We start from the raw sequence: 57,134 nt of genomic DNA, 5'->3' as shown, positions 1-57,134 counted from the left end.
GGCCGCCGAGGGCCTGGCCAAGCCTCCAAAATCGCGAAAGATCGGGCGCAGCGAGAAATAGCAAATTGCCACCCGCGCCCCGACACTGGCCAGCGCGGCGCCTGTCAGCTCCAGGTTCAACCCAAAGATCAAGATCGGGTCCAGAACCGCGTTCACCACGCCGCCCCACAGCGTGGCCATCATCGACGCGCGCGCCGCGCCATGCGCCCGCAGGATCGCACCGCCAATCATGCCCGCAATCAGCAATGGCAGGCTGGGCACAATGATTCGCATGTAATGCACCGAAAGATCCAGCGTTTCGCCACTTGCGCCTACAAGTTCGGCAATGGGGCGCAGAAAGATCCACATAATCGCCGCAAACACCGCGCCAAGACCAACACCATAAAGCAATGCCGTGGCCGCGCGCCGCTTGGCCTGATCCACGTCACCGGCGCCCAGGGCCTTGGCCACCAAAGCACCCGCCGCAATCGCCATACCGATGCCGAAGGAACTGGTAAAAAAAAGGATCGCACCCGAGTATCCGACGGCGGCCGCAAGCTCGGCCTTGCCCAGCATCGAGATGAAGATCATGTCGATGAAATCAACGGCAAAAATCGCCATCAACCCAATCGAGGCCGTCAGCGACATCACTGTCACATGGCGCAACAAGCTGCCTTCCAGAAACTTCGCCTGTTCGTTTGCCATCCGCGCCCCCAATTGCCCCGTCAGCATGTCCAAGAGCGCTCCAAAAGGCCAGAAAAAAGGCCCCCGAGGTTCGGGGGCCTTTGTCGTTTAGTGCTCGGTTGGGGCTTTGGTGTCGTCCGCCGGATCAACGCTGTCGATCACGCCGGACACGCCATCTTCGACCGACAGGCCCAGCTCTTCCCCCAGCTTCTTCAACGCAGGCATTTGCACGGCCATGCCCATGATCGAATCCAGCGCCTGGTTCACCACCGGCTTGTCGCCACCTGCCTGCACCCCGGCCCCGCTGCCCGAGCCGCTCAGGCCCGAGACCTGGTGGATCTTGATCGAGTCGATCTTTTCGGCTGGCTTCACCATCTCGGCGACAATGCCCGGCATCGCCTCCAATCGTGCCAGCGCCACCTTCATCTCGACGATCTGCTGCGACAGCGCGTTTTCCGCCTCGACAATCGCCTCACGACCCTTTGCTTCGGCCAGCATGTCGTTCTTCTTGGCCTCGGCCCGGATGTTCAGCGCGTCGGCCTCGGCCTGCGCCTCCTCGCGGCGGGCTTCGGCGCGGTCGGCGGCAGCGTCCTTTTCGGCCTGCGCGGCCAGTCGGATACGGGTGGCTTCACGTTCGGCCTCGCGCGCCGCTTCGATCAGCGCAATCTGCTTGGCCCGTTCGGCTTCGGCCACCGAGCGTGCGGTTTCCACCGCCTCGGTTGCCTTGGTGGCCTCTGCCCGCGCGATGTCTGCGGATGCGCGCGCGCGGCTTTCCTCCTCGGATTTCTGGGCGATGATCACCTGACGCTCCTGCTCGGCAACTTTCAAATCGCGATCCTTGGCGATCTCGGCAGACCGAATGCTTTCCTCGCGGACGATCCGGGCGCGCTGGGTCGCTTGCTCGGCTTCTTCGCGACGCTTGGCAATCTCGGCCTCCTGCGCAGCGCGCAGGGTCTCAACCTCCTGCACCTGGGCAATCTTTGCCTCTTCCTCGTCGCGCTGAATGCTCAGCTTCAGGCGTTCCGCCTCCATCGCGGCGCGGCGCACCGATACTTCGGCATCCGCATCAATCTGCGCGCGCTCTTTCTTCGAAGTCGCAATCACCTCGGCCAGCTTGCGCATCCCGACGGCGTTAAAGGCGTTGTTCTCGTCAAGCGCTTCAAACGGGGTCTGGTCCAGCGCGGTCAGCGAGACCGATTCCAGCTCCAACCCATTTTTCAGCAGGTCCTCGGACACCGTGTTCTGCACCTCTTGTACAAAGTCCGAGCGGTTTTCATGCAGTTCGTCCATCGTCATCTGCGCGGCAACGGCGCGCAGGCCATCCACCAGCTTGCCTTCGATCATCTCGCGCAGTTGATCGACATAGAACGTCCGGTCGCCCAGCGTCTGAGCGGCACGTGCGATGCCTTCTTCGGTGGCGTTGACCGAGACATAGAATTCCACGCCCACATCCACGCGCATCCGGTCTTTGGTGATCAGCGCGCCATCGGCATCGCGCTGCACCTCGAGACGCAGGGTTTTCATGTTCACCGGGCTGACCTCATGCAGCAACGGCACAATGATCGACCCGCCATCCATGATGACGCGTTTGCCACCGGCGCCGGTTTTCACCAGGCTCACCTCGCGGGTGGCGCGGCGGTATAGTCGGCCCAGAACCAGACCAATAAAGACGAGAAACGCGATTACAGCGCACACAATTATTACAAGCATTGTCAAAGACATGGCTTCTCCTTTTAAAGTGTAGGTTTCGGGTTAGTCAGAAAGTGCGACAAGCAGGAAGCGCCCGTCGCTGCGGCGACGCAGGACCAGCACGTCGGTGCCCTGCGCAATGGTATCCTCGGGCTTCAGGGGTTCGGCCCGCAGGTAGTGCATGTTGCCGTGCCGATCGATCACGCGTACCTCGGCGGGGCTGCCGGTTTTGGCGTTGCCTTGCGTGATCACACCCCGCTGGCGGCCCAGCTGATGCTGGGTCTGTGCGGTGGTTTCGGTTTTGGGCAGCAGCCGGGCAAAGAGCCCACCAAAGGATCGGGCAAACCACAGGCCCGCGGCCCCTGCCGGGAATACGGCAAGACCGGCGGGCAACGCCGCGCCAAAGGCCGCATTTATGGCTGATTGCAACGCCAGGCCTGACACGCCAAATCCCAGCAAAACGGCCGCCAGCCAGATCATGGCGGGCATCTTCCCTAATCCCATTACCGAAGCCATTCCGGCCGGTTCTGGTGTTTCGGGAATCTCGGCCTCAAACTCGGCCAGTTCCAGATCGGCGATATCAGCGCCGTCCAGCGAGATGTCAAAATCACCCAGATCGGGTGCATCGACATCCAGTTCCAAATCTACGTCACCCTCGCCGCCCAGCAAGGTAAGCCCAAGCAACGAAAGTAAAATTTCCAAGGCCAACAGGCCAAACAACAATCCAAGCGCAACCAAGAACGGCGCCTGCGTGGCGTCGAGCATAAGGTCGGTCATCCCTCCCCCTTCTATTTTTGTATACTGCGGTATACCAAATATAGGAGCTCACGCGCATGTTACAATAGGCTGAAGGAAAAATTCGTCCTACAACCTATGCGTGGTGCGCTTGCTCCAAGTCAGGAGAGTTTGGGCTTCACCTGCAACAACGGCATGACATCGGCCATTTCGGGGCCCCGCTGGCGGCCGGTGACGGCTTTGCGCAGGGGCATGAACAGGCCCTTGCCCTTGCGGCCAGTGGCTTCTTTCACCGCGCTTGTCCAGGTTGACCACGTATCTGTCGCATAAGGCGGTTCTCCAAGCATATCAAAGGCTTGTTGAACAAAGTTCACGTCATCATCTTCCACTAGAGGCGTCGCACCATCGCGGAACAGGGCCCACCATTCAGCCATGTCGCCCTTGGTTGTGATGTTGTCGCGCACCACCGTCCAGAACCCCTCGGCCAGCCCGGCCGGCACGCCCAGTTCGGCCACCTGATCGGCGACATAGGACAGCGGCTGACCTTGCAGGTAATTGGCTGTCAGCGGGAACAGGTCCTGCGCGTCGAACTTGGTTGGGGCGGCCCCGAAGTGATTGATATCAAAGCCTTCAACCAGCTCATCCATCGAGGCGCGCAGTTCCACCGGCTGGCTAGACCCCAGCCGCGCCAGCAGGCTGAGCAGCGCCATCGGCTCTACCCCTTGTTCGCGCAGATCGCGCAGGCTGAGGGTGCCCAGACGTTTCGACAGCGCCTCGCCCTGCGGGCCGGTCAGCAGGGAATGGTGAGCGAATTCAGGGACTTGCCCACCAATGGCCTGAATCATCTGGATCTGTGTGGCGGTGTTGGTCACATGGTCCGAGCCGCGCACCACATGGGTCACGCCCATATCGGTGTCGTCCACAACCGAGGCCAACGTGTACAAAACCTGCCCGTCGCCGCGGATCAGCACCGGGTCGGACACGCTGGCGGCGTCAATCGAAATATCGCCCAGCACACCATCGGTCCATTCAATGCGCTGATGATCCAGCAAAAACCGCCAATGGCCGTTGCGGTCGGCGCGCAGGGATGCTTTGTCGTCCTCGGACAGGTTCAGCGCGGCACGGTCATAGACCGGCGGCTTGCCCATGTTCAGCTGCTTTTTGCGCTTCAGGTCAAGCTCGGTCGGTGTCTCAAAACATTCATAGAACCGATTGATTTCACGTAGTTTATCCGCGGTTTCGGCATAGCGATCCAGGCGCGCCGACTGACGCTCTTCGCGGTCCCACGTGATGCCCAGCCATTCCAGATCTTCGCGAATGCCGTCCACATATTCCTGCTTGGACCGCTCTGGGTCGGTGTCATCGAGACGCAGGATAAACGTACCGCCCGCTTTGCGGGTGATCAGGTAGTTGAACAGCGCCGTGCGCAGGTTGCCAATATGCAGGTAACCGGTGGGCGACGGGGCGAAACGGGTGACAGTCATGAATCGAGCCTTATTCGAGATCGGCCCCTCATAGACAAATGGCAACAAAAGGCCAATGGGCAATGCTCACGCGGCTTTGAGGCATCCGTTAGAAATTTGCAGCTATTGTTTAAACTATCGAGGTTCCCACACGGAGAAGTTTAATGTCTTTGCCCCTATCCCGCCGCGCGGTTCTGGCCGCCGGTGCCGCCGCGCCATTTGCGCTGAGTGCAACTCAAGGTCAGGCCGCCGCCCCGATGCTGGGCGCGGGTCAGCCCCTTTTCAATCGCTTCAAACTGGGCGGGTTCGAGGTGACCACTCTGCTGGCTGCCAGCAGCACAGCCAAAGACGCGCAGAACTACTTTGGCATGGATGTGGATGCGGCCGAATTCAAGGCGGTTTCGGATGCCAATTTCCTGCCGGTTGACACGCTGCAGTTTTTCTTCACGCCCACCATCGTGAACACCGGGAACGAACTTGTCCTTTTTGACACCGGGTTAGACGCCGACGCGATTGTCGCGGCGGTGACGGCGGCAGGGTATGCGCCCGAGCAGGTCGACAAGGTGGTGATCACCCACATGCATGGCGACCATGTGGGTGGGCTGTCCGGCGATTCGGGTGAGACCTTTGCCAATGCCGCGATCTATACCGGTGCGACCGAGTTTGATTTCTGGGCCGGGGCGGAAAACGGGACGTTTGACGGCAAGGTCAAGCCGCTGGCCGAGAAGACAACTATGCTGTCGGACGGAGGCGCCGTCGCCAGCGGGATCACCGCAATGGATGCGTCCGGTCACACGCCAGGGCATATGACCTATATGTTGGAAAGCGAGGGCAAGGCGCTGATGATCGGCGGGGACTTCACCAACCATTATGTCTGGTCGCTGGCCTATCCGGATTGGGAGATGCGGTTCGATATGGACAAACCGGCGGCGGCTGCGACACGGCGGCGGATTTTGGGGATGTTGGCGGCGGATAAACTGCCGTTTATCGGCTATCACATGCCGTTCCCCGGCCTGGGCTATGTGGAGACGCGCGAAGACGGGTTCCGTTACGTGCCGGCGTCTTACCAGATGATGCTGGGCTGACTGTCAAAAGGCGCGCCTTGCGGCGCAAGACATATCTCGGGGGTGGGGCTTGCGCCCCGCCCCCCTCGGGTGGGCGCATGTGGTCAGGTTGGGTGGATCGTCCAGCGGGTGGCGAGATCGGCAAGGCCGGCGCGGATCAACTCGCGCAGCACGTCGGCATCCACATCGTCCAGCGTGTTGATATAGAGGCAGGATTTCCCGATCTTGTGTTTGCCGAGGCGGGTCAGGATATCACCGAAATCGGCATAGCCGGGCATGATGTAGATCGACAGGTTGCTTTTGCGCGGTGAAAAACCCGTGGCAAGGAAATCACCCTGGCGCCCGCTGTCATAGACATAATGGTATCGTCCGTAACCGACGATGGACGGCCCCCACATGACCGGCGTGAACCCGGTTTCTTCGCGAAATATCTGGTCTAGCGTGAGCCCGTCGGCGCGGCGTCGGGGGTGATCGACGGCATTCAGGAAATCGGCCGGGAGGACCGGCGTGGGCATGGTTTTGTTGGTGGTCATGGGCGCGGCCTCCTGCGTGGGCAGGCTGCCACGCCCGTGGATTCGGTGCAATCAGGTGTAGCTGACCACCTCGATTTCGATGCCGTCATGGTCGTCGAAATAGAAGCGCCGGCCGGGTTCGTAATCGGCATGCATATGCGGGGTGAAACCGGCGGCTTTGACCCGCGCCTCGACCGCGTCGAGGTCATCGACCACCACGCCGATATGGTTCAGCCCGCCGACCTTGGCATAGCTGCCATGGGCGGTTTCGGTGCCGCCTTTGGAATAGACGGCCACATAGCTGTGATCGCCGCCCACGTGGTAGGTGACGCCGTTGTCCTTGGCCTCGCCCTGCCAGCGGGTTTTCCAGCCAAAGATGTCGTGCAGCATTTGTGCGGTGCGGGCCGGATCGGACACGGTGACATTGACGTGTTCCACGAAAGGTTCGGACATAGGGATTCTCCTTCGAATGTTTGATTCGAGGGCACCCTACTTCCTCAAGTTCACTTGAGGACAACCGGCTTTTTCAGATTTCGTCGCGCCAGCGGTTCACGATCGGATAGCGCCGGTCCAGCCAGAAGGCGCGGCGGGTCAGCCGCGCGCCGGGGGCGGATTGGAAGCGTTTATATTCGCTGATGTAAATCAGGTGTTCGACACGCTTAACCGTCGCCCGTTCGAACCCGTCTGCCACAAGGTCGGCCACCGATTTTTCGTCATCTACAAGCCCGGTCAGGATGGCATCCAGCACGTCATAAGGTGGCAGGCTGTCTTCGTCTTTCTGATCGGCGCGCAGTTCGGCCGAGGGCGGTTTGTCGATGATATTGGCGGGGATCACCGCGCCCGCCGGGCCCATCATCCAGTCGCGGTGATTGGCGTTGCGCCAGCGGCAGGTTTCAAACACGCGGGTTTTGTACATGTCCTTGATCGGGTTATAGCCGCCCGACATGTCGCCATAGATGGTGGCGTAGCCCACCGCGACCTCGGACTTGTTGCCGGTGGTCAGCAGCATCTCGCCAAACTTGTTCGACATTGCCATCAACAGCAGGCCGCGCAGGCGGGACTGAATGTTTTCCTCGGTTGTGTCGGGTTTCAGGCCATCAAAGAACGGCGCCAGCGTTTCGGTGACCGCGGCGCGCGACGGGCCGATGGGCACGTAATCATAGGTACAGCCCAGCGCGTCGGCCACGGCCTGGGCATCGTCCAGCGACGCCTGGCTGGTATATTCCGACGGCAGCATCACGCAGCGTACGTTTTGCGGGCCAATCGCATCGGCGGCAATCGTGGCAACGATGGCGGAATCGATGCCGCCGGACAGTCCCAGCAACACCTTCGAGAATCCCGATTTGCGCAGATAATCGCGCAAGGCCATGACCATGGTGGCATAGTCTTGCTCCCACGCGTCCGGGTGGTCTGCGATCGGGCCTGCAATGGCGCGCCAGCCATCATCGGTATCCTCGAAATCCAAATGGGTGATCGCGGGTTCAAACACGGGCAGTTTCAATGCCAGCGCCCCGCCCGGGTTCAACGCGAAGGTGCCGCCGTCGAACACCTGGTCGTCCTGCCCGCCCAGCATGTTCAGATACACAAGCGGCAACCCGGTTTCGACCACACGGGCGACCATGTGATTCATCCGCACGTCGAACTTCTCGCGGTAATAGGGCGATCCGTTGGGCACTAGAATGATCTGCGACCCGGTTTCTGCCAGCGTTTCACACACGGCCTCGGCGTGCCAGGCATCCTCGCAGATGGCAATGCCCAGGCGCACGGGGCCAATGGAAACAGGGCCTTGCGGGTTGGCCGCCGTATAAAGGCGCACTTCGTCAAACACGGTTTCATTGGGCAGTTTCTGCTTCAAAACCCGCGCTGTGATCTTGCCACCCTGCAACACGTAATAGGCGTTGAACAGGTCATTGCCGTCCCAATACGGCCCACCGATGCCCAATGCCGGACCGTCGGCACATTCCGCGGCAAGGGCTTCGATACGGGCCATGGCATCCGCCACGAAGGCCGGCTTCATGATCAGGTCCTGCACCTGGTAACCGGTGGAAAACATCTCGGTCAGGGCCACGAAATCAGCGCCGGCATCACGGCCGACAGTCCAGGCATCGCGCGCTTGATCGATATTGGCGGCAAGGTCCCCGACGACGGGGTTCAGCTGTGCAAGCGTCAGGCGAAAGGTATCGGGCATTGGCCTCACTCGTGTCTTTGCAGTCGTCTTACCAGATCGTGTGGCGAGGGAAAGCCGCTTGTGCGGGAAAAACGTTGTCAGGGTGCGGTCGGGGGGCTAGGCTTCGCTGGCGCTCCGGCGGGGGCATTGTGGGGTGCATGGAAAAGGCAAAGGGGGCTTTCGTGCAACGAATTGGCGCTGTTGTAACCGCGATTGGACTGACCACGGCAAGCATGGCCGTGGCGCAGGATTCGACGCAGGTGGTCACGAAACAGTATGAAGATGGCGGGATCTACGAAGGCACGTTTGTCGATGGCAAGCAAAGCGGCCGCGGGACCTACCGTTTGCCGTCGGGATACGAGTATTCCGGCGAATGGGTCGATGGCGAGATTCGCGGCACCGGCGTTGCGCGCTTCCCCAACGGGTCGGTCTACGAAGGTAACTTTGCCGCGGGCAAGCCCGAGGGTTTCGGCAAGATCACCTTCGCCGATGGCGGCACGTACGAGGGGGACTGGGTCGACGGCAAGATCACCGGCCAGGGGGTTGCGATCTATGCCAATGGCGTGAAGTACGAGGGCGGCTTTGCCGACGCGCTGCATGAAGGACAGGGCGTCATGACCAGCCCCAACGGCTATGTCTATAACGGCGCATGGGCCAAGGGCGTCAAGGAAGGCGCAGGCCGCATCACCTATCCCGACGGTGCCGTATACGAGGGTGCAATGCGCGGTGGCCTGCGTGAAGGTCAGGGCGTGCTGACCATGCCCGACGGCCTGATTTACGACGGCGCGTGGAAAGACGGCCAGATCAACGGGTTGGGCAGGCTGACCCAAGCCAATGGCGATGTTTACGAGGGGCTGCTGGTCAACGGCGAACGCCACGGCGCGGGCAAGGTGACCTATGCCAATGGCGATGTCTACGAAGGCGCGTTTCAGAACGACCGACGTCAGGGGACGGGCACGTTCACCGGCACCGATGGCTATCGATACGAAGGCAACTGGGTCGCGGGCCGGATCGAAGGCGACGGCAGCGTCACCTATCCCGATGGGTCGGTCTACCAAGGGCAGTTCCGCGACGGGCTGGCCGATGGCACCGGCAAGATCACCTATCCCGACGGCTCGACCTATGAAGGCGCGTGGGCCGGTGGCGTGATCGAGGGCGCAGGCGTGGCCACCTATGCCAACGGGCTGGTCTATACCGGCAGCTTCAAGAACGCCAAGAACCATGGTCAAGGCACCATGACTTACACGGATGGCTATTCCTACACCGGAAACTGGGAAAACGGCCTGCGTGACGGGCAAGGCATTGCCACCTATGCCGATGGCTCGGTCTACGAGGGCGCGTTCGTCGCTGGCCAGCGTGAAGGAGAGGGCAAGATCGTGATGGCCGACGGGTTCAGCTATGAAGGCGGCTGGAAAGCGGGCGAGATCGACGGCACCGGCACCGCCACCTACGCCAATGGCGATGTCTACGAAGGCACCTTTGTGGCCGGTAAACGCCAGGGCCAGGGCACCATGCGCTATGCCTCGGGCGAAGAGGAAACCGGCACCTGGTCCAACAACGCCCTGACTTCGGGGAACTGATCGCCCGCGCAACCGCATACCGCCTGAGCGTCCCCGGCCACGGGGGCGCGAGGTGATCTCTTGGCCCGGAACGGGCCGCATTTGGATCAAAGCCCCCTTCCCTTTTCCGCCAACCCCGGTATAGTCGCGCCCATGACACGGGACACACATATCGCCAACCGTCAGGCCCCCGGCCTGCGCGCCCCCCGTGGCCTACTGCGTCTTAGCCTGCGCTGAGCGTGCTTCGGCGCGGCCGCTCATGCGATACCAGCGCCGGACAGCCCCACACCAAAGCTAAGACCAGGAAATCCTGACATGACCACCAGCTCGCAAAACCGCGTTCTGATTTTTGACACCACCCTGCGCGACGGCGAACAAAGCCCCGGCGCCACCATGAGCCACGAGGAAAAGCTCGAGATCGCCGAGATGCTCGACGACATGGGGGTCGATATTATCGAAGCGGGCTTTCCCATCGCCTCGGAAGGTGATTTTGAAGCCGTCTCGCAAATCGCGCAGCGTTCCAAAAACGCGGTGATCTGCGGCCTTGCCCGCGCCAACTTCAAGGATATCGACCGCTGCGCCGAGGCCGTGCGCCAATCGGCCCGTCCGCGCATCCACACCTTTATCGGCACCTCGCCCCTGCACCGCGCTATTCCGAACCTGACCATGGACGAAATGGCCGACCTGATCCACGACACGGTGACCCATGCCCGCAACCTTGTGGACAATGTACAATGGTCGCCTATGGACGCCACCCGGACCGAGTTCGACTATCTGTGCCGGGTGATCGAGATCGCCATCAAGGCCGGCGCCACCACCATCAATATCCCCGACACCGTGGGCTATACCGCCCCGCGCGAAAGCGCCGACCTGATCAAACGCCTGATCGACACCATCCCCGGCGCCGACGATGTGGTGTTCGCCACCCATTGTCACAACGATCTGGGCATGGCCACCGCCAACAGCCTGGCCGCGGTTGACGCCGGCGCCCGTCAGATCGAATGCACGATCAACGGTCTGGGTGAGCGCGCGGGCAATACCGCGCTGGAAGAGGTTGTGATGGCCATGAAGGTGCGCCACGACATCATGCCCTATGACACCGGTATCGACACCACCAAGATCATGGCGATCAGCCGCCGGGTGGCGACGGTTTCGGGCTTTCAGGTGCAGTACAACAAGGCCATCGTCGGCAAGAACGCCTTTGCCCATGAAAGCGGCATCCACCAGGACGGCATGCTGAAAAACGCCGAGACGTTCGAGATCATGCGCCCCGAGGATGTGGGCCTGACCGAAAGCTCGCTGCCGTTGGGCAAGCATTCGGGCCGCGCCGCGCTGCGCGCCAAGCTGGCCGATCTGGGGTACGAGCTGGCCGACAATCAGCTGAAAGACGTCTTCGTGCGGTTCAAGGCACTGGCCGACCGCAAGAAAGAAGTGTTTGATGACGATCTGGTCGCCCTGCTGCATGACAGCGCCAGCGACGAGGTGCATGACCACATTCAGGTGAAATCCATGCGCGTGGTCTGCGGCACGGACGGCCCGCAAACCGCCGACCTGACCCTGACCATCGGGGGCGAGGATGTCTCGACCACTGCCGAGGGGGATGGCCCGGTGGATGCCACGTTCAACGCGGTCAAGGCGCTGTTCCCGCATGGCGCGCGGTTGCAGCTGTATCAGGTGCACGCGGTGACCGAGGGCACCGACGCGCAGGCCACCGTCAGCGTCCGGATGGAGGAAGACGGCAAAATCGCCACCGGCCAAAGCTCGGACACGGACACGGTTGTGGCCTCGGCCAAGGCCTATGTAAACGCGCTGAACCGGCTGCTGGTACGGCGCGAAAAATCGCGCCCTGGCGCAGATGTGAAGCAGGTCACATATACCGATCCGGCCTGAGTTTAGAGAATCGGTTTGGGCGCCGCAGCGAACGCCGCGGCGCCCATTTCATTGGTAATGGTAAACGCAGCCCAAACGCGATGTTTGAAAAGTTAAACTTTTCGGCATCAGGGCACCCAATGAGCCGCCGATTCAGTACGAAAAGTGCAAGCCAGCGATTTCACGCCACGGCAAAATTCTGGCCCCTTACCCTTTTGTGCAAGGCATTCTATAAAGCTGGCCACCCGGCGCATCGACCACGTCGGTTGGGACAGCACGCAAATCAAGGGGACCGCGGGGCATGGCAGTTTTTGGAGGGTTGTTTTCGTCTGACATGGCGATTGACCTGGGCACGGCAAACACGCTGGTTTACGTCAAAGGACGCGGCGTGATCCTGAACGAGCCTTCGGTTGTGGCTTTCCACGTCAAGAACGGCCGCAAAGAGGTTCTGGCCGTCGGCGAAGATGCCAAGCTGATGCTGGGCCGGACCCCCGGCAGCATCGAAGCCATCCGCCCCATGCGCGAAGGCGTGATTGCCGATTTCGACGTGGCCGAAGAGATGATCAAGCACTTCATCCGCAAGGTCCACAAGCGCACCACTTTTACCAAGCCCAAGATCATCGTCTGTGTCCCCCATGGCGCTACGCCGGTCGAAAAACGCGCCATCCGTCAGTCGGTTCTGTCGGCCGGCGCGCGCAAAGCGGGCCTGATCGCTGAACCCATCGCCGCCGCCATCGGCGCCGGCATGCCCATCACCGACCCGACCGGCAACATGGTCGTTGATATCGGCGGCGGCACAACCGAGGTTGCGGTTCTGTCGCTGGGCGACATCGTTTACGCCCGTTCGGTCCGCGTCGGTGGCGACCGGATGGACGATGCCGTGATCAACTATCTGCGCCGGCAGCAGAACCTGCTGATCGGCGAAAGCACCGCCGAACGCATCAAGACCTCGATCGGCACCGCGCGCATGCCCGATGATGGCCGTGGCGCCAGCATGCAAATCCGCGGGCGTGACCTGCTGAACGGCGTTCCGAAAGAGATCGAGATCAACCAGGCCCAGGTGGCCGAAGCGCTGGCCGAACCGGTGCAGCAGATCTGCGAAGCGGTTATGGTAGCGCTGGAAGCCACCCCGCCCGACCTGGCCGCCGACATCGTGGACCGGGGCGTGATGCTGACGGGCGGTGGTGCGTTGCTGGGTGATCTGGACCTTGCCCTGCGCGAACAGACCGGGTTGGCCATTTCGGTTGCGGACGAGTCGCTGAACTGCGTGGCACTTGGCACCGGCAAAGCCTTGGAATACGAAAAGCAACTGCAACATGTGATCGACTTCGACAGCTGACCCCTGATCGGCCAGAGGACGCAACTGAATGGCCCGAGACCCGAACCAGAGCACCGAATACGCCCGCCCCGTGCGGCGCATCGTGGTCGCCTTGCTGGTGCTGGTCCTGACCGCGATATTCTTGTTGTGGCGCATCGACAGCCCCCGTGCGGAACGCTATCGGGCGGCGGTAATTGACCGGGTCGTGCCGTCCTTTTCCTGGGCCATGGCGCCGGTCAACGCGGCGGCTGGAATGCTGCAGGATTTTCGATCCTATGCGAATATTTACGAGCAAAACAAAGAGCTTAGGAACGAGTTGCGCCAGATGCGCACATGGAAAGAGGCGGCGGTTCAGCTGGAACAGCAAAACGCCAAGCTGCGCGAGTTGAACAAGGTACGGCTTGACCCGCGTCTGACCTATGTCACCGGTGTGGTTCTGGCCGACAGCGGCTCGCCCTTTTCGCAGTCGGTGCTGTTGAATGTCGGGGCGCATGACGGGATCGTGGACGGCTGGGCGACGACCGATGGTCTGGGCCTTGTCGGGCGGATTTCCGGCGTGGGGCCAGGCTCGTCCCGTGTGATCCTGGTAACCGACAGCAACAGCCGGATCCCCGTTACGATCCAACCGTCAGGGCAGCGCGCGATCCTGACCGGCGATAATTCTTCTGCACCGCCGGTAGAGTTCCTGGAAGATCCCGACGAACCGCGACCGGGTGATCGCGTGGTCTCGTCTGGCGATGGCGGGGTGTTTCCGGCTGGATTGTTGGTAGGGCATCTGGCGCAAGGCACTGATGGGCGGTTGCGTGTACGTTTGTCGGCGGATCTTGGCCGGTTGGAGTTCCTGCGCGTGCTGCGCAGCCACGAGGGGGACGTCATTCGCGACGCGGGTGGTTTGATCGTGCCGCGGCCCCCAACCCCGGCCGAAACGCCAGAGATCGCCGAAACAGCCGAGACCGGTCAATGATCGACCCGGTCCTTACGCGACGGTGGACGTATTGGGCGATTTTCATTGGCCTTGCCGGGGTAATCCTGTTCTTTCGGCTGCTACCGCTTAGCACGTCACCGCGCGTCCTGCCCGGCCCTGACCTGTTGATTTGCCTTGCTTTTGCGTGGATTCAACGGCGGCCGGACTTTGTGCCGCCGGTGTTGTTGGCCGGTATCATGCTGCTGGCGGATGCATTGTTGATGCGCCCGCTGGGGCTGTGGGCCGCGTTGGTGTTGCTGGGGGCCGAGTTCCTGCGCAGCCGGCAGAACCCGTCAACCGAGATGCCCCTGCCGGCAGAATGCGGGTTCGTTGCGGTTGTTGTTCTGGCGATAACCGGGATTTACGCGCTGTTACTTGGTGTCTTGGGCGCGGCGCCTCCGCAATTCACGATGTTGTTGGTGCAGGCCTTTCTGACCGTGGCGGTCTATCCCCTTGTGGTCCTATTCAGCGTTGGCATACTGAAAATCCGCAAACCCACGCAAAGCGAATTGGAGGCCGCCCGGACCGCCCGATGAAACAGTCGCCCAAAAACATCGCCCAAAGCGTGCGCACAATCGGCCGGCGCGGCTTTTTGATTGGGGCGACGCAGGTGGCCTTTGCGGGCGTGTTGGCGGCGCGTATGCGGTATATGCAGGTTGATCAGGCCGACAAATTCCGCCTTCTGGCCGAGGAAAACCGCATTCGCGTGCGGCTGATCGCACCTACCCGTGGCCTGATCTTTGACCGCAACGGGGTGCCTTTGGCGATCAATGAGCAGAATTATCGAATTGTCGTGGTGCGCGAAGACGCAGGCGACGTGGACGAACTGTTGGCGCGTTTGTCCCGCATCGTACCGATGACCATGGAAGATGCCGAGCGTGCCCGGCGCGAGTTGTTCAAACAGCCCGCCCACAAGCCGGTGACGATCCTTGACCGCCTCAGTTGGGAAGATTTCTCGAAGGTTTCGGTGAATTCTCCGTCCTTGCCCGGTGTGACGCCGGATATCGGGCTGTCGCGGTTTTATCCCGCGGGCGAAGATCTGGCCCATGTGGTGGGATATGTGGGGCCCGTGTCGGATTATGACCTGTCGCGGATCAATGACCCTGATCCGGTGCTACAGATCCCGCGCTTTCAGATTGGCAAAACGGGTGTCGAGGCCAAGACCGAGGATTCGTTGCGCGGCTTGGCGGGCAACAAGTTCGAAGAACAGAACGCCTATGGCCGGATCATTCGGGAATTGCGCCGGACGCCGGGCACAAAGGGCGCCGATTTGCAGCTGACGATCGACGAGGGGCTGCAGAACTTCGTTCAGAAACGGCTGGGTGAAGAAAGCGCATCGGCCGTGGTGATAGACCTTGCCGAAGGAGATCTGTTGGGGATCGCGTCGGCCCCGTCGTTTGATCCCAACAAATTCGTGCGCGGTATTTCTGTAGCCGACTACCGGGCGCTGACCGAACATGACCATCGCCCGCTGGCCAGTAAACCGTTTCAGGGGATTTACCCGCCGGGGTCGACCTTCAAAATGGTCACCGCGCTGGCCGCGCTTGAAGAGGGCGTGATAACGCCCGATGAAACCGTCTATTGCCCCGGCCATCTGGAAAGCGGCGGGCGGCGGTTCCATTGCTGGAAACGCGGCGGGCACGGGCATGTCGATCTGAAAACCAGCATCGAGCAAAGCTGCGATGTCTATTATTACGACGTGGCCCAGCGCGTTGGGATCGACAAGATTTCCGAGATGGCGCGCCGTCTGGGCATTGGGGTGTCACATGACCTGCCTTTGTCTGCGGTTGCGCGCGGATTGGCGCCCAACAAAGCGTGGAAGCTGGAGGCGCGCGGGGCGGATTGGCTGATCGGCGACACGTTGAACGCATCGATCGGTCAGGGATTTGTTTTGGCTTCGCCCTTGCAGCTGGCGGTTATGACGGCACGGATTGCCACCGGGCGGGCGGTCTCGCCGCGGTTGGTGCGCACCATTGACGGGGTCGAGGCGCCATCGGGTGGGGGGGAACGGCTGGGTCTGGATCCGCGCCATCTGGCCTATATCCGCGACGGGATGAACGCGGTTTCCAACAACCGTCGCGGCACCGCCTTTCGCAGCAGGATCGTCGCGGAAGGCCTTGAGATGGCGGGGAAAACCGGAACCAGCCAGGTTCGAAACATCACCGCTGCCGAGCGCGCGGCGGGTGTGTTCCGGAACGAGGATCTTCCGTGGGAACGGCGCGACCACGCGCTGTTTGTCTGCTATGCCCCGGTGGAAAACCCGCGCGTGGCAGTGTCCGTTGTGGTCGAACATGGCGGCGGCGGTTCAACGGCCGCGGCCCCCATCGCCCGCGACATCATGCTGCGCGCGCTTTACGGCGATGTCCCGCCGCTGGAGGCTTACCCGCCCGAACAGCGCCGCGCGGCGGATGAGCGGCTGAACGCGCTGCCCCTGCGCGACAGCCGCCCGACATCCGGCCCCACCCGGACCCGCGCATGAGTTACCTTGAACACAACCTGCGCACCGTCCCCACTGGTTGGCGCAAGGTCCTGCACCTGCATTGGGGTTTGATCCTGTTGCTGACGGCGGTGGCCTCGGTCGGGTTCCTGATGCTGTACTCTGTGGCCGGCGGCAGCATGACACCCTGGGCCGGCACCCAGATGAACCGCTTTGCCATGGGGCTGGGTGTAATGCTGTGCGTTGCATTCGTGCCGATCTGGTTCTGGCGCAACATCGCGGCGGTGGCCTATGTGGCCTCGTTGTTGTTGCTGGTGGGTGTTGCCCTGTTCGGGGTCACCAACATGGGCGCAACACGCTGGATTGACCTTGGCTTCATGGAGTTTCAGCCTTCGGAGGCGGCAAAGATCACCGTGGTGATGTTTCTGGCTGCCTATTACGACTGGCTGGATGTTACGCGCGTGTCGCGGCCGCTGTTTGTGGCGATCCCCGTCGTTCTTATCCTGATCCCGGCATTCATGGTGCTGCGCCAGCCTGACCTTGGTACGGCCATCCTGTTGGTGATTGGCGGATCCATTGTGATGTTTGCCGCGGGTGTCCACTGGGCCTATTTCGCGGTGGTCATCGCCTTGGGCATTGGACTTGTCACCGCCGTTTTCGTGGCGCGGGGGACCGATTACCAGTTCCTGCAAGATTACCAGTACCGCCGGATCGACACGTTTCTGGACCCTGCGCAAGACCCGCAGGGCGCGGGCTATCACATCACCCAATCCAAGATTGCCATGGGTTCGGGCGGCTGGTCGGGGCGCGGCTATATGCAGGGCACGCAGAGCCAGCTGAACTTTCTGCCCGAAAAGCAGACCGATTTCATCTTTACCGTGCTGGCCGAAGAGCTTGGGTTTCTTGGCGGCGTGTCGCTGTTGCTGCTGTACGTGCTGGTGGTGGTGTTCTGCATCGCCTCGGCCCTGCAGAACCGCGACCGGTTTTCCTCGTTGCTGATCATCGGGATCGCGGGCACGTTCTTTTTGTTCTTTGCCATCAACATGTCGATGGTCATGGGGCTGGCGCCGGTGGTGGGGGTGCCGCTGCCATTGGTCAGCTATGGCGGGTCGTCGATGTTGGTGCTGCTGGGGGCGTTTGGGCTGGTGCAAAGCGCGCATGTGCACAGACCAAGGAGCCGCCGTTGACCCGGACCGTTTTGTTTGCGGCATCTGATGCCAATTGGGCCGAATATCGCGACGTGCTGCCCGCCGCGATTGCTGACGCCGGTGTAAAGGCCCGCGTGGTGACCGAGGCCGCGCCCGAGGATGTGGATTACATCGTTTATGCCCCCACGGGCGGGATGACCGATTTTGCGCCTTTCACAAACACCCGCGCTGTCTTGAGCCTTTGGGCCGGGGTGGAACGAATTGCTGGGCTGCCAAGCCTGACGCAACCACTGTGCCGCATGGTGGATGCCGGGCTGAGCGAGGGTATGACTGAATGGGTCACCGGGCATGTTTTGCGCCACCACCTGGGGATGGACGCGCATATCCATGGGCTGAAAGGGGAATGGCGGCAAGACCTGCCCCCGCTTGCGCGGCACCGGCGGGTGGGCCTGTTGGGACTTGGCGCCTTGGGCCGCGCGGCTGCCGAGGCGCTGGTACAACTGAAATTTGATCTGTGGGGATGGAGCCGCAGCCCACGCGCGGTGCCGGGCGTGCATTGCGTGTCGGGCGACGCTGGGTTGCAGGCGGTCCTTGAACGCTCTGAGATCGTGGTCACCCTGTTGCCGGCCACGCCCGAAACGCAAAGCCTGTTGAACGCGCAGCGGCTGGCGCAAATGCCGCGCGGCGCGGTGATCATCAACCCCGGGCGCGGCACATTGATTGATGATGACGCCCTGCTGGCCGCGTTGGATAACGGGCAGATCGGCCATGCCACGCTGGATGTCTTTCGTACCGAGCCCCTGCCCGCGGACCATCCTTATTGGGACCATCCGAAGGTGACCGTCACCCCGCACATTGCCGCCGACACGCGGGCCGGCACGGCGTCAGAAGTAATTGCCGAGAATATCCGCCGATCCGAAGCGGGTGAACCGTTGCTGCATCTGGTGGACAAGACGCGCGGCTATTAACGCAAACGCGGCGGCTTGTCGGGGTCGGATCCAGGTGCGACGGGCTCGGCACGCCGGGGCACTTCTGGCTGCGGCAGGTCAAACCGCAATCCCGCGCGGTCCAGATGCGCGACGATTGCGTCATCTGCGGCGAAAAAGGCCACGTCCAGCGCGCCGGCCTCGATCCCTGAAAAGGTCAGCGCCTCGGCCACCGCCCCGGCCAGCGGGTCCTGGGCCCCGGCATCGGCGCCGACAAAGGCCAGAAGGTGCCCTTTGGCGCCGGTGTCATAGGTCGCCGAGACCAGATAGGCACAGATGGCCAGCCCGGTGGCCGCCGCCAGCTTGGCATCCAGCCCGTCCAGCACCGCCTGTGGCAGGCCTTGTGGGGCTGCGAACCCGGTGGGGCGCGCCTCGACCATCGCCGGGCGCTGGGCCAGCGTGTCCACCAGCCAGTCAACCGACGCATCGGGCAACAGGATCGACGATGGCGCCACGCCCAGGTTCACGCCCAGCCCGATCCCCTGCCCGGCAAAGAGATGCGCAATGGCGCGGCCCGACAGGGCCACGTATGGCGCCACGCCCGCCGTGAATTCGACCAGCCGGTCCTGCCGGTCAAAGACCAGCGCGAAAGTGCCGCTTTCCAGATCGAACAGGCGTGGCTGGATCGTGTCGCCCTGGGCCTCGGCCTCGAGCAGCAGGAACAGCTCGCCATCGGCCAGACGTTCGTAGAACCGCATGCGGGCGGCGGCGGTGTCGGGCGCGGCCTCCATACCGGCATGGGCGTGGTCAAGCGGGGTCAGGTCAGTCATTCAGCACCTCGGTCACGCGGGCGCGCAGGGCGGGCAACAGCTCGGCCTCGAACCACGGGTTTTTCTTCAGCCACCCCGTATTCCGCCACGAGGGATGAGGCAAGGGGAAGGCACGCGGCGCATGATCGCGCCATGCGGCGGTGGTGTCGGTGACATTGGTTTTGGCGTTCAGATGGTATTTATGCGCATAGCCTCCCACCAGCAGCGTCAGCGCCACGTCTCCCAGCGCCGGAACAATGCGCGGGTGCCATGTTTTGCGGCAGATGGGCGGCGGCGGCAGGTCGGCGCCCTTGGCGTCATAGCCGGGAAAACAAAAGGCCATGGGCACAATCGCCACCCGCGACTGGTCGTAAAAGGTATCCTCGTCCACGCCCATCCAATCACGCAGCCGGTCGCCGGACGGGTCCGTGAACGGCCGCCCCGACGCATGCACCCGTGCGCCCGGCGCCTGCCCGGCGATGAGGATTCGCGCACCGGGGCGGAACCAGACCACGGGGCGTGGTTCATGGGCGGTATGCGTCGCGGCAAAGCGGTCCGCACACAGGGTACAGGCCCCCAATCCGCGCCTGAGATCGTCGATATCTTCTGCCATGCAAGTGACTTAGCGATATTTCGAGAAAATGCAAAATGACGATTGACTTATTTCGAAAAAATTAGAAATATAGAAACATGAAACAGGAAGACCTCTCTGACGCCTCTTTGGCGCTTGCCGCGTCGCGCTTTGCTGCGCTTGGATCGGAACAACGGCTGGCCGTGCTGCGCATTCTGGTGCGCGCCGGTGACCAGGGCCTGTCCATTGGCGAGCTTGGCAAACGCACCGGCATCACCGGCGCGACCCTGACCCATCACATGAAAGTGCTGGCGCAGGCCGGGCTGGTGGGGCAACGCAAGGAGGGCCGGTCGGTCATCTGCGTTGCGGCCGATTACGACCAGATGGTTGAACTGTCTGATTTCCTTTTGAAAAACTGCTGTGCCGATGCGCCAGCCCCGTCCAAGGATGCTTCCGATGGCTGAAATTTCCTCTCCCCGCCCGTCCCGAATTGCCGAATTGTGGCGTCGCACGGACAAGGCCCTGCTGGCTGTGATCATGATCCCGGTTCTGGTGGCGATCCTTGATCCGGTGGCTCTGTGGCCGACGATCAGCTTTGCGGCCAAAGCCTTTGCCAACACAGCGCCGTTCATCGCCTTTGCGGTGATGGCGGTGGCCTATATGAAAGCCACCGGCGCCGAGAGCCTGCTGGCCCGCGCATTCGAGGGCAACCAAGCGCGGATGATCGTTTTGGCCGCGCTGCTGGGCGGGTTGTCGCCGTTTTGCTCGTGCGAGGTGATCCCGTTCATCGCCGCGATGCTGGCCATGGGTGCGCCGCTGGGGGCGGTGATGGCGTTCTGGCTGGCCTCGCCCCTGATGGACCCGGCGATGTTCACGATCACCGCGGGCGAACTGGGATTTGCCTTTGCGGTTGCCAAGACGGCATCGGCGGTTGGGATCGGGCTGCTGGGTGGTACGGCCACGGCCTTGTTGGCACGCAGCCCGCTTTTTGCCGACCCGCTGAAGGGTGGCGCCAAGACCTCTGGCTGTGGCTGCGGGCCCTCGCCCTTCTCGGGCAAGCCGGTCTGGAAATTCTGGGGCGACAGCGCGCGCAACAAGACCTTCCGCGACACCGCGGTGGAAAACGCGCTGTTCCTGGGCAAATGGCTGCTGTTGGCCTATCTGTTCGAGGCGCTGATGGTGCGCTATGTCCCGGCCGAGATGATCGCCACCGTGCTGGGGGGCAATGGGCTGCAGCCGATCCTTCTGGGTGCGATTGTGGGGGGGCCGGCCTATCTGAACGGTTATGCCGCGGTGCCGCTGGTGTCGACCCTGCTGGATCAAGGCATGAGCCCGGGCGCGGCGATGTCCTTTGTCATCGCGGGCGGCATCAGTTCCATTCCGGCGGCCATCGCGGTCTGGGCCCTGGTGAAGCCCCGCGTTTTTGGCGCATATCTGGGATTTGCCCTGATCGGCGCGGTGTTAGCGGGCATCAGCTGGGCCGCGATCGCTTAAGCACTTTCCCGCAGTTGCTCCTTCCTTTGGTTTCGACTATTTGCAACCGCAACATCGAAGCCATTGGGGGAGCGCGCGCCACATGTACAGGGTCTGGAACTTTATCACCAACTATTCGCTACTGCTGATTGCAGGCGCGTTGATTGCGTTGGTCTGGGCAAATGTGGATGCGCACAGCTACCACGATTTTGTTGAAATGGTGCTGTGGGATCATGCATGGATCGGGCACGCCCACGTGGAAGACGGCCACGTTCACCGTACGCTGACCCTGCATTACCTGATCAACGATGTGCTGATGGCGTTCTTCTTTGCCATTGCGGCGAAAGAGGTGTGGGAGGCCGTGATCCTGAAGAACGGCTCGCTGCGCGGTAAAAAAGCCGCAACGCCCCTGATCGCGACCGCTGGCGGCATGTTCGGCCCGATTGCTGTGTATCTGGGCCTGGCTGCCTTTCTTGGTTCGGACACGTTCACCGCAGTCTCACGCGGTTGGGCCATCCCGACAGCGACGGACATTGCGTTCTCGTACCTCGTGGGCCGTTTCATCTTTGGCGCCGGCCACCCGGCGGTGCGGTTCCTGCTGCTGCTGGCCATTGCCGATGACGCGGCCGGCCTGATCATCCTGGCGATCTTCTATCCTGACCCCAACCTGCCGCTGGCCCCGGAATGGCTGGGCCTGTCTTTTGGTGCGGCTTTGGCGGTTTATGTCCTGTTCAACTGGCTGCCGCGCCGAATGGATCGGGGCGACCAACTGCGCAAACGGTCGACCTGGGTCCGTAAGAACCTGTCGTTCTGGCCCTACCTGATCGCTGCTGCTGCAAGCTGGTACGGCTTTCAGGAGGCCGGTATTCACCCCGCGCTGGGCCTGTTGCCGGTGGTTCCAGCCATCCCGCATGCTGACCGCGCCTTCGGTATCTTCGCCGAGGCCGAAACACACCTGACCGACTTGTTGAACTATATCGAACACAAGCTGGCCGGCTTTGTGCAGATCGTGCTGTTCTTCTTTGGGCTGGCCAATGCCGGGGTCGAGTTCTCGTCGATCGGATCGCCGACTTGGCTGGTTCTGGCGGGCCTGATCATCGGCAAGCCGGTGGGGATCTACCTGTTCGGCGCCTTTGGTGCGCATGTGCTGAAGCTGGGCCTGCCTGCAGGGATGCGTACCGTGGACCTGATCGTGATCGGCTTTGTTGCCGCCATCGGGTTCACCGTGTCGCTGTTCATCGCCGCCGTGGCATTTGACAGTGGCGTGGTTCTGGAAGGCCTCAGTGTTCAGGATGCCGCGAAGATGGGGGCTTTGTTCAGCTTCGCCGCCGCGATCCTGGCGATCATCGCGGGCCGGGTGTTGCGCGTCGAGAAACGCGACACCTGAGGATCGCCTCAAATCCAGTGAAAATGACGTCGGAAAGCCAACAAGATTGGCTTTTCGACACCGTTCCGACATAATGTTCGCAAAATTCCCGGGCAATGTTGTCAAATTGGAAATAATTCCAATTTTAACATGATACCCGAGTAACATGTCGGGGCCGCAGCAGGGCAAATGATCGAGTTCAACCAGGTCAGCAAGTCATTCTGGACGGGAAAGCAGCGCAAGGTAATCCTTGATCGCGCCTCTTTCCGGGTGGAGCTTGGCAATTCGCTGGGCATCCTTGCGCCGAATGGCACGGGCAAAACCACGCTGATCAACATGATGGCCGGGCTGGAAAAACCGGACGAAGGCACGATCACCCGCGGCTGCAAGATCTCGTTCCCACTGGGCTTTATGGGCGGTGTGGTGGCCAAGCATACGGGCACCGAAAACGCCCGCTATATCGCGCGGCTTTATGGGTTGGACCCGGATTATGTCGAGGCGTTCTCGCGCTGGATGTGCGGGTTGGAAGAATATTTTGACATGCCGTTGGGCACCTACAGCGCAGGTATGAAGGCGCGATTCAATTTCTCGCTTATGCTGGCGCTGGACTTTGACATATACCTAATCGATGAGGGCATGCCCTCGACCACGGATGTAGAATTCAACCGCAAGGCAGGCGCGATCCTGCGTGAACGGTTGGAAAAAGCCACTGTCGTGATCGTCTCTCACCAGGCGCAGACGCTGGAGAAGTTCTGTAAATCGGCCGCTGTTCTGAAAGACGGGCGGTTCCATATGTTTGACACGTTGCAAGAGGCCAAGAGGCTGTATGACTACGAAACCCAAAGCTAAAAAGTTTCGCATCCGCCGCAGCAGCCCTGTTGCCGCTGCCGCCCGTCCGGCGGTGGGCGCAACAACGCAACCGCAGCAGCCGGCAGAGACGCCACAACCGACGCAAACAACCCCGCAGCAGGCCCGCCCAGCACAGCCACAGCCGCAACCCGCGCCCCCTGCCCCGCAAACCGCAGATCCCGAGGCCGAGATTGCCGAAATCCGCAAGGAAGGTTTGACCGGGCGGCAATTGCGCATGGCGCGCCGCGTGGCGCAAAAACACGGATTGTCGCCAATTTCGGACTTTGACGCCGTGCGCCAGCTGCGCCAACGCGGCATCGACCCGTTTCAGCGGCTGAACATGCTGGAGCTTGTGGTGAACGAGCAAGGCAAGCCCGACGCCCCCACGGACAATGTGCAACTGCCACAGACCGTCGCAGCCCCCGCACAGAACCTGCCATCGACCCACGTTGCGCCCCCCTCCTCTGCCGCGGATCAGGTGCGCCAAATTCAGGTAGATATCGCGCGCAGGCGCCGCCGCAAAACCGCGCTGATGTTTGCACGATTGCTGGTTTTTGTCTGCCTGCCGTCGGTTTTGACCAGCTACTATTACTATAACATCGCCACGCCGATGTACGCGACGCATTCTGAAATGATCATTCAGACAAACGAAACCGCCGGAGCCGGGGGATTGGGAAACCTGTTTGGAGGCAGTGGGCTGGCAACAAGTCAGGATTCGATTTTGGTTCAGGGTTACTTGCAGTCGCGCGACGCGATGCAAAGACTGGATGCCGATCTGGGCTTCAAAGCACATTTCAGCCAGCCGCAAATTGACTCGTTGCAACGGCTGGAGGAAGGCGCTTCGAACGAGGCCGCCTATCGGGTCTACAAGAAGAAGGTCAAAATCGGCTATGACCCAACCGAAGGCGTGCTGAAGATGGAGGTTATCGCGGCCGATCCAGACATCTCGGCTGCCTTTTCAGACGCTCTGATTTCATACGCCGAGCAACGCGTCGACAGCCAGACCCAGCGCTTGCGCGAGGATCAGATGGCCGGCGCCCTTCAAAGTTTCAACGACGCGGATGCGCGGGTTCAGGAAGCCCAGGCGCGTGTATTGAGCCTGCAAGAACGGATGGGGGTGTTTGACCCGACAACCGAGGTTAGCGCCTTGATGGGGCAAATCAGCACGTTCGAGTTACAACTGCGCGAAAAACGCCTTCAACTGCAGCAATTGCTGGACAACGCACGGCCCAACCAGGCGCGTGTGAACGGCGTCGAAGGCGACATTGCACGCCTTGAAACGTTGATTGAGGAATTGCGGAGCTCGCTGACGCAAAGCTCGCAGGGGACTGACTCTCTGGCTCGGGTTGCTGCAGAATTGCGGATTGCAGAGGCCGATCTGGCCAATCGACAACTGATGCAGCAAGCGGCAACGCAACAGATGGAAACAGCCCGGATTGAAGCCAACCGCCAGTCGCGCTATCTGTCGCGCGGCGTGGATCCCGTGGCCCCGGACGAGGCCACCTATCCACGCGCCTTTGAAAACACGCTTATGGCTTTCTTGATCTTCGGCGGTATCTTCCTGATGATCTCGATGACGGCCTCCATCCTCAGAGAACAGGTATCGGCATAAATGAAATCGGTAGAGATTGGGGCGCTGACCGTTGGCAACGACAAGCCGCTGACGGTGATCGCGGGCCCCTGCCAGCTGGAATCGCTTGACCATGCGCTGATGATCGGCGCCCGGATGAAAGAGGCCTGCGCGGCTGTGGGCGCGCAATATGTGTTCAAAGCGTCCTATGACAAGGCCAACCGCACGTCGCTGTCGGGCAAGCGCGGGTTGGGGATAGAGGCGGGCCTGGACACGCTGGCAGAGATCCGCACGCGCCTGGACGTGCCGGTGCTGACCGACGTGCACGCGCCCGACCAATGCGCCGTTGCAGCGCAGGCCGTGGACATTCTGCAAATCCCCGCCTTCCTGTGCCGCCAGACCGATCTGTTGCTGGCCGCGGGGGAAAGCGGCGCGGCGGTGAACGTGAAAAAGGGTCAGTTCCTGGCGCCCTGGGACATGGTCAACGTGGTGGACAAGGTGGAAAGCACCGGCAACGAACGGATCCTGCTGACCGAACGCGGCGTGTCTTTCGGCTATAATGCCCTGGTGGCGGATATGCGGTCGCTGCCCGAGATGGCCAAGACCGGCTATCCTGTGGTTATGGACGCCACCCATGCGGTGGCCAGCCCCGGCGGATTGGGCGGCAGCTCGGGCGGCCAGCGCGAATTTGCACCTGTTCTGGCCCGCGCGGCGGTGGCTCTGGGGATCGGCGCTGTTTTCCTCGAAACCCACGAAGACCCGGACAACGCCCCATCCGACGGCCCCAACATGATCCGGCTGGACGATATGCCTACGGTTCTGGCCACGCTGATGGCGCTGGACAAGGTCGCCAAAGCAGCCCCGATACGCCTGTAAACGGCCTGCGGAAAAAACTGCACCTTAGGGCGGATTTTTTCGCCCAAGGCTCTTGCAGCGTGCGTCAGTCCGGCGTAGATAACCGCCCACCGTTGGGGTGTAGCCAAGTGGTAAGGCAGCGGTTTTTGGTACCGTGTATCGTAGGTTCGAATCCTACCACCCCAGCCACGCACTTCCTTATTTTCAGCTGACGAGAGACTGCCCGGGTATTATGGCGTGGTTTCCGAGGCTTGCCATACCGGATTTCCGACAGAGACGCGAACGTGAGTTCATATCCGGCCAATTTCAAGCCGTAGTCTCTGTTTGGAATTCCCAGGGTACGAGTTTGCAATACTTGGATCTGACCGGTGCTACTCGTTCCAAGCCGGAGTCAGCGACCAGAGACTGGTTAGCAAGACCGTGTGCCTTAGGTTAAACATGCGCTGCCGGGCAGCGGATGGATGGCAAGCCCCAAGGGGCACGTATGGTTTTGCACGACACAGGGTCGGGCATTTGCCGGTTCTTGCACGTTGTCATTATCGACACCGATCCAAGGCGGATTAGGCGGGTCCCGAACCAACGCAGCGCTTGCAATCCTGATGTATCTGGAACAGGTTACCCGACGATCCAACAGGTTTTGTTCGAGTCTCATCCGTGAAACCCAAACACATAATTGCGGCACTTGCTTTGGTCGGCGTTTTGGCGGCTGCGGTTGCTGTTGTCTGGCCCCGGGCTGCGCAGATTTCGCAGACCGACGCCTATTCCGCCCCGGGCCTCGATCCGCTCACGATCCGGGATGCGCAGGCAGAGTTTTGGAGGCTAACGCCTGCGCTATTGCTGGTGGTGTACGAGGCCTTTGGCGAGACGCAGGAAAACGCGATCTATGACACTTTGGCGAGCGTGACGCATGGCGACGCGTTGGAATACCTCTATCTGGAGCGCGTGGGTGCCATGAAAGGGGGCGGCTTGGAAGAGGCCGATCAAACAATCCACGAGATCAAGCTTCTGAACACACAGGTTGCGCATGAGAACAGCGCACTGATTATCGATGCTTCGTGGCAGGTCATCGGCACCGTGGGCCATTCCGAGCATTTGCATGTGCGGGGAAACACCTACAGCGCCGACCTGACGGTTTCCCCTGTTGAGGGGGCTTGGCGGATCACCGATTTCGAATTGCTTGACGTCAACAGAGACACCGCCGGAGAGACCTTTCCAGCGCCGCAGACAAACTGATGGTTCGGGTTGAAAACCTCACATTTGGTTACGGGGCCGGCGGGTTCCGGTTGCGCGTTCCGGAATTTGTCCTTGATGATGCCGACCGAGTGGCCGTGGTTGGCCCCAGCGGAAGTGGCAAGACAACACTTCTCAACCTTATCGCTGGCATCCTGACGCCCGAAGAAGGTCGTATAGAGGTTGCACAGACCGAGATCTCGGGCCTGGCTGATGCCGAACGCCGCCGTTTTCGGGCCAGCAACATCGGCTTCGTCTTTCAGGATTTTGCGCTGCTTGACTACCTTTCGGCCCGGCAGAACATCTATTACCCGTTTCGGATCACCCCGGCCCTGACCCTCGATGCAGAGGCGCGGGACCGGGCGGAGCGGCTTGCGGTGGCCTGTGGCATCGGCGACAAGCTGGACCGGCATCCTTCGGCGCTTAGCCAGGGTGAACAACAACGCGTTGCGATCTGCCGCGCATTGGTGACCCGGCCCAAACTGATCCTGTCGGACGAGGCAACGGGGAACCTGGATCCGGACAGCAAGGCGCGCATTCTTGATCTGCTGTTCGAACAGGCGGCCGAGGCGGGTGCAGCGGTTCTGGCCGTGACCCATGATCACGAGTTGCTGCCACGATTTGAACGCGTGCTGGACTTCGCGCAGTTTCGCGAGGGGGCGGCGGTATGAGCGCGCTTTTTCTTGCCTTCGCCTACCTGCGGTATCACTGGGCGCGCAGCCTGGTTTTGGTACTGGTGGCGGCGCTGATCCTGTTTGTCCCTGTCGCCACGCAAACCTTGCTGTCGACCAGCGAGCGCGCGCTTGTTGCCCGCGGAGAGGCCACGCCGCTTCTCTTGGGCAGCCGCGGCTCGCAGCTCGATCTGACAATGGCGGCCCTCTATTTCTCGGATGAACGCCCTGACCCCGTGGCGATGCGCGAGGTTGAGGCCGTGTGGGACAGCGGCCTTGGGGTTCCCATTCCGGTTTACACCGCGTTCTCGTCTACCGGTTTTCGGATCGTAGGCACAACGCTGGACTATTTCGACTTTCGCGGCCTCTCTCCGGCAAGCGGTCGCGGATTGTCGATGTTGGGCGATGCGGTGATCGGGGCACAGGTTGCGGAAAGCCTGGGCAAAGGTGTCGGCGACACGCTTGTCTCTGCCCCCGAAAACCTTTTTGACCTCGACGGTGTCTATCCCCTTGAGATGCCGATTGTAGGCGTTCTTGCACCAACAAACACACCAGACGATCAAGCGATTTTCGTGGACATCAAGACGGCTTGGGTCATTCAGGGCATTGGGCATGGACACGAAGACGTTGTCACCGCCGCAGACGTGGCCGCCGGGACGGCCGCATTGGCCAATGCTGCCGTTGTTCAGTACCAGCGGATCACCGAGGACAATATCGAAAGCTTTCACTTCCACGGCAGCCAGGACGACTTCCCGGCTTCGGCGGTCATCGTCGTGCCGAACGACACCCGGTCCAGTACAATCCTGAAAGGCCGATACCTTGATACGGAAGGTCCGACACAATTGATCGAACCCGCAGGCGTCATTCAAGGACTGGTTGACCGCATTTTCCGCATCAAGTCGCTACTGGACGTTGTGACAGCCATCATCGCCATTGCGGCCGTTGCCGCCGTTGGACTGGCGGTGTTTCTCAGCTATCGCCTGCGCGCGCGGGAAATCGCAACTGCCGTGAAACTGGGTGCTCAAAAGGGTATGGTTCTACGTCTATTGGCAGCTGAAACCGTCATGCTATTGTTCGTTGCAGGATGTATTGCAACCATTGGCGCGGTCATCGTGTCGCGCAACGCTGAGGCTTGGGTGGGCTGGCTGCTGGCCCTTGGTAATTAATCGACAGGAGGTTCCATGAAACAACATTTTATCGCCGTATCGCTCGCAACTCTGATCGCCGCCACGCCTGCGGTGTCGCATTACGGCATGATCATCCCGAGCGATCCGATGATCAGCCAGGAAGATGGTCGTAGCGTCGCGCTGACCATGTCGTTTTCTCACCCGTTCGAGGTGGATGGAATGATGCTGGAAACGCCGGTTTCCTTCTCGGTTACCCATGAAGGCACAACAACCGATCTGCTAGGAAGCCTGCAAAGTGCCACCGTGATGGACGAGCAAGGTTATACGCTCGACTACCGGCTAGAGCGTCCGGGCACCTATATCTTTGCGATGGAACCGCAACCCTATTGGGAGCCGGCCGAAGATGCGTTCATCATCCATTACACGAAAACCTATGTAACGGCCTATGGTGATGACGAAGGTTGGGACACCGAACTGGGCCTGAAGACCGAGATCGTGCCGCTGTCCAAACCCTTTGGCCTTTGGGAGCACAATGTATTCCAGGGCATCGTCAAGTTGGACGGCGCAGCTGTGCCATATGCTGAGGTCGAGGTTGAGTTCCTTAATGACCGTGCCGGTGCAACCGCACCCGACGAACTGATGATCACCCAGACGGTCAAGGCGGACGCCAATGGCGTGTTCACTTATGCGCCGCCGTCGGATGGCTGGTGGGGCTTTGCGGCGCTCAACACCGCCGATTACACCCTGACCGAGGAAGGTTCGGGCGAAGAAAAGGCTGTCGAGCTGGGCGCGGTGATCTGGGTTCACTTCGAAGAATGGACGGGTCAGTGATCCGGGCGCTCGCTCTTTCATGCCTGGCGGTCGCCGTTCCATTCGGAGCGGCGGCGCATCAACTTGTGGTCTTTGCTTCGGTTGAATGCGCGGCGGTGACGGTTGAGGCCAAGTTCTCTAACGGACGCGTCACCCAGCAGGGCGATGTACGTGTCCTGGACGGCGAAAACAACCTTCTCACCACGTTGCAGCTTGGTCGCGACGGCACCGCAACGGTCCCGCTCGACAGCGTGGACCATTCCGGCGGGCTGGTGATCGAGGTGGATACTGGCAGCCATGACAACTATTGGATCGTGACGCCCGAGGATATCGCCCGAAAATGCGGAAGCTGACGATGACGCATGTTTTGAAGAGGGTTTTCGCGGCCTTGGCGGTTGTGCTTTCAGCCAATGCGGCGCTTGCAGAGGACCGCCCAAGAGTGGTTGCTGTTAATCAAGCGCTGCAATATTTAGCCGAGCGTCTTCTGGACGGCGCGGCCGATGTTGTCTTTCCTGTGCCCGAAGGGGTCGACCCGTCCTTTTGGCGCCCTTCGATTGCCGACATAAGCATGGTCCAGTCCGCCGACCTGATACTTCTGAATGGCGCGGGTTTTGCCACATGGATCGACCGTGTATCGCTGCCGCGTTCGCGCGTTGTGAACACATCGAAAGCGATCGAAGGCCAATTCATTGTCACCCAGAGCATCACGCACAGCCATGGGGATGGGGGCGAACATTCGCATGAGGGCGTGGCTTCGTACATTTGGCTCGATCCGACGCTTGCAATTGCGCAGGCAGAGGCCATCGCATCCGCCATCACTACCCGCGATCTCGCCGGGGATGGGGACGTGCAAGCCAGACTGGACGACCTGACGTCAGACATGATGGCATTGGATGCCACCGCACAAGATGCATTGAGCAGTCTGCAGGGCGTCGAAATGATCGCCACTCATCCAAGGTATCAGTATTTCGCGCGCAGGTACGGCCTGTCGGTCACCTCGCTCGAGTGGGAGGCAGGTGCCATGCCAACCGAAGATCAGCGCGCAGAGCTTGAACGCCTTGGGGACGAGCTGAATGCCCGCATTCTGATCTGGGAGGCACAGCCGCCGCGCGCCGCTGTGGAGGCTGCAAATGAACTTGGGTTCCAGAGCGTGGTGTTCGAACCTTGGGCCGGCCATGCTACGCACAACACGTTTTTTGAAGCCTTCAGCTACGCCGTATCAGCCCTGGCCAAAGCAGCCAAACAAGCCTCGAATTGAACATCGGTTGATTTGAGGCTCGGGCAAACCCCAGAGCATGCACCTGTCCTGGGCTATTGCAAATAAGATCGTTAAAAGTTGCGGATTCTTCAGGGTGGGCACACGTCGTGTGTAAATGGCGCTGCATCGAGAATCTGCAATGCAATCGCAGCTTGTAATCCTGAACAGAATAACTTTTTGCAGCCGCTTGCAACTTACTGGCCCGCACAAATGTATGCAATTGTACACCGTTAGCGCCCAACAACAAAACCACCGCTCGGGCTAACGCGACGGAAACATTCAATGAATCCGGTTCAGTGAATTTTTTTACAGAATTTCCGCCTATACCTGCTCAGATTTTTACAAGATTTTCCTTGAAAGTCATTGAGATGCTTAAATCTGCATCAATACGTGTAATTTTCGCCTCATGCGATGGAGGCCCGAGTTTTTCGGGGCACAACCTGCCTGGCTGGAGGAGGAAAATTCTTATGACCCAAGACGTGCAGACCGCAAGCGCCGTGAGTCCCAAACCGCATGTTGGCCCGGACGACTATCCAAAGATGTACGAAGCCTCGGTGAGCGACCCTGACGGGTTCTGGGGCGAACACGGCAAGCGCATCGACTGGATCAAGCCGTATACCAAGGTCAAAAACACCTCGTTCACACCCGGCAATATCGACATTCGCTGGTTCGAGGATGGCACGCTGAACGTTTCCGCCAATTGCGTCGACCGCCATCTTGAGACGCGCGGCGATCAAACCGCGATCATCTGGGAGCCAGACAACCCCGCCGACCCTGCCCTGCACATCACCTATCGTGATCTTCATGCCTCGGTCTGCAAGATGGCCAACGTGCTGAAAGATCTTGGTATCGAAAAGGGTGATCGCGTCATCATCTACCTGCCCATGATCCCCGAGGCCGCCTATGCCATGCTGGCCTGCGCCCGGATCGGGGCCATTCATTCCATCGTTTTTGCCGGTTTCTCCCCGGACGCTCTTGGGGCGCGGATCAACGGTTGTGACGCCAAACTGGTGATCACCGCCGACTACGCGCCCCGGGGCGGACGAGAAACGCCGCTCAAATCCAACACCGACACGGCGCTGTTGCACTGTAAGGACAGCGTGAACTGCCTTGTGGTGAAACGCACCGGCGGGCAAACCACCTGGACCGACCGGGACCACGATTGCAATGCGCTGATGGCCGAGGCCGCGCCGGAATGCCCGGTGCAAGTGATGAATGCCGAAGACCCCCTGTTCATCCTCTACACGTCGGGATCCACCGGTCAGCCCAAGGGCGTGGTGCACTGCACCGGTGGTTATCTTGTCTATGCGTCGATGACCCATGAGATCGTCTTTGACTATCATGAAGGCGACATTTTCTGGTGTACCGCCGATGTGGGCTGGGTCACCGGGCACAGCTATATCGTCTATGGCCCGCTGGCCAATGGTGCGACGACCATCATGTTTGAGGGCGTGCCAACCTTCCCCGATGCCGGCCGGTTCTGGGAGGTGTGCGCCAAACACAAGGTTAACCAGTTTTACACCGCCCCCACCGCCATTCGTGCGCTGATGGGCGCCGGCAGCGAGTGGGTTGAAAAGCACGATCTTTCCGACTTGCGCATCCTTGGCTCCGTGGGCGAGCCCATCAACCCCGAGGCCTGGAACTGGTACAACGACGTGGTCGGCAAGGGCAAATGCCCGATTGTAGATACGTTCTGGCAGACGGAAACCGGCGGGCACATGCTGACCCCGCTGCCGGGGGCGTCGAAGCTGAAGCCGGGCGCGGCGCAGCAGCCGTTCTTTGGCGTGCAGCCGGTGGTTTTGGAACCCACATCGGGTGACATCATCGAAGGCAACGGCGTCGAGGGCGTGCTGTGCATCAGGGACAGCTGGCCGGGGCAGATGCGCACGGTCTGGGGCGATCACGAGCGGTTCGAAAAGACCTATTTCAGCGACTACAAGGGCTATTACTTTTCGGGCGATGGCTGCCGCCGCGACGAAGATGGCGACTATTGGATCACCGGCCGCGTTGACGATGTGATCAACGTTTCCGGCCACCGGATGGGCACGGCCGAGGTGGAAAGCGCGCTGGTGGCGCATGCCAAAGTGGCCGAGGCTGCCGTGGTGGGGTACCCGCACGAGGTCAAGGGCCAGGGCATCTATGCCTATGTGACGCTGATGCAAGGCGAAGAGCCCTCCGACGATCTGCGCAAAGAGCTGGAAAAATGGGTCCGAACCGAGATCGGCCCCATTGCCAAACCCGACCTGATCCAATGGGCGCCGGGCCTGCCGAAAACCCGTTCGGGCAAGATCATGCGCCGCATTCTGCGCAAGATCGCCGAGGATGATTTTGGCGCGCTGGGGGATACGTCGACCCTTGCCGACCCGTCGGTGGTCGATGACCTGATTGCCAACCGAATGAACCGGAGCTGAGCCATGCGTGACTACTCTAACGTTCCGGTCCTGATCCTGCTGGGCCCTCCGGGGGCTGGCAAAGGCACGCAGGCCAAGATCCTCGAGGATCATTTCGGCCTTGTTCAACTGTCCACGGGCGACCTGCTGCGCGCCGCCGTTGCGGCGGGCACCGGCCCGGGGTTGGCGGCCAAAACCGTCATGGAGGCCGGTGGTCTGGTCAGTGACGAGTTGGTTGTGGACATCCTGAAGGACCGTCTGAACGACCCCGATTGCGCCGCCGGTGTGATCCTGGACGGGTTCCCCCGCACCATACCGCAGGCCGAGGCCCTGGCCGAGCTGCTGAACGACCTGGGCACCCGCGTGCACGCGGCCATCAGCCTTGAGGTTGAGGACGAAGCGATGGTGGTGCGTATCTCGGGCCGCTACACGTGCGACAATTGCGGCGAAGGCTATCACGAGGTTTTCAAACGCCCGGTCAAAGACGGCGTCTGCGACAAATGTGGCAGCGAACATTTCCGCAAACGCGCGGACGATAACGAGGCAACCGTCCGGCGTCGCTTGGAGGCGTATCACCGCGAAACAGCGCCGCTTATTGCATTTTACGAGGGTTCTGGGACACTTCAGGCTCTGGATGCAATGGAGGAGATTGACGTGATTACCCGGGCTTTGCGCGACATAGTTGGGCCCATCGTCAAGGAAACCCGCGGCGTTTTCGCCGAGGGAAGTGCATCTCAATACTAAAAAATGGAGGAGTAACAATGAGTGAGAACGACGAAAGCAACGCATATTGGTCCGCCAATGTGCGTCTTATTCAAATCAGCCTCATTGTATGGGCGCTGGTCTCGTTCGGGTTCGGGATCATCCTGCGCCCCATGTTGTCGGGCATTTCCGTCGGTGGCGCCGATCTTGGCTTTTGGTTCGCCCAGCAAGGCTCGATCCTGGTCTTTCTGGTGCTGATCTTTTTCTACGCCTGGCGGATGAACAAGCTGGACGTCGAACACGGCGTGGAAGAGGAATAATCAGATGGATCAGTTTACGCTCAACCTGCTGTTTGTGGGCGCGTCCTTTGCGCTTTACATCGGCATCGCGATTTGGGCCCGCGCCGGGTCTACGTCTGAATTTTATGCCGCGGGTCGCGGTGTGCACCCGGTCACCAACGGGATGGCAACGGCGGCTGACTGGATGTCGGCGGCCTCGTTCATTTCGATGGCTGGCCTGATCGCCTTTACCGGCTATGACAACTCGTCCTTCCTGATGGGCTGGACCGGTGGTTACGTGCTGCTGGCGCTGCTGCTGGCCCCTTACCTGCGTAAGTTCGGCAAGTTCACGGTGTCCGAGTTCATCGGCGACCGGTTCTACAGCCCCACCGCGCGCCTTGTGGCCGTGATCTGCCTGCTGGTGGCTTCGATCACCTACGTGATCGGGCAGATGCAGGGCGTTGGCATTGCCTTTGGTCGTTTTCTTGAGATCGACGCGTTCTGGGGTCTGCTGATCGGGGCCTGTGTGGTGTTTGCCTATGCCGTGTTTGGCGGCATGAAAGGTGTGACCTATACGCAGGTGGCGCAGTATTGCGTTCTGATCACCGCCTATACCATTCCGGCGGTCTTCATCTCGCTGCAACTGACGGGCACGCCGATCCCGGCACTGGGTCTGTTTGGCGAGCATACCGCATCGGGCGAGCCTCTGCTGGCCAAGCTGGATGCGATCGTGACCGATCTGGGCTTCAAAGAGTACACTGCCGCGCATGGGTCGACCATCAACATGGTGCTGTTCACCCTGTCGCTGATGATCGGGACCGCGGGTCTGCCGCACGTCATCATGCGCTTTTTCACCGTGCCCAAAGTGTCGGACGCCCGCTGGTCGGCCGGCTGGACGCTGGTGTTCATCGCGCTGCTGTACCTGACGGCCCCGGCTGTTGGCGCCATGGCGCGTCTGAACATCTCGGACCTGATGTGGCCCAATGGGACAGGCGGCGAAGCGGTTAGCGTTGAACAGATCGAAACCGATCCGGAATACGCGTGGATGGCCACGTGGCAGAAGACCGGTCTGCTGGACTGGGAAGACAAAAACGGCGACGGCAAGATCCAGTACTACAACGATGCCAATGCCGATCTGCAGGCCAAAGCTGCCGAGAAGGGTTGGCAGGGGAACGAACTGACCAAGTTCAACCGTGACATCCTTGTGCTGGCCAACCCCGAGATCGCATCCCTTCCGGGCTGGGTGATCGGTCTGGTCGCGGCGGGCGGTCTGGCGGCGGCGCTGTCAACGGCGGCGGGTCTGCTGCTTGCGATCTCGTCCGCGGTAAGCCACGACCTGTTGAAAGGTCAGCTGACGCCGAACATGTCCGAACGCAACGAGCTGTTGGCCGCGCGTATCTCGATGGCGGCAGCCATTGTGGTGGCCGTGTTGCTGGGGCTGAACCCACCGGGCTTTGCAGCCCAGACGGTGGCGCTGGCCTTTGGTTTGGCGGCGGCCTCGATCTTCCCGGCATTGATGATGGGCATCTTCTCGACCCGCATCAACAACTCGGGCGCGGTTGCCGGTATGCTGGCAGGTCTGGTTGTGACCTTGCTGTATATCTTCCTGCACAAAGGCTGGTTCTTCATCCCGGACACCAATTCGTTCACGGATGCCGACCCGCTGCTTGGCCCGGTCAAGTCCACCTCGTTTGGTGCCATTGGCGCTCTGGTGAACTTCATCGTCGCCTATGTGGTGTCGGGCATGACCAAAGAGACACCCGAGCACATCAAGGCGCTGGTTGCCAGTGTCCGCGTTCCGCGCGGTGCAGGCGCCGCTGTGGACGGCCACTAAGCCCCCTTTGGAAACCCGGCTGCACGGTCGGGTTTCCATGCTACAACTGATGGATCCGCCCTGCCCGCCCCAAAGTGGGCAGGGCACCAGATGAAAGCCATGTACCATGCCGCTTCCGGATCATCTGATCCAGTTCCTTGCCTCGGTCCATCCCTATGACCGCTTGCCGGAACCCGCTTTCACCGCCCTAGCGGAGCTGTGCGAGGCCGAGACATTTGCGACGCAAGACACGGTGTTTCAAATCGGCGACGACATCGCCAGCCTGTACATCGTTGCCGAGGGCGAGGTTGAAATCACCGACGAGGCGGGCATTCAGCTGTCCATTCTGGGCCCCCGGAACTCGTTTGGCGAACGCGCCCTTTTGCGGGGCCAATCGGCCCAGCGCGTGGCAACGGCGACCCGCGACAGCACGCTGATTGTCCTGCCCACCGCCACGTTCTTTGACCTGATCGACAAGCACACACCTGTGGCGCGCTTCTTTGATCGCCGGCGCCCGGCGCGTGCTGGCACCCCCGATATCGGCACCATGCGGGTGGAAACCCTGATGACGCGCGATCCGATCAGCTGCCCGCCTTCGGCCCCGATCCGCCAGGTGGCGCAACATATGGCCGACCGCAACATATCCTCGGTTTGCATTGGCGATACGGGCGATTTTCGCGGCATCGTCACGCTGCGCGACATGAACGCCAAGGTGATCCTAGGCGGTGTCGACCCGAACGCGCCGGTTTCCACCATCATGACCGCCGATCCCCTGACGCTGGGCGCAGATGCGCTGGTCACGGATGTTTTGCACATGATGGTTGAACGCAGCATCCGGCAGGTGCCGATCCTGGACAATGGCACGTTGACCGGCATTGTCACGCAAACCGATCTGACACGAGCGCAGGCGATTTCGTCGGCCGATATTGTCGGCCGCGCCGCCAAAGCCGCCGACGCCGCCGAGCTGTCACGCGCCACGGCCGAGATCCCCAAACTGTTGGTGCAACTGGTGGAATCCGGCATCCGTCACGAGGCCGTCACCCGGTTGATCACCGACATTGCCGACACCGTAACCCGCCGCCTGCTGACATTGGCCGAGGCACAGCTTGGCCCCGCCCCGGTGCCCTATCTTTGGCTGGCCTGCGGCAGCCAGGGGCGGCAGGAACAAACCGGCGTCTCGGATCAGGACAATTGCATGATCCTGTCCGACGATGTGACCGATGCGCAGATGCCGTACTTTGCCAAGCTGGCCAAGTTTGTCAGCGACGGTCTGGACCAATGCGGCTATTTCTACTGCCCCGGTGACATGATGGCGACGAACCCGCGCTGGTGTCAGCCCCTGCGCGAATGGCGCGCGTATTTCGAGGCATGGATTGCCAAGCCCAACCCCGAGGCGCAGATGCTGGCATCGGTCATGTTTGACCTGCGCCCCATCGGCGGCGACACGCGTTTGTTTGACACCCTGCATACGGACACCCTGAAAGCCGCGGCCGAGAACTCGATTTTCGCGGCGCACATGATCTCGAACTCGTTAAAGCACCATCCGCCGCTGGGCCTGTTGAGGGGCTTGGCGACAATCCGTTCGGGCACCCATCGCAACCATTTGGACCTGAAACATAACGGCGTTGTGCCCGTGGTGGATCTTGGGCGCATCTATGCGCTGCAGGGTCAGATACGCCCGGTCAACACCCATGCCCGGCTAGAGGCTGCCGTGGCCGAGGGGGTCTTGTCGTCCTCTGGCGGGGCGGACCTGATCGATGCCTACGACCTGATCGCAACCACACGTCTGGAGCACCAGGCCGCACAAATCAAAGCCGGCGACACGCCCGGCAACTATCTGAACCCGTCCGAACTTTCGGACTTTGAGCGCAGCCACCTGCGGGATGCATTTCTGGTCGTAAAGACCATGCAATCGGCGGTTGGTTCGGGCAAATCTGCATTGGGGTGACCGTATGTTCATAGAATTGATTGCCACCGTTTTTGCCGGGATCGCCTGCGCCGGTGTGGCCATGTTGCTGAACATCCTGACCGGCAAACGGCTGCCCAAATGGATCATGCCGGTTGCGGCGGGTCTGGGCATGATCGGGATGACCATCTCGAACGAGTATACCTGGTTTGAACGCACTGCCGAACAGCTGCCCGACGGGATCACCATCGCCTCAACAGTGGACGAACAAAGCTGGTTCCGACCCTGGACCCAATTGTGGCCCTATACCGAACGGTTCGTGGCGGTTGACGTGGCAACGGTGCGCAAGAACGCAAACCTGCCCGATCAGCGCCTGGCCGATCTCTACTTTTTTGGCCGCTGGTCGCCGGTGAACCAGGCCCCCGTCCTGCTGGATTGCGCCGGCGCCCGGTCGGCGCTGTTGATCGACGGGGCCAGTTTTTCGGATGACGGAACGGTATCCGACGCGGATTGGCAGGGAATGCCCGCCGATGACCCGATCCTGACGCTGGTATGTGAAACCTGACCATGTTTTCCAGTCTCAGCCTTCGGTTTCGGGTTTTCCTGTTCTTCGCCTTGCTGGCCATTGGCGGGGTGGGATTGGCGGCGGGATCGATGATCTTTGGCTGGATGCGCGCCGACCTGCCCCTGCCCCTTGGCCCTTTCGTGACGCCCCTGATCCTGTTTGCCTTCCTGAACACCGGACTGATCCTGGCCATCTGGCTGTTGTTTGACGAAAACGTCGCCAAGCCGATTGAACAGCTGTCGTCGAAACTGCGCCTTGGCGCACATTCCGGTGTCAAGGCGGATCTGGACACCAAAGAGGCCCGGTATCTAGGTGATCTGGCCCCTGCCGCGCAGGCCCTTGCCCGCACCGCCGACACATCGGTCACCGAGATGGCCACCCAGATCGCCGCAGAAACCCAGCGCCTGAAGGTCGAGACCGAACGCCTGACCGCGGTACTGACCGAGGCCCCTGTGGCCACGATCCTGCTCAGCAAAGCGCAGGAGATTGTGCTGTATGACAGGCAGGCCGCCGACATCCTGTCCGGTGTTGCCCAATTGCGCCTGCGAGCGCCCATCGCAGACTATTTCGACCCCGACGCCCTGCGTTCTGCCTTTCGGCAATTGCAGGGCGACATTGTCGAGGTTCCGGCATCCCTGCCCTCTGCCATCGGACAGCATGTGTTCGAAACGCGGATCAAGGCGCTGAGCAACGAAGGCTATATGATCTTTATCGATGCCGAGGCGCACCCGGTGGACCAAACGGCCTCGCGCCCGCTGGTGTTTGATTTCGCGTTGATGAACCGGGACGCGACCAAGGATATCCGCGACACCCCCCTGTCCGACTTCTGCTTCGTCGTGTTCGATACGGAAACCACCGGTCTGTCGATCGAGAAGGACTCGATTGTACAGATCGGGGCCGTGCGGGTTCTGAACGGGCGGGTGGTGGATGGCGAGGTCTTCGACAGCTACGTCAACCCGGGCCGCCCGATCCCGCCGGCATCGACCCAGATCCACCATGTGACCGACGCCCACGTGGCCGATGCGCCAGACATCGGCGCGGCCGGGCGCGCCTTTCACCATTTCGCCCGCGACGCGGTTCTGGTGGCCCATAACGCGCCGTTTGACATCGGCTTGCTGCGGGCCTCTGAAACGCAAATGGGGGTTGAATGGACGCACCCCGTGCTTGACACCGTCTTGTTGTCAGCGGCCGTTTTCGGCACAACCGAGGAACACTCGTTGGACGCGCTGTGCGACCGTCTGTCGATCACGATCCCGGCCGCGCATCGACATACGGCGATGGGGGACGCAATTGCCACGGCCGAGGCGTTGGTGAAGCTGCTGCCGTTGGTGCAGGCCAAAGGGCATAAAACTTTCGGCCAGTTGCTTCAGGAAACGCGTAAACATGGCCGCCTGTTGAAAGACCTGAACGGGTAATTTTCAGCGCTTCAAAAAACGGATTTCTGGGCCCGAACAGCCATTTCTCCGGAAAGCCTGGTCGAAAACCGTTTCCGGGATCAAACACCCCCATCCTTGAGCCTGCCTTTCTGGGCGGTGCATTTTTTTCACCGGACCGGCAGAAAATGAGCAGAAGTCAGCACCCCTTTGGCCTCGTAACCTTTCTTTAACTTCGCACAACTGACTGGGGGTCTCTCATGCACACGAAACTCAATCGCCGTTCTCTTCTTGCGTCATCTGCCGCTCTGGGTGCCGCAGCAATGTTGCCCGGTCGGACGCTTGCAGCCGACAATCTGACCGTGGGCTTCATCTATGTCGGTCCGAAGGACGATTTCGGCTACAACCAAGCGCATGCCGAGGGTGCGGCCGCGGTCAAGGCAATGGCTGGTGTGACCGTGATTGAAGAAGAAAACGTTCCCGAAACCGTAGATGTACAGAGCACGATGGAGTCGATGATCCAGTTTGATGGCGCATCGCTGCTCTTCCCCACGTCCTTTGGCTACTTTGATCCGCATATCCTTGAAGTTGCGCCTAAATACCCCGATGTGCGTTTCCAGCACGCAGCGGGTCTGTGGTCGGCCGACAAACATCCAATGACCGTAGGCAGCTACTTTGGGTATATCGGCATGGGTCAGTTCCTGAACGGGATCACGGCCGGTCACGCTACGAAAACCAAGAAAATTGGCTTCGTTGCGGCCAAGCCCATCCCGCAGGTTCTGCTAAATATTAATTCGTTCCTGTTGGGCGCCCGCCAGGTGGATCCAGAGATCACCTGCCAGGTTATCTTTACCGGTGAATGGTCGCTGGCCGTGAAAGAGGCCGAGGCGACAAACGCGCTGGCCGATCAGGGGTGTGACGTCATTACGTGCCACGTCGACGGGCCCAAAGTGGTTATGGAAACCGCCGCCGCGCGCGGTTCCTATGTCTGTGGCTACCACGCGAACCAATCGCCGCTGGCCCCTGAGATGTACCTGACCGGGGCAGAATGGAACTGGGCCGATGTTTACACCGGCATGGTAAAAACTGTCATGGAGGGCGGCACAATCGACAATTTTGTTCGCGGTGGCATCGCCGACGGGTTTGTCAAAATGAGCCCCCTTGGCCCCGCCGTGTCAGACGCGGCCCGTGCTCAGTTCGAGGCCACGAAGGCCGAGATCATGAAAGGTGGCTACTCCGTTATCAAAGGGCCGCTGAAGGACAATTCTGGCAATGTGATTGCGGCAGAAGGGCAGGCCTTTGCCGAAGACGACATCGCGCTTGAAAGCATGGACTACCTCGTGGAAGGCGTCATCGGCTCGACCAGTTGATCGAATGAGCGACGTAACGGCCTCTCGCACGGTGTTTCCGGCGGCACTCTCTATCTGGGTGCCGCGGCTGGAGGCCGTCATCATTCCAATCGGAGCCCTGGTCGTGGGATTGGGGCTTTTTGCGGTGTTTCTTTTGTTTCTCGGCAGATCACCTGTCGACTTCTTTGCACTGGTCTATAAGGCGGGTTTCGGCACCGGGTTTTCCTGGAAGAACACCTTGTCGCGGGTCGCACCACTGCTTTTTGCCGGCTTATGTGTCGCCCTGCCCGCCCGGTTGGGCCTTGTGGTGATCGGGGGCGAGGGGGCGATTGCACTGGGTGGATTGGCCGCAGCGGTGATGGGTGTTTGGAGCGGCGCCCTGCCTGGCGCAATCGGCCTGATCCTGATGGCTGCCGCGGCTATGGTCATTGGCGGTGCATGGATCGGGGCCATTGGTTTCCTACGCATTAAACGCGGGGTGAACGAGACCATTGCATCGCTGCTGATGGCCTATATCGCGATTGCTCTGATGAACCATCTGGTCGAAGGCGCATTTCGTGACCCGGCCAGCCTGAACAAACCATCCACTGCGCCGTTGCCTGACAGCCTGCGCGTTGGCGACATGCCCATTGGAATAGAAGTGCATTGGGGGCTTGGTATTGGCGTTTTGTGCTGTTTCCTGTGTTGGATCCTGTTGGACCGCACCACCATCGGCTTTGCCGCGCGCGTGGCCGGGGGCAATATCCGGGCGGCACAGGTGCAATCTCTGCCGGTCGGTAAATTGGTGATCGGTTTCACTGCATTGGGTGGCTCCATGGCCGGGCTTGCCGGGTATTTCGAGGTAACGGCGACACATGGTGCGGCGAATGCATCACTGGTTGTGGGTTATGGTTACACCGGTATCCTTGTGGCTTTTCTGGCACGTCACAATCCCATCGCCATCATTCCGGTGGCGGTCTTGCTTGCAGGGTTCGAAGCTTCGTCAGGTCTGATTCAACGCCGGATGGATCTGCCGGATGCCACAATTTTGGTGATGCAAGGGATTGTCTTCGTTGTGCTGCTGCTCAGCGAGACGCTTTATGGCCGGCTCCGCATTTTCCGGCCTGACCTTTGGGGGGGCAAAGCATGACAGAAGATCTGGGCATCTGGGCAGTTCCGGTTGCCATGTTGGGTGGCGCTATTCGTGTTTCGACCCCGTTCCTCTTTGTCTCGCTGGGTGAATGCCTGACTGAACGTTCTGGCCGCATCAATCTGGGGCTCGAAGGCACGTTGGTCTTTGGCGCAATGGCGGGTTACGCGATCGCGTTCGAAAGTGGCTCGGCCTGGATCGGTGTGGTCGCTGCTGCACTGGCCGGTGCGGTATTTGGCCTGTTTCACGGCTGGCTCTGCAGGTTCAAAGGAGTGAACGACATCGCAATGGGCATCGCGCTGATGTTGCTTGGCTTGGGATTGGCTTTCTTCTTTGGCAAACCCTACATCCAGCCTGTTGCACCAGATCTGCCGGCCATTTCTTTCGGCTGGTGGTCGGAAATTCCACAAATCCGCGCGGCTCTTGAAGTGAACGCTCTGTTCATCGTCGGTATTCTGCTGGCCTTTGCCATGGCATGGATGTTCCGAAACGCTGCACTGGGCCTACGAATCCGTGTGGTCGGCGACAGCGCGGATGCGGCACGTGCCATAGGTCTGTCGCCGAACCGCGTTCGGCTTTGGTCCACTGCAGCGGGTGGTGCCTTTGCCGGCGTCGCTGGGGCTTATCTTTCGCTGTATTACCCGGGCAGCTGGAACGAAGGCCTTTCTTCCGGACAGGGCCTGATGGCCGTGGCTTTGGTGATATTTGCCCGATGGAACCCTGTTATGTGCCTGTTCGCGGCACTTTTGTTCGGCGCAGCCGGCGCATTGGGTCCGGCTCTGCAGACCGTCGGCTTCACCTCTGGATATTACCTTTTTTTCGCAGCCCCTTACGTGTTGACCTTGGTGCTGCTCATTTTCACCTCATCCCCCGGCAAAGCCATGGAAGGCGCACCGGGTGAACTGTCGATCACCAAGTAAGGAGAGTGTGTCATGAATGGCCTAGGCGGTTTGAACAAGTCAGAGCATGGCGTGGTTATCGGCATGGTGCAGTTGCAGTTGCCAGTTGTCGTGACCCCCGATGACTTGGCGAAGCAAACGCAGAAGATCGTGGATATGGTTGGCAAGGCGCGGCGCAACATGGGCACCATGGATCTGGTGGTCTTTCCCGAATACGCGCTGCATGGGTTGTCGATGGATACCAACCCCGACATTATGTGCAGCCTCGACGGACCCGAGGTTGCCGCCTTCAAGGCCGCCTGCGTCGAACACAGTATCTGGGGTTGCTTTTCGATCATGGAACTGAACCCCGGCGGCATGCCCTATAACTCGGGTCTTATCATCGACGATCAGGGTGAAATACGGCTCTACTACCGCAAAATGCACCCCTGGGTGCCTGTTGAGCCGTGGGAGCCCGGCGACCAGGGAATCCCGGTCTGCGACGGGCCGAACGGCTCAAAAATTGCGCTGATTATCTGCCATGACGGCATGTTCCCCGAAATGGCGCGCGAATGCGCCTATAAGGGCGCCGAGATCATGATCCGCACCGCCGGCTATACCGCCCCGATCCGCGACAGCTGGAAATTCACCAACCAGTCCAACGCCTTCTGCAATCTCATGGCCACGGCCAATGTCTGCATGTGCGGCAGCGACGGCACCTTTGACAGCATGGGCGAGGGCATGATCGTCAATTTCGATGGCCAGATCATCGCCCATGGCACCTCGGGCCGCGCAGATGAGATCATCACCGCCGAACTGCGCCCCGACCTGATCCGCGAGGCGCGCCTGAACTGGGGGGTTGAAAACAACATCTACCAGTTCGGCCATCGCGGCTATGTGGCGGTGAAAGGCGGCGCGCAGGACTGCCCCTATACCTACATGACCGATCTGGCCGCCGGGCAGTACCGGCTGCCTTGGGAGGACGCGGTCAAGACCACCGACGGCACCGGCTTCGGCTTTCCCGAACCCACGCGCCTTTTTGGTGAAACCGCCAAGGAGGCCGCGGAATGACCACCATCGAAAGCCATCCCTATAAATGGCCCTATAACGGCGACCTGCGCCCGGAAAACACCGCGCTGATCATCATCGACATGCAGACCGATTTCTGCGGCAAAGGTGGCTATGTGGATGCGATGGGGTACGACCTGTCGCTGACCCGCGCGCCGATTGCGCCGATCAAGGCGGTGCTGACGGCGATGCGCGCCAAGGGCTATCACATCCTGCACACCCGCGAGGGCCACCGCCCCGACCTTTCCGACTTGCCGGCCAACAAACGCTGGCGCAGCCAGCAGATCGGTGCGGGCATCGGCGATCCGGGCCCTTGTGGCAAGATCCTGATCCGCGGCGAGCCGGGATGGGACATTATCGACGAGCTCTATCCACTGCCCGGCGAAACGATCATCGACAAGCCGGGCAAGGGCAGTTTCTGCGCAACCGATCTGGAGATGATCTTGCGCACCCGCGGGATCGAGAACCTGATCATTTGCGGTATCACCACCGATGTCTGCGTCTCGACCACAATGCGCGAGGCCAACGACCGTGGATTCGAATGCGTGGTGCTGGAAGATTGCTGTGGGGCAACCGACCGCGGCAACCATGACGCGGCAATCAAGATGGTCACAATGCAAGGCGGTGTATTCGGCGCGGTTTCCGACAGCAACGCCCTGATTGCGGGGCTGGTATGATGCAGGCCATCGGGCTTGAAACCGTTGGCATGACTATGCGTTTCGGCGCGTTCACCGCTTTGGACAACGTGACTACGCGTATCAAACCCGGAACGGTTCACGCTTTGCTTGGAGAAAACGGTGCAGGTAAATCCACCTTGGTTAAATGCATCATGGGGTTTTACCACGCGACCGAAGGGGGCCTGTTGATCGACGGGCATGAGGCACGCGTGGCCGACCCAGTGGACGCGCAGCGGCTTGGGCTTGGTATGGTCTACCAGCACTTTACGCTGGTGCCTTCGCTGACGGGGGCCGAGAACCTCGTGATCAGCCGGGCGGATGCACCGCAGGTGATCAACTGGAACACTGAACGCGCGGCTTTAGACGCGTTCCTTGCTGACCTTCCTTTTCAACCGCCTCTGGACCGCCCGGTCAGTCGAATGTCGGCCGGCGAGAAACAGAAGCTTGAGATCGTAAAGCAACTGTATCTTGGCAGCCGTTTTCTTATCCTGGACGAACCAACTTCTGTTCTGACACCTGCCGAAGCAGACGAGGTGCTGAGCCATATCCGCGCATTGTGCGAGGGGGGACGGATCACCGTTCTGCTCATCACACACAAGTTCCGCGAAGTACGTAGCTTTGCCGACGATGTTACGGTCCTGCGGCGTGGCAAGATGGTGGGTTCAGGACGAGTGGCTGATCTGAGCGACAAACAAATGGCCGAAATGATGATGGGAGAAACTATCGCGCGGGCCGAGTTGGAAAGAACCGGCACCCCCGGTTCCGTGGTTCTGGCGATGAAAGACGCCCAAGCCCCCGCTTTGTCTGGCCCCAAAGGCATTGCCATCGACGATCTAACCGTTCAGGCCGGGCAGATCGTAGGTGTGGCCGGTATTTCTGGCAATGGTCAAACCGAATTGATGGAGATGCTGACAGGACAGCGCACCCTGACGGGCGGACAGATCGAGGTAAAGGGCCAACCCTTTGGTGCGACGCGAACCGAAGTTCACGATCTAAAGGTGCGCTACCTGCCCGAAGAACCATTAAAGAACGCGTCAGCCCCACGAATGAGCGTGGCAGAAAACCTTGCCCTGCGCGAGTTCGACCGAGGGCCGGACGGTTCGATCTTTTGGCAAAACCGTCGCAAGATGTTGCGAACTGCCCGTCGTCGGATTGACGACTTCGAAGTCAAGGCACCGTCGCCGCATGTACCGATTGCAACCTTGTCCGGCGGGAACGTACAGCGCACCGTACTGGCGCGCGAGTTTAGCGGCGATGTTGATTTGCTGATCGTTGCGAACCCGTGTTTCGGGTTGGACTTCAATGCTGTAGCCGCTGTGCGGGAAAGACTGATGCAAGCCCGAAATCGTGGCGTCGCCATTTTGTTGATCAGTGAAGATCTGGACGAGATCTTTGAGCTGGCTGACCGCATCGTCGTTATGAGTGAAGGGCACCTCGCCTTTGCAGCCGAGGCGGGGGCAACCCATGCGGGCGAGGTCGGCTCTTACATGGCGGGGCACGCGTGATGGACATTCTGGCAGAGCCTTTTCCTTTTCCATGCGAACGCGAGACACTTGGTCTGGTTGTGATCGATATGCAGCGCGACTTTGTCGAACCCGGCGGTTTTGGTGAAACGCTTGGCAATGATGTCTCTCGCCTTGGGGCAATCGTTCCCACGGTCGCGCAACTGATTAACGGCTTCAGGGCAGCTGGATTGGCCGTCATCCACACCCGTGAATGCCACAAACCCGATTTGTCAGACTTGCCAGACGCAAAACGCGACCGGGGTGCACCCAGCATCCGCATTGGAGATCCCGGCCCGATGGGGCGCATTCTGGTTGCTGGCGAACCCGGGGCAGAGATCATCCCTGAACTTGCCCCCCTGCCCGACGAATTGGTGCTGGACAAACCCGGTAAAGGCGCCTTCTGCCGCACAGAATTCGAAACGCATCTGCAAAAGATGGGCTTGAAACAGCTTGTCTTTGCCGGCGTTACAACCGAGGTCTGCGTGCAAACCACCATGCGCGAAGCAAATGACCGCGGCTATGATTGTTTGCTGGCGACAGATGCCACCGAAAGCTACTTTGCCGAGTTCAAAGCCGCCGCCATTCAGATGATCATTGCCCAAGGTGGCATTGTCGGCTGGGCCACCCCCACGGGTCGGATATTGGAGGCGCTGAATGCTTGAACCCAAGCTGCTGCGCGACATGCTGAACGGCGGATGGAAGACGCTGAATTTTGAACCGTTTCGTGACGGCATTACCATTGGTCGTCTTCTGGATGGCGCGCCCGCCATTGCTGTCCTGCGTTACGAACCGGGCGCCCAAGTGCCCATGCACGAACACATGGGCCCCGAGATGATCGTCGTGTTGGAAGGCTCTCAATCCGATGAGTTCGGCACTTACCGGAGGGGCGACGTGGTGATCAGCCCAGCAGGCAGCCGTCATTCTGTACACAGCGAAGATGGCTGCGTTGTATTGTTGAACTGGTCGCAGCCCGTTCGCTTCACAGAGTGATCAAACAAAATCGCGAGCCACCCCTACCACGTAATCGCGGGTGACAAGAGCCTGCAAATCCTCAATGCTCCCCCGCTCGGACCACGACGGCTGTTGCGGTAACACGAGGCACCGCATGTCGGCATTGCCGTCATGCACTTTGAGGGTCATATCAGACGGCAATTCCAGCCCAAACTCTGCCAAAACCATGCGCGGCGCGTACCGACCGGGCGCGATATGCCTTTGAGATGTACCATGACGGCGGCTGGCCCTGTATCAAACGGCGATAGCACGAACTCAGTGTACCGGTGATGCTGATTGTTCGAATTCTTGACCACGATGATCTGCGCTTCGACATTGCCGGTGTCGTCTTCGATCACAAGGCCGTCGCGGTCATGGGTCATGGCGCGCCTCCTGTTGTTCCAGCCAATGCTCATAGGCCTCAAGGATCAAACGCTCCTGCGCGGGATAGTCTTCAATTGGCCAAAGCTCAACCTGCCGAAAGCGCACGCGATACAGGTCAATCGCCAGACCGCCTGGGTCGCCTACGGCCAAGTTTTCGGGGTTCTGGTAACGGCCACAAGGACGCTGAACGAAGCCGAATTTCTCACACACTTAGTCTGGAAAACGCATATGTCCATTTTGCCAAACGCAAGAACGCGAACCCTGTCGCCGGGGGCTAAGCGGGTCATTGCGTGCCTTCCCAACGGGTGCGCGTTTTGGCAATGGAAGCGTCCGGTTCCGCGCGTCTTAGAACGACTTTTTTGATCAATATGTCCGTCATCGCCTCCAGTCGGTGACGCTATAATGAAAGGCCGTCGTATTTCTCTTCGCCCAAAAACGACGCGCCGCGTCCCATCCCCCAGCAGCGCCCGGATCGCTTCGACCTTTTATTCCCAATGCAGCCAAGGCAATTCAACTTTGGGTATCTCGCCACCATCGTTGCCGCCAATATCTTGATAGTCGCGGGGTCCTCTGTCGTGGATAGAAATCAATCTGTCCTCGTAATTCAGTTCAGGTGCGTCCGCAAAGAACGCATAAGTTCGCGCATAAAGCGTGCTGATGCGACCGGCAGGGTGCGTCCACGTAATTGACCCAGCAAAAGGTTTCCTGGTTCGACATCGCGCACATCCAGCGGACGTGCGATAAGGTCTCCATGCCGCTCCATGTCCAGCCCGATCGGAAACTGGAAGCTGACCATGTCTTCCCATTCGGCGTAGTGACGCATGAAATCAAAGCTTTCGGATTCAATCAAAGGGGTAATCTTGCTGGACCACAAGCGATGTGCCGCATTTTCCAACAGTACCCTCACCGCAAATTTTTCGGATGGAGCAACATGGGGAAAGCTGAGCGCGTCGCGCAAACGTATTTGTTGTTCACCGGCTAACGGATGATCGCGCCGCATCACGCAATGAATAGGTTGCGCCATGGCAAAGACGACTTCGAAATCAACCATGGTCAGCGGTTCGAACACCAATGCAATGTCACTGGCGAATTCGGATAGCTCCCGCTCGGCTTCGACGCGATCCCGCGCGTTAACCGTGAAGGTCACACCCGGATGATCGCCGCGATAGCGCGAAATCTGGCGTGGCAAAAAAAATGGCAACAAAGCTTGGGAACAGGCAATCGAAACATGGCCGCGGCGGACCCCGGACAGATCGGCAACCTGGGACTTCAAACGCGCAAAGTCCGAGCGTTGTGCCCGAATATGATGCAACAGCAATTCTCCTGCCGGGTTCAACCGAACCCCGCGAGGCAATCGTTCAAAGATCTCGTATCCGAATTCTTCCTCGAACTTGTTGATCCGCCGGTTCAATGCCGAGGCCGTAATATGCATGTCTTCCGAGGCCTTCCGAATTGATCCGGCCCGAAGAACGCCTTCGATGAACTCGTAATCCTTAAGATGCCGCATGTCGTTCCCACATAGCGGTGCGTTTTCTGCACCGGTTTGTTGAATTTATAGCATTTGTGTTCGCACCTCCGCCGCCGAAAGCTGTTTCTGCAGACATGATGAATCGAACATGTCACCAGAAATGATGGGAAATAAGGCATGAGAGCTGAAATACCGCTCACTCTAACATCTTTGCACGGCGCTTATGCCAAGGGTACGACACCTTCCGAGATCATCGAACAGGTCTATGCAAGAATTGAAGACGTGGCCGATCCGGGCATTTTTCTGCACCTGTTTGCGAAAGAAGACCTGCTGGCTCAGGCCGAAGCGTTGGGTGACTACAACCCGGAGAAGGCGCTTTTTGGTGTGCCTTTTGTGATCAAGGACAACATCGATGTTGCCGGTGCACCGACCACTGCTGCCTGCCCCGATTTCGCCTATGTCCCCGAAAAAACCGCGTTCGTCGTGCAAAAGCTTCTGGATGCCGGGGCCTTGCTAATCGGCAAAACGAACCTTGATCAATTTGCAACCGGACTGGTGGGTGTGCGCACGCCCTATGGCGCGCCTAAGAACGCAATCGACCCCGACATTGTACCCGGTGGATCGTCCGGAGGCTCTGGCGTGGCTGTGGCCCACGGAATTGCAACATTTTCCTTGGGCACGGATACTGCGGGTTCGGGTCGCGTACCTGCCGCGTTGAACAACATTGTCGGATTGAAACCGACCCTCGGTGCGCTCTCTGCAACGGGGATGGTACCCGCTTGCCGGACCCTCGACACAATTTCGATCTTTGCACTGACAGTTTCGGATGCCTATGCCGCTTATGCGGTCGCTGCCGTATACGACCCCGCAGACAGCTATGCTTGCGCGGTCGAAACGCCGTCCCTTGTTGCGCCACCTTCGGACCTGATCATCGGCATCCCTTCCGCCGCTAGCATCCGGTTCGAGGGTGACGCGGCTCAGGATGGTTCCTTCACAGCAACGGTTGAAGCCCTCAAAGCGACAGGCGCTACGATCCGCGAGATCGACTTCACTCCGCTCTACGACATTGCTGAGATGCTGTATTTCGGCCCGTGGGTGGCCGAGCGCTATGTCGCAACCGAAGACCTGATCACCAACAACCCTGATGCGCTTTTTCCGGTGACCCGCAAAATCATCGGTTCGGCGGTTGGCAAAACGGCCGCGGACGCGTTCAAGGGGTACTACAAGCTGAAAGAGCTCGCCAACGGGATTGCGCCCCTGATCGACGCCTGCGATGCGCTGTGTGTCCCCAGTATCCCGACCTTTGCCTCGGTCGCTGATCTGGAGGCTGACCCAATGGGTCCAAACAACATGCTGGGCACCTACACCAACTTCGTCAACCTGATGAACCTGTGCGCGATTACAGCGCCAACACCCGCCCGACCTGACGGTCGTCCCGGCAGCGTGACCTTCATTGCCGAGGCGGGTGCAGATGCCAAGGTCGCAGCTCTTGCAACACAAGTCGAAGCTTGGGGCGACCGCAAGTTGGGTGGCACAGATTGGACCATTGAGCCTGCGCAACTGCCAAGCAGCCCTGCCGAAACGGTAATTCGTGTTGCGGTCTGTGGAGCACACATGTCCGGCCTGCCCTTGAACCATACCTTGACCGAGCGCGGCGCCCGTTTCGTCAAAACAGACGCTACCGCGCCCGACTACAGTTTCTTTGCCCTTCCCGGATCGGGCATCGCTCGTCCGGGACTGGTCCGCACCACCCCGGGTTCCGGTGCCTCTGTGGCACTAGAACTGTGGGACATGCCGGTCACCGCGTTCGGGAGCTTCATGAAAACAATTCCTGCTCCGTTGGGCATCGGAACGCTGACTCTGGCCGATGGTGACTTGGTGCAGGGGTTCCTGTGCGAAGCCTTTGCCACCGAGGCAGCAGAAGACATCAGCGCCATCGCAGATTGGCGAAAATACCTGGCAGTGAATGCCTGAACGACAACGCGCAATGCGCCCCAACATGGATGTTACTTATGACCGACGTATCAAGACGCAGATTTCTACAAACCGGGGCGGTGACAGCCGCCACCCTTCCTTTCTTGCGTGCTTTGCCCGCCGCGGCTGCGGGTGACGACGTGCTGGTGGCCGTAAACGGCCAAACAATTAACAGCCTCGATCTTCACCGCACTGGTACGAACCGGCCCAGCTATCAGGTAGCGATCAACTGCTATGACCGATTGGTGTCCTTTGGTACCAAGCCGTCATCTGGTGGTGGACTTGAGTTTGACTACTCCAAAGTAGAGCCCGAATTGGCGGAAAGCTGGACTGTGTCCGACGATGGACTGGTTCTGACATTCACTTTGCGCGATGCCACTTTCCAGGATGGCAGCCCCGTAACAGCCGCAGACGTGAAATGGTCTTTCGACCGCGCCGTATCGCTGGGCGGATTTCCAGCCGTCCAGATGAAAGCAGGCGGCTTTACCCGACCAGATCAGTTTGCCGCGCTTGATGATAAAACCTTCCAGATCACACTCGACTTCCCGTCGAAACTGGCGATTCCGGATCTTGCGGTGCCAATTCCCTTTGTGATCAACTCGAAGGTTGCCATGGCCAATGCAACGGCTGATGACCCTTGGGCCACCGAGTACCTGCACAAGAATACTATTGGATCCGGGGCTTTCAAAGTGGCCCGTTGGACACCTGGCGAACAACTGGTCTACGAACGTTTCGACGATTGGGCCAGCGGCCCGACCCCGGCCTATAAACGTGTCGTCATTCGCGAAGTGCCGTCTTCGGCAACCCGCCGTGCAGTGATCGAACGCGGCGACGCACAGGTCTCGTTCAACATTCCTTCGAAAGACGCGCTGGAACTGTCCGAGAAGCTGGAAGTCAACTCTACTCCCATTGCGAACTGCATCAACTGTATCGGCCTAAACACCAATTTCGCTCCCTTCACCGACAGTGATGTGCGCAAGGCCGTGGCCTATGCGATCCCTTATGAATCGATTTTTCAGGTCGCAGCTTATGGTCGTGGCGCCCCGCTTTGGGGCGAAGAGACCGAGCGCAGCGACATCGCGTGGCCGCGCAAGACCGGGTACTACGAAGATCTCGACAAAGCCAAAGAGCATCTGGCGAAGTCAGGCTATCCGGACGGCTTTGAAGTGCCGTTTTCGATCAGTCTGAACCAACTTGACTGGATGGAACCTGCGGCGCTTTTGATTCAGGAAAGCCTTGCCAAGATTGGCATTACGGTAACCATCGACAAAATCCCAGGCGCAGATTGGCGCACGGCCTCGCTGGTTGAAAAGCGTCTTGCGTTTCACCTTGAAGGCTTTGGCGGCTGGCTGGACACTCCGGATTACTACTTCTTCTGGGCGTACAAAGACGGGCACCTGTTCAATTCGTCAAACTATCGCAACGAAGAGATCGAGACCCTGGTCGATACCACGCTGCATATCCCAGTTGATGATCCGGCTTATACGCCCAACGTCAAACGCATGTTCGAGATCGCGCTGGACGAACTGCCACGCATTCCACTTTGGCAACCGGCCCTGAACGTCGCGTTGAATGGTGCGGATGACTACGAATTCTGGTTCCACCGTCAACTCGACGTTCGTCCAATCAAACCAGTGTAGTCAAAATGCGGGCTCGATTGATCATTGCCCGATTGATACAGGCCATCCCGGTTGTCATCGGGGTGGTTGTTATCACTTTTATCCTGACACGTGCGCTGCCAGGTGACCCGGCTGTGTATTTCGCAGGTGACGCCGCAGACGAGGCGTCGATCCAGCAGGTGCGCGAAACACTGGGTCTGGACAAACCACTGCCCCATCAGTTTCTGCAATATGTCCGAGATCTGGTACGTGGTGATTGGGGCAACAGCCTGTCGACAGGGCAACCTGTGCTGGCAGATCTTGCGCGGCGGCTTCCCGCTTCGCTCGAGTTGACCCTTCTGGCGCTGCTGCTGTCATGCGCCATTGCGATTCCGTTGGGCGTCATGGCCGCCACAAGCCCCGGTTCGTGGAAGGATCACCTGTGCCGGGTGTTGGTAACTGCGGGCGTATCGCTGCCAACCTTTTTTACCGGCATCCTTCTGGTTTATGTCTTCTACTACCTGCTGGACATCGTTCCTTCGCCTCTTGGCAGGCTCGACTTCATCTATATCGAGCCAGACTCGATCACTGGCTTCTACTTGATCGACGGCGCACTGACCGGCGACTGGGAGACTTTCAGAGGAGCCGCTAAACAGCTGGTCCTGCCAGCCACCACGATGGCCATTTTCACTCTGGCTCCCATCGCCCGCATGACCCGGGCCTCGATGTTGACGGCTTTGTCTTCTGATTTCATCCGCACAGCTCGTGCTGCCGGCTTGGCGCGACGCAAAATCCTGATGGGATACGCGCTGCGCAATGCCCTTTTACCAGTTGTGACAACGTTGGGAATGGTGTTCTCGTTCGCGTTGGGTGCGAATGTGTTGGTCGAAAAGGTCTTTGCCTGGCCTGGTATCGGCTCTTACGCCGTCGACGCATTGGTCGCGTCAGACTACGCGGCGGTGCAGGGCTTTGTGTTGGCGATGGCGTTGCTGTTTGTAGCACTGAACCTGATCATCGATCTTGTTTACGCGCTGATCGACCCGCGCATTGGGTTTGACTCATGACAACTGAACACGCCCAAAACCAAAGCTTTGCAGGCCACGTCGGGTATGTCCTGCGTGCAAACCCGGTGACGATGCTTGCTTTTGCAATGCTTGGCTTCCTGATCATCTGTGCAATTTTTGGCCCATCTTTTGTGCCATTTGACCCACTCGCCTCGGGTGATCAAATACTGCAGCCACCCAGCTGGGCACATTGGTTCGGCACAGATCACCTTGGTCGCGACGTTTTCAGCCGTGTCATCGTCGCCACCCGGCTGGACATGGCCATTTCCATCGGTGCCGTCGCATTGTCGTTCGTCGCCGGTTCAATTCTTGGCTGCGCAGCCGGGTTTTGGGGAGGCTGGTGGGATGCCGTGATCAGTCGCGGCCTTGATATGATCATGGCCTTCCCACTGTTTGTCCTGGCCATGGGCATCGTTGCGGCACTTGGCAACACGGTTGAAAATGTCATTTACGCCACCGCGGTCATCAACACACCCTTTTATGCACGCGTGGTCCGCGCCGAAGTCAACATCCGGCGCGAAGCCGGGTTTGTTCAGGCGGCCAAACTGGCTGGCAATTCCGACCTTCGGGTTGTCGCGCTGCATATCTTTCCAAACGCACTGCCGCCGATGATGGTGCAGGTATCGCTGAACATGGGCTGGGCTGTGTTGAATGCTGCTGGGCTGAGCTTTATCGGCTTGGGCGTGCGCCCGCCAACACCGGAATGGGGCATCATGGTTGCCGAGGGGGCAAACTATATCATTTCAGGCGAATGGTGGTTGGCGGTGTTCCCTGGACTTTGGCTGATGTTTGCCGTTTTTACCTTCAACCTTTTGGGCGACGGGCTGCGCGATATCGTAGACCCCAGGCAGAGACGCTAGATGCTAAAGATCCAGAACCTGCGCGTTCAGTTTCAAACCAGAAATGGCCCTGTGGACGCCGTGCGGGGCATCGACCTGATGCTCGGCCGGGGAGAGACCTTGGGGATCGTCGGAGAAAGCGGCTCGGGCAAGTCTGTAACCGCCTTCAGCATCCTCCAAATCTTGGACCAAGGCGGACGGATCGTTTCAGGTGAGTTAAATTACAGCGGAGTGGATCTTAGCAACGCGTCCGAACGCGATCTAAACGACATTCGCGGACGAGAAATCTCGATGATCTTTCAGAATCCGCGCGCTGCATTGAACCCTATCCGTAAGGTTGGTCATCAGATCGAGGATGTCTTGCGCCATCATGCGCAGGCCACCGTGCAAGATGCCCGTGCCAAGGCCATTGCCGCTTTGAAAGAAGTACAGATCAAAGATGCCGAAGCACGCTATCACGCTTACCCTTTCGAATTGTCAGGCGGGATGTGTCAACGTGTGGTGATTGCGCTGGCACTTGCCTGCAAACCTCAACTTTTGATCGCCGATGAACCCACAACCGGTCTGGACGTCACCACGCAGAAAACTGTTATGGACCTGATCCAGGCTCTGGCACATGAGCGTCAGATGGGCGTTATATTGATCACCCACGACCTTGGTCTCGCTGGGCAGTATTGTGACCGCTTGGTGGTGATGAAGGACGGTGCGGTTGTCGAAAGCGGCGCTCCGGAAACGCTTGGTCGGTCGGCAACCCATGCCTACACCCAGCGACTGGTTGCTGCGACACCGCATCCCGGTAAAACACTTCACGAGCTGGTTTTGGGTGGCACCGAAACACCCGTTCCCGATCAAGGCGATGTGCTCTTGTCGGCACAGAATGTTACTAAGACCTATGTGGGTAAGTCCGGACCGGTTCATGCCCTGAAAGGTGTCAGCTTTGACCTGAGGCAAGGTGGTTGCCTTGGTCTGGTCGGTGAGAGCGGATCAGGGAAATCCACAGTTTCCTCAATCATCGCGCGCCTACAGGACCCCACCGATGGTGCCATTTTGTTTGAAGGCGCGTCGCTACTGGACACATCTGCAAAGAAATTTGCCCGTGACCCGCGCAGGCCGCAGGTCCAGATGGTCTTTCAGGACGCTACCGACAGCCTAAACCCACGACACTCAGCCGCTCAATCTATTGCAGAACCCTTGCGACATCTTGGCAATCTGACAAACATTCAACGCCGGGATCGGGTGCATGAATTGGCAGAACAAGTTGGCCTTCCGTCTCCTTTGTTGACCCGCCTGCCGCATCAGCTGTCCGAAGGACAAAAAGCACGGGTTGGCATTGCTCGTGCTTTGGCCGTAAGTCCGAAACTTCTTATTCTAGACGAACCAACTGCAGCATTAGATGTCTCGATCCAGGCAATTGTATTGAACCTGCTTGCCACGTTGCGGCATCAGCTGAACCTGACTTACTTGTTCGTCAGCCACGATCTGGCGGTCATTCAAATGCTGTGCGACAGCGTTGCTGTTATGCGTCAGGGGCAAATTGAGGAAATGGGGGAAACGTCGCAGGTCCTTAACGCACCCGAAACCGCTTACACCCGATCCCTGATCGATGCAGCGCCGGTGCCGATCATGTAAGCGTCGACAACAGCCGAAATTTCCTGCGCAAAGGCACTATCAACGGCGTGCAGGTCTAGTCAATTGCGACAAACCCGTCATCCGACTTGATGCGATGGGTCACCTTATTGGCCACCGACAGTGTCTGCTCCACAAAACACCCCTTTTTCGCGGCTTGGATCAGGGCCACCTGCTGGTCGAATGCGGACGAGCTCTCAAGAAAGATGTCGATGTCGAATGACTTCGGCGCAGTCTCGTAGATGCGACCCTTTGGAGTCCACTGCCAACTGACCTTGGTTTCAACGCGCAGGTCATCGATTTTGACATCCATGCGCTTTGCGAAGGCGCGCAGCTGCGTCATGATGCACCCGGTCAGCCCGCCAACAAACAGGGCAAGGGGCGGTGGCGCGGTGGCGTCGCCGCCGTGAAACGGTCCTTCGTCAGTGGCCAAGGTGAAATGCTCTTCCATCGGC

At 60.0% G+C, this 57,134-nt stretch carries 55 protein-coding genes and 1 tRNA gene (2 of these 56 cut by a window edge); 42 read left to right on the top strand and 14 right to left on the bottom strand.

The features are described from left to right. The 4 genes from ACMU_RS03830 to gltX form a co-directional block, all read right to left on the bottom strand. On the bottom strand, nt 1-684 hold the beginning of the coding sequence (locus tag ACMU_RS03830; protein ID WP_035257403.1) for an MATE family efflux transporter. Its footprint begins 717 nt before the window's first position; the window shows 684 of its 1,401 coding nt (coding positions 1-684); its start codon is at nt 682-684; its stop codon lies beyond the left edge, outside the window. Between the two features lie 87 nt (nt 685-771). Continuing rightward, on the bottom strand, nt 772-2,385 hold the full coding sequence (locus ACMU_RS03825) for a flotillin family protein (RefSeq protein WP_035256383.1): 1,614 nt from the start codon (nt 2,383-2,385) through the stop codon (nt 772-774). 30 nt (nt 2,386-2,415) lie between these two features. Next, the gene (locus ACMU_RS03820) at nt 2,416-3,129 is read right to left on the bottom strand and encodes an OB-fold-containig protein (protein ID WP_035256380.1); all 714 of its coding nucleotides are present in this window, start codon (nt 3,127-3,129) and stop codon (nt 2,416-2,418) included. 119 nt (nt 3,130-3,248) lie between these two features. Continuing rightward, nucleotides 3,249-4,571: a glutamate--tRNA ligase gene (gene gltX, locus ACMU_RS03815; RefSeq protein WP_035257401.1), complete on the bottom strand. Its 1,323-nt coding sequence runs from the start codon at nt 4,569-4,571 to the stop codon at nt 3,249-3,251. A gap of 143 nt (nt 4,572-4,714) precedes the next feature. Here gltX and ACMU_RS03810 point away from each other — a divergent pair, with 143 nt between their 5' ends. Then, entirely contained in the window at nt 4,715-5,635 is a 921-nt protein-coding gene (locus tag ACMU_RS03810) for an MBL fold metallo-hydrolase (RefSeq protein WP_035256377.1), read from the top strand. A gap of 83 nt (nt 5,636-5,718) precedes the next feature. Here ACMU_RS03810 and ACMU_RS03805 read toward each other — a convergent pair whose 3' ends face one another. The 3 genes from ACMU_RS03805 to ACMU_RS03795 all read right to left on the bottom strand — a co-directional run bounded on the left by ACMU_RS03805 (nt 5,719) and on the right by ACMU_RS03795 (nt 8,314). Next, nucleotides 5,719-6,147, bottom strand: coding sequence for a DUF1801 domain-containing protein (locus tag ACMU_RS03805; RefSeq protein WP_035257400.1), 429 nt, complete (start codon nt 6,145-6,147; stop codon nt 5,719-5,721). A 51-nt stretch (nt 6,148-6,198) separates the two neighbouring features. Beyond that, nucleotides 6,199-6,579: a VOC family protein gene (locus tag ACMU_RS03800; protein WP_035256375.1), complete on the bottom strand. Its 381-nt coding sequence runs from the start codon at nt 6,577-6,579 to the stop codon at nt 6,199-6,201. 73 nt (nt 6,580-6,652) lie between these two features. Next, complete coding sequence (locus ACMU_RS03795; RefSeq protein WP_035256373.1) at nt 6,653-8,314, bottom strand: NAD+ synthase; 1,662 nt, start codon at nt 8,312-8,314, stop codon at nt 6,653-6,655. Between the two features lie 212 nt (nt 8,315-8,526). On the opposite strand from ACMU_RS03795, the gene ACMU_RS03790 reads away from it, so the two are divergent. From ACMU_RS03790 to ACMU_RS03755, 8 genes are all read left to right on the top strand, one after another. After that, the gene (locus ACMU_RS03790) at nt 8,527-9,873 is read left to right on the top strand and encodes an MORN repeat-containing protein (RefSeq protein WP_051588047.1); all 1,347 of its coding nucleotides are present in this window, start codon (nt 8,527-8,529) and stop codon (nt 9,871-9,873) included. 294 nt (nt 9,874-10,167) lie between these two features. Beyond that, on the top strand, nt 10,168-11,742 hold the full coding sequence (locus tag ACMU_RS03785; RefSeq protein WP_035256370.1) for a 2-isopropylmalate synthase: 1,575 nt from the start codon (nt 10,168-10,170) through the stop codon (nt 11,740-11,742). A 280-nt stretch (nt 11,743-12,022) separates the two neighbouring features. Beyond that, nucleotides 12,023-13,060: a rod shape-determining protein gene (locus ACMU_RS03780; protein ID WP_035256368.1), complete on the top strand. Its 1,038-nt coding sequence runs from the start codon at nt 12,023-12,025 to the stop codon at nt 13,058-13,060. Nucleotides 13,061-13,088: 28 nt separating this feature from the next. Continuing rightward, nucleotides 13,089-14,003 (top strand): rod shape-determining protein MreC, encoded by a 915-nt coding sequence (gene mreC / locus ACMU_RS03775; RefSeq protein WP_035256365.1) that lies wholly within the window; start codon nt 13,089-13,091, stop codon nt 14,001-14,003. Continuing rightward, complete coding sequence (locus ACMU_RS03770) at nt 14,000-14,539, top strand: hypothetical protein (protein ID WP_035256362.1); 540 nt, start codon at nt 14,000-14,002, stop codon at nt 14,537-14,539. The genes mreC and ACMU_RS03770 overlap by 4 nt, the downstream gene beginning before the upstream one ends. After that, nucleotides 14,536-16,482, top strand: a complete 1,947-nt coding sequence (mrdA, locus tag ACMU_RS03765) for a penicillin-binding protein 2 (protein ID WP_035256360.1) — start codon at nt 14,536-14,538, stop codon at nt 16,480-16,482. Before ACMU_RS03770 ends, mrdA begins: the two co-directional genes overlap by 4 nt. Next, the gene (gene rodA, locus ACMU_RS03760) at nt 16,479-17,627 is read left to right on the top strand and encodes a rod shape-determining protein RodA (RefSeq protein ID WP_035256357.1); all 1,149 of its coding nucleotides are present in this window, start codon (nt 16,479-16,481) and stop codon (nt 17,625-17,627) included. Before mrdA ends, rodA begins: the two co-directional genes overlap by 4 nt. After that, entirely contained in the window at nt 17,624-18,556 is a 933-nt protein-coding gene (locus ACMU_RS03755; protein ID WP_035256355.1) for a 2-hydroxyacid dehydrogenase, read from the top strand. Before rodA ends, ACMU_RS03755 begins: the two co-directional genes overlap by 4 nt. On the opposite strand, the gene ACMU_RS03750 is transcribed toward ACMU_RS03755, so the two are convergent. Then, on the bottom strand, nt 18,553-19,344 hold the full coding sequence (locus ACMU_RS03750; RefSeq protein WP_035256353.1) for an SseB family protein: 792 nt from the start codon (nt 19,342-19,344) through the stop codon (nt 18,553-18,555). The two genes, ACMU_RS03755 and ACMU_RS03750, sit on opposite strands and share 4 nt — an antisense overlap. Next, complete coding sequence (locus ACMU_RS03745; protein WP_081805384.1) at nt 19,337-19,936, bottom strand: uracil-DNA glycosylase family protein; 600 nt, start codon at nt 19,934-19,936, stop codon at nt 19,337-19,339. Before ACMU_RS03745 ends, ACMU_RS03750 begins: the two co-directional genes overlap by 8 nt. Nucleotides 19,937-20,013: 77 nt before the next feature. Here ACMU_RS03745 and ACMU_RS03740 point away from each other — a divergent pair, with 77 nt between their 5' ends. From ACMU_RS03740 to ACMU_RS03605, 28 genes are all read left to right on the top strand, one after another. Next, nucleotides 20,014-20,358: an ArsR/SmtB family transcription factor gene (locus tag ACMU_RS03740; RefSeq protein ID WP_035256350.1), complete on the top strand. Its 345-nt coding sequence runs from the start codon at nt 20,014-20,016 to the stop codon at nt 20,356-20,358. Then, nucleotides 20,351-21,388, top strand: a complete 1,038-nt coding sequence (locus tag ACMU_RS03735) for a permease (RefSeq protein WP_035256348.1) — start codon at nt 20,351-20,353, stop codon at nt 21,386-21,388. The genes ACMU_RS03740 and ACMU_RS03735 overlap by 8 nt, the downstream gene beginning before the upstream one ends. A gap of 82 nt (nt 21,389-21,470) precedes the next feature. Then, nucleotides 21,471-22,754, top strand: a complete 1,284-nt coding sequence (locus ACMU_RS03730; RefSeq protein WP_035256345.1) for a Na+/H+ antiporter NhaA — start codon at nt 21,471-21,473, stop codon at nt 22,752-22,754. 168 nt (nt 22,755-22,922) lie between these two features. Next, nucleotides 22,923-23,582 carry an ABC transporter ATP-binding protein gene (locus ACMU_RS03725; RefSeq protein WP_035256342.1) on the top strand — a complete coding sequence of 220 codons (660 nt, stop codon included), beginning with the start codon at nt 22,923-22,925 and terminating at the stop codon, nt 23,580-23,582. Then, on the top strand, nt 23,560-25,194 hold the full coding sequence (locus ACMU_RS03720) for a capsule biosynthesis protein (RefSeq protein WP_035256340.1): 1,635 nt from the start codon (nt 23,560-23,562) through the stop codon (nt 25,192-25,194). The genes ACMU_RS03725 and ACMU_RS03720 overlap by 23 nt, the downstream gene beginning before the upstream one ends. Beyond that, nucleotides 25,195-26,028 carry a 3-deoxy-8-phosphooctulonate synthase gene (gene kdsA / locus ACMU_RS03715; protein ID WP_035256336.1) on the top strand — a complete coding sequence of 278 codons (834 nt, stop codon included), beginning with the start codon at nt 25,195-25,197 and terminating at the stop codon, nt 26,026-26,028. 93 nt (nt 26,029-26,121) lie between these two features. Next, nucleotides 26,122-26,196: transfer RNA gene (locus ACMU_RS03710), tRNA-Gln, on the top strand. Between the two features lie 465 nt (nt 26,197-26,661). Next, nucleotides 26,662-27,240, top strand: a complete 579-nt coding sequence (locus ACMU_RS03705) for a hypothetical protein (protein ID WP_035256334.1) — start codon at nt 26,662-26,664, stop codon at nt 27,238-27,240. After that, entirely contained in the window at nt 27,240-27,908 is a 669-nt protein-coding gene (locus tag ACMU_RS03700; RefSeq protein ID WP_035256332.1) for an ABC transporter ATP-binding protein, read from the top strand. Before ACMU_RS03705 ends, ACMU_RS03700 begins: the two co-directional genes overlap by 1 nt. Next, complete coding sequence (locus tag ACMU_RS03695; protein ID WP_051587913.1) at nt 27,905-29,074, top strand: ABC transporter permease; 1,170 nt, start codon at nt 27,905-27,907, stop codon at nt 29,072-29,074. The genes ACMU_RS03700 and ACMU_RS03695 overlap by 4 nt, the downstream gene beginning before the upstream one ends. A gap of 15 nt (nt 29,075-29,089) precedes the next feature. Beyond that, a complete protein-coding gene (locus ACMU_RS03690; RefSeq protein ID WP_035256331.1) occupies nt 29,090-29,866 on the top strand; it encodes a DUF4198 domain-containing protein in 777 nt (258 codons plus the stop codon). Next, entirely contained in the window at nt 29,863-30,198 is a 336-nt protein-coding gene (locus ACMU_RS03685; RefSeq protein WP_152544501.1) for a hypothetical protein, read from the top strand. Before ACMU_RS03690 ends, ACMU_RS03685 begins: the two co-directional genes overlap by 4 nt. Beyond that, nucleotides 30,186-31,103 carry a metal ABC transporter substrate-binding protein gene (locus tag ACMU_RS03680; RefSeq protein WP_051587911.1) on the top strand — a complete coding sequence of 306 codons (918 nt, stop codon included), beginning with the start codon at nt 30,186-30,188 and terminating at the stop codon, nt 31,101-31,103. Before ACMU_RS03685 ends, ACMU_RS03680 begins: the two co-directional genes overlap by 13 nt. Nucleotides 31,104-31,570: 467 nt before the next feature. After that, nucleotides 31,571-33,514, top strand: coding sequence for an acetate--CoA ligase (acs, locus tag ACMU_RS03675; RefSeq protein WP_035256326.1), 1,944 nt, complete (start codon nt 31,571-31,573; stop codon nt 33,512-33,514). A gap of 3 nt (nt 33,515-33,517) precedes the next feature. Next, entirely contained in the window at nt 33,518-34,237 is a 720-nt protein-coding gene (locus ACMU_RS03670; protein WP_051587908.1) for an adenylate kinase, read from the top strand. Between the two features lie 17 nt (nt 34,238-34,254). After that, the gene (locus tag ACMU_RS03665; protein ID WP_035256325.1) at nt 34,255-34,515 is read left to right on the top strand and encodes a DUF4212 domain-containing protein; all 261 of its coding nucleotides are present in this window, start codon (nt 34,255-34,257) and stop codon (nt 34,513-34,515) included. Nucleotides 34,516-34,519: 4 nt separating this feature from the next. Then, nucleotides 34,520-36,307, top strand: coding sequence for a sodium:solute symporter family protein (locus tag ACMU_RS03660; RefSeq protein ID WP_035256322.1), 1,788 nt, complete (start codon nt 34,520-34,522; stop codon nt 36,305-36,307). 106 nt (nt 36,308-36,413) lie between these two features. Then, a complete protein-coding gene (locus tag ACMU_RS03655) occupies nt 36,414-38,234 on the top strand; it encodes a DUF294 nucleotidyltransferase-like domain-containing protein (RefSeq protein ID WP_035256320.1) in 1,821 nt (606 codons plus the stop codon). Between the two features lie 4 nt (nt 38,235-38,238). Then, the gene (locus ACMU_RS03650; protein WP_035256318.1) at nt 38,239-38,757 is read left to right on the top strand and encodes a hypothetical protein; all 519 of its coding nucleotides are present in this window, start codon (nt 38,239-38,241) and stop codon (nt 38,755-38,757) included. 2 nt (nt 38,758-38,759) lie between these two features. After that, a complete protein-coding gene (locus tag ACMU_RS03645) occupies nt 38,760-40,172 on the top strand; it encodes a 3'-5' exonuclease (protein WP_035256316.1) in 1,413 nt (470 codons plus the stop codon). A 218-nt stretch (nt 40,173-40,390) separates the two neighbouring features. Further along, on the top strand, nt 40,391-41,500 hold the full coding sequence (locus ACMU_RS03640) for a BMP family ABC transporter substrate-binding protein (protein WP_035256313.1): 1,110 nt from the start codon (nt 40,391-40,393) through the stop codon (nt 41,498-41,500). Between the two features lie 4 nt (nt 41,501-41,504). After that, nucleotides 41,505-42,608, top strand: coding sequence for an ABC transporter permease (locus ACMU_RS03635; RefSeq protein WP_035256312.1), 1,104 nt, complete (start codon nt 41,505-41,507; stop codon nt 42,606-42,608). Continuing rightward, nucleotides 42,605-43,528 carry an ABC transporter permease gene (locus ACMU_RS03630; RefSeq protein WP_035256310.1) on the top strand — a complete coding sequence of 308 codons (924 nt, stop codon included), beginning with the start codon at nt 42,605-42,607 and terminating at the stop codon, nt 43,526-43,528. The genes ACMU_RS03635 and ACMU_RS03630 overlap by 4 nt, the downstream gene beginning before the upstream one ends. A 12-nt stretch (nt 43,529-43,540) precedes the next feature. Then, on the top strand, nt 43,541-44,557 hold the full coding sequence (locus tag ACMU_RS03625; RefSeq protein WP_035256308.1) for a formamidase: 1,017 nt from the start codon (nt 43,541-43,543) through the stop codon (nt 44,555-44,557). Then, nucleotides 44,554-45,231, top strand: a complete 678-nt coding sequence (gene biuH, locus ACMU_RS03620; RefSeq protein WP_035256306.1) for a biuret amidohydrolase — start codon at nt 44,554-44,556, stop codon at nt 45,229-45,231. The genes ACMU_RS03625 and biuH overlap by 4 nt, the downstream gene beginning before the upstream one ends. Nucleotides 45,232-45,260: 29 nt before the next feature. Continuing rightward, nucleotides 45,261-46,736 carry an ABC transporter ATP-binding protein gene (locus tag ACMU_RS03615; protein ID WP_236626189.1) on the top strand — a complete coding sequence of 492 codons (1,476 nt, stop codon included), beginning with the start codon at nt 45,261-45,263 and terminating at the stop codon, nt 46,734-46,736. After that, the gene (locus tag ACMU_RS03610; protein WP_201769866.1) at nt 46,736-47,398 is read left to right on the top strand and encodes a cysteine hydrolase family protein; all 663 of its coding nucleotides are present in this window, start codon (nt 46,736-46,738) and stop codon (nt 47,396-47,398) included. Before ACMU_RS03615 ends, ACMU_RS03610 begins: the two co-directional genes overlap by 1 nt. Next, nucleotides 47,391-47,726, top strand: a complete 336-nt coding sequence (locus ACMU_RS03605; RefSeq protein ID WP_035256301.1) for a cupin domain-containing protein — start codon at nt 47,391-47,393, stop codon at nt 47,724-47,726. Before ACMU_RS03610 ends, ACMU_RS03605 begins: the two co-directional genes overlap by 8 nt. Here the strand turns inward: ACMU_RS03605 and ACMU_RS19980 are convergent, their stop codons facing one another. The 4 genes from ACMU_RS19980 to ACMU_RS03590 all read right to left on the bottom strand — a co-directional run bounded on the left by ACMU_RS19980 (nt 47,727) and on the right by ACMU_RS03590 (nt 49,617). After that, on the bottom strand, nt 47,727-47,876 hold the full coding sequence (locus ACMU_RS19980; protein ID WP_456151126.1) for a nitrile hydratase subunit alpha: 150 nt from the start codon (nt 47,874-47,876) through the stop codon (nt 47,727-47,729). Further along, complete coding sequence (locus ACMU_RS19975) at nt 47,873-48,109, bottom strand: hypothetical protein (RefSeq protein ID WP_051587904.1); 237 nt, start codon at nt 48,107-48,109, stop codon at nt 47,873-47,875. The genes ACMU_RS19980 and ACMU_RS19975 overlap by 4 nt, the downstream gene beginning before the upstream one ends. Further along, nucleotides 48,099-48,320: an SH3-like domain-containing protein gene (locus ACMU_RS03595; protein WP_051587902.1), complete on the bottom strand. Its 222-nt coding sequence runs from the start codon at nt 48,318-48,320 to the stop codon at nt 48,099-48,101. The genes ACMU_RS19975 and ACMU_RS03595 overlap by 11 nt, the downstream gene beginning before the upstream one ends. 394 nt (nt 48,321-48,714) lie before the next feature. Further along, nucleotides 48,715-49,617, bottom strand: a complete 903-nt coding sequence (locus tag ACMU_RS03590) for a LysR family transcriptional regulator (RefSeq protein ID WP_035256299.1) — start codon at nt 49,615-49,617, stop codon at nt 48,715-48,717. Nucleotides 49,618-49,755: 138 nt separating this feature from the next. Here ACMU_RS03590 and atzF point away from each other — a divergent pair, with 138 nt between their 5' ends. Genes atzF through ACMU_RS03565 form a run of 5 tightly spaced genes read left to right on the top strand, consistent with a single transcriptional unit; the run spans nt 49,756 to nt 56,682 of the window. Continuing rightward, on the top strand, nt 49,756-51,552 hold the full coding sequence (gene atzF, locus ACMU_RS03585; protein ID WP_035256296.1) for an allophanate hydrolase: 1,797 nt from the start codon (nt 49,756-49,758) through the stop codon (nt 51,550-51,552). Between the two features lie 38 nt (nt 51,553-51,590). Further along, nucleotides 51,591-53,192 (top strand): ABC transporter substrate-binding protein, encoded by a 1,602-nt coding sequence (locus tag ACMU_RS03580; RefSeq protein WP_035256294.1) that lies wholly within the window; start codon nt 51,591-51,593, stop codon nt 53,190-53,192. A gap of 5 nt (nt 53,193-53,197) precedes the next feature. Continuing rightward, nucleotides 53,198-54,214, top strand: a complete 1,017-nt coding sequence (locus ACMU_RS03575) for an ABC transporter permease (RefSeq protein WP_035256293.1) — start codon at nt 53,198-53,200, stop codon at nt 54,212-54,214. Next, nucleotides 54,211-55,074 carry an ABC transporter permease gene (locus tag ACMU_RS03570; protein ID WP_035256292.1) on the top strand — a complete coding sequence of 288 codons (864 nt, stop codon included), beginning with the start codon at nt 54,211-54,213 and terminating at the stop codon, nt 55,072-55,074. Before ACMU_RS03575 ends, ACMU_RS03570 begins: the two co-directional genes overlap by 4 nt. Further along, a complete protein-coding gene (locus ACMU_RS03565; protein WP_035256289.1) occupies nt 55,075-56,682 on the top strand; it encodes a dipeptide ABC transporter ATP-binding protein in 1,608 nt (535 codons plus the stop codon). It begins immediately after the preceding gene. 55 nt (nt 56,683-56,737) lie between these two features. Here the strand turns inward: ACMU_RS03565 and ACMU_RS03560 are convergent, their stop codons facing one another. After that, on the bottom strand, nt 56,738-57,134 hold the 3' portion of the coding sequence (locus tag ACMU_RS03560; RefSeq protein WP_035256288.1) for an OsmC family protein. Its footprint extends 101 nt past the window's final position; the window shows 397 of its 498 coding nt (coding positions 102-498); the start codon falls outside the window, past its right edge; its stop codon occupies nt 56,738-56,740.

The organism is Actibacterium mucosum KCTC 23349, assembly GCF_000647975.1.
In the GTDB taxonomy this organism is placed as follows: Bacteria; Pseudomonadota; Alphaproteobacteria; order Rhodobacterales; family Rhodobacteraceae; genus Actibacterium; species Actibacterium mucosum.
Note: the sequence above shows the minus strand (reverse complement) of the source record. Positions and strands in the feature narration are given on the sequence as shown.

Bases quoted from the DNA above. Each gene is read 5' to 3' on its own strand.
- ACMU_RS19975 (WP_051587904.1), bottom strand. From the start codon at position 48,109: ATGACCCATGACCGCGACGGCCTTGTGATCGAAGACGACACCGGCAAT.
- ACMU_RS03575 (WP_035256293.1), top strand. From the start codon at position 53,198: ATGCGGGCTCGATTGATCATTGCCCGATTGATACAGGCCATCCCGGTT.
- ACMU_RS03665 (WP_035256325.1), top strand. From the start codon at position 34,255: ATGAGTGAGAACGACGAAAGCAACGCATATTGGTCCGCCAATGTGCGT.
- ACMU_RS03570 (WP_035256292.1), top strand. From the start codon at position 54,211: ATGACAACTGAACACGCCCAAAACCAAAGCTTTGCAGGCCACGTCGGG.
- ACMU_RS03670 (WP_051587908.1), top strand. From the start codon at position 33,518: ATGCGTGACTACTCTAACGTTCCGGTCCTGATCCTGCTGGGCCCTCCG.
- ACMU_RS03720 (WP_035256340.1), top strand. From the start codon at position 23,560: ATGACTACGAAACCCAAAGCTAAAAAGTTTCGCATCCGCCGCAGCAGC.
- ACMU_RS03645 (WP_035256316.1), top strand. From the start codon at position 38,760: ATGTTTTCCAGTCTCAGCCTTCGGTTTCGGGTTTTCCTGTTCTTCGCC.
- ACMU_RS03735 (WP_035256348.1), top strand. From the start codon at position 20,351: ATGGCTGAAATTTCCTCTCCCCGCCCGTCCCGAATTGCCGAATTGTGG.
- ACMU_RS03690 (WP_035256331.1), top strand. From the start codon at position 29,090: ATGAAACAACATTTTATCGCCGTATCGCTCGCAACTCTGATCGCCGCC.
- ACMU_RS03795 (WP_035256373.1), bottom strand. From the start codon at position 8,314: ATGCCCGATACCTTTCGCCTGACGCTTGCACAGCTGAACCCCGTCGTC.
- ACMU_RS03650 (WP_035256318.1), top strand. From the start codon at position 38,239: ATGTTCATAGAATTGATTGCCACCGTTTTTGCCGGGATCGCCTGCGCC.
- ACMU_RS03780 (WP_035256368.1), top strand. From the start codon at position 12,023: ATGGCAGTTTTTGGAGGGTTGTTTTCGTCTGACATGGCGATTGACCTG.
- ACMU_RS03615 (WP_236626189.1), top strand. From the start codon at position 45,261: ATGACTATGCGTTTCGGCGCGTTCACCGCTTTGGACAACGTGACTACG.
- ACMU_RS03655 (WP_035256320.1), top strand. From the start codon at position 36,414: ATGCCGCTTCCGGATCATCTGATCCAGTTCCTTGCCTCGGTCCATCCC.
- ACMU_RS03565 (WP_035256289.1), top strand. From the start codon at position 55,075: ATGCTAAAGATCCAGAACCTGCGCGTTCAGTTTCAAACCAGAAATGGC.
- ACMU_RS03660 (WP_035256322.1), top strand. From the start codon at position 34,520: ATGGATCAGTTTACGCTCAACCTGCTGTTTGTGGGCGCGTCCTTTGCG.
- ACMU_RS03790 (WP_051588047.1), top strand. From the start codon at position 8,527: ATGGCCGTGGCGCAGGATTCGACGCAGGTGGTCACGAAACAGTATGAA.
- biuH (WP_035256306.1), top strand. From the start codon at position 44,554: ATGACCACCATCGAAAGCCATCCCTATAAATGGCCCTATAACGGCGAC.
- ACMU_RS03725 (WP_035256342.1), top strand. From the start codon at position 22,923: ATGATCGAGTTCAACCAGGTCAGCAAGTCATTCTGGACGGGAAAGCAG.
- ACMU_RS03820 (WP_035256380.1), bottom strand. From the start codon at position 3,129: ATGACCGACCTTATGCTCGACGCCACGCAGGCGCCGTTCTTGGTTGCG.
- ACMU_RS03610 (WP_201769866.1), top strand. From the start codon at position 46,736: ATGGACATTCTGGCAGAGCCTTTTCCTTTTCCATGCGAACGCGAGACA.
- ACMU_RS03770 (WP_035256362.1), top strand. From the start codon at position 14,000: ATGATCGACCCGGTCCTTACGCGACGGTGGACGTATTGGGCGATTTTC.
- ACMU_RS03640 (WP_035256313.1), top strand. From the start codon at position 40,391: ATGCACACGAAACTCAATCGCCGTTCTCTTCTTGCGTCATCTGCCGCT.
- ACMU_RS03635 (WP_035256312.1), top strand. From the start codon at position 41,505: ATGAGCGACGTAACGGCCTCTCGCACGGTGTTTCCGGCGGCACTCTCT.
- mrdA (WP_035256360.1), top strand. From the start codon at position 14,536: ATGAAACAGTCGCCCAAAAACATCGCCCAAAGCGTGCGCACAATCGGC.
- ACMU_RS19980 (WP_456151126.1), bottom strand. From the start codon at position 47,876: ATGACCCTCAAAGTGCATGACGGCAATGCCGACATGCGGTGCCTCGTG.
- rodA (WP_035256357.1), top strand. From the start codon at position 16,479: ATGAGTTACCTTGAACACAACCTGCGCACCGTCCCCACTGGTTGGCGC.
- ACMU_RS03740 (WP_035256350.1), top strand. From the start codon at position 20,014: ATGAAACAGGAAGACCTCTCTGACGCCTCTTTGGCGCTTGCCGCGTCG.
- ACMU_RS03700 (WP_035256332.1), top strand. From the start codon at position 27,240: ATGGTTCGGGTTGAAAACCTCACATTTGGTTACGGGGCCGGCGGGTTC.
- acs (WP_035256326.1), top strand. From the start codon at position 31,571: ATGACCCAAGACGTGCAGACCGCAAGCGCCGTGAGTCCCAAACCGCAT.
- ACMU_RS03825 (WP_035256383.1), bottom strand. From the start codon at position 2,385: ATGTCTTTGACAATGCTTGTAATAATTGTGTGCGCTGTAATCGCGTTT.
- ACMU_RS03730 (WP_035256345.1), top strand. From the start codon at position 21,471: ATGTACAGGGTCTGGAACTTTATCACCAACTATTCGCTACTGCTGATT.
- kdsA (WP_035256336.1), top strand. From the start codon at position 25,195: ATGAAATCGGTAGAGATTGGGGCGCTGACCGTTGGCAACGACAAGCCG.
- ACMU_RS03800 (WP_035256375.1), bottom strand. From the start codon at position 6,579: ATGTCCGAACCTTTCGTGGAACACGTCAATGTCACCGTGTCCGATCCG.
- ACMU_RS03580 (WP_035256294.1), top strand. From the start codon at position 51,591: ATGACCGACGTATCAAGACGCAGATTTCTACAAACCGGGGCGGTGACA.
- ACMU_RS03695 (WP_051587913.1), top strand. From the start codon at position 27,905: ATGAGCGCGCTTTTTCTTGCCTTCGCCTACCTGCGGTATCACTGGGCG.
- ACMU_RS03625 (WP_035256308.1), top strand. From the start codon at position 43,541: ATGAATGGCCTAGGCGGTTTGAACAAGTCAGAGCATGGCGTGGTTATC.
- ACMU_RS03590 (WP_035256299.1), bottom strand. From the start codon at position 49,617: ATGCGGCATCTTAAGGATTACGAGTTCATCGAAGGCGTTCTTCGGGCC.
- ACMU_RS03810 (WP_035256377.1), top strand. From the start codon at position 4,715: ATGTCTTTGCCCCTATCCCGCCGCGCGGTTCTGGCCGCCGGTGCCGCC.
- ACMU_RS03605 (WP_035256301.1), top strand. From the start codon at position 47,391: ATGCTTGAACCCAAGCTGCTGCGCGACATGCTGAACGGCGGATGGAAG.
- ACMU_RS03750 (WP_035256353.1), bottom strand. From the start codon at position 19,344: ATGACTGACCTGACCCCGCTTGACCACGCCCATGCCGGTATGGAGGCC.
- ACMU_RS03745 (WP_081805384.1), bottom strand. From the start codon at position 19,936: ATGGCAGAAGATATCGACGATCTCAGGCGCGGATTGGGGGCCTGTACC.
- ACMU_RS03805 (WP_035257400.1), bottom strand. From the start codon at position 6,147: ATGACCACCAACAAAACCATGCCCACGCCGGTCCTCCCGGCCGATTTC.
- mreC (WP_035256365.1), top strand. From the start codon at position 13,089: ATGGCCCGAGACCCGAACCAGAGCACCGAATACGCCCGCCCCGTGCGG.
- ACMU_RS03785 (WP_035256370.1), top strand. From the start codon at position 10,168: ATGACCACCAGCTCGCAAAACCGCGTTCTGATTTTTGACACCACCCTG.
- gltX (WP_035257401.1), bottom strand. From the start codon at position 4,571: ATGACTGTCACCCGTTTCGCCCCGTCGCCCACCGGTTACCTGCATATT.
- ACMU_RS03680 (WP_051587911.1), top strand. From the start codon at position 30,186: ATGCGGAAGCTGACGATGACGCATGTTTTGAAGAGGGTTTTCGCGGCC.
- ACMU_RS03630 (WP_035256310.1), top strand. From the start codon at position 42,605: ATGACAGAAGATCTGGGCATCTGGGCAGTTCCGGTTGCCATGTTGGGT.
- atzF (WP_035256296.1), top strand. From the start codon at position 49,756: ATGAGAGCTGAAATACCGCTCACTCTAACATCTTTGCACGGCGCTTAT.